The sequence below is a fragment of the Paenibacillus sp. JT22N7 genome (assembly GCF_059383875.1).
In genome coordinates, this window is the sequence record NZ_JBXENY010000005.1 from 112,673 (window position 1) to 170,343 (window position 57,671).

At 50.2% G+C, this 57,671-nt stretch carries 52 protein-coding genes, 2 tRNA genes and 1 riboswitch; of the genes, 10 read left to right on the top strand and 44 right to left on the bottom strand.

The window, feature by feature from the left end; translation table 11 throughout:
* Positions 1-22: 22 nt before the first annotated feature.
* The 18 genes from murA to AC50Y5_RS15155 all read right to left on the bottom strand — a co-directional run bounded on the left by murA (position 23) and on the right by AC50Y5_RS15155 (position 22,247).
* Complete coding sequence (gene murA / locus AC50Y5_RS15070; RefSeq protein WP_056041628.1) at positions 23-1,300, bottom strand: UDP-N-acetylglucosamine 1-carboxyvinyltransferase; 1,278 nt, start codon at positions 1,298-1,300, stop codon at positions 23-25.
* 15 nt (positions 1,301-1,315) lie between these two features.
* The gene (gene murB / locus AC50Y5_RS15075) at positions 1,316-2,221 is read right to left on the bottom strand and encodes a UDP-N-acetylmuramate dehydrogenase (protein ID WP_056041630.1); all 906 of its coding nucleotides are present in this window, start codon (positions 2,219-2,221) and stop codon (positions 1,316-1,318) included.
* A 170-nt stretch (positions 2,222-2,391) separates the two neighbouring features.
* Positions 2,392-3,489 carry a stage V sporulation protein E gene (spoVE, locus tag AC50Y5_RS15080; protein WP_056041632.1) on the bottom strand — a complete coding sequence of 366 codons (1,098 nt, stop codon included), beginning with the start codon at positions 3,487-3,489 and terminating at the stop codon, positions 2,392-2,394.
* A gap of 44 nt (positions 3,490-3,533) precedes the next feature.
* The gene (murD, locus tag AC50Y5_RS15085; protein ID WP_056041633.1) at positions 3,534-4,979 is read right to left on the bottom strand and encodes a UDP-N-acetylmuramoyl-L-alanine--D-glutamate ligase; all 1,446 of its coding nucleotides are present in this window, start codon (positions 4,977-4,979) and stop codon (positions 3,534-3,536) included.
* Positions 4,980-5,296: 317 nt separating this feature from the next.
* The gene (gene mraY, locus AC50Y5_RS15090; RefSeq protein WP_056041635.1) at positions 5,297-6,259 is read right to left on the bottom strand and encodes a phospho-N-acetylmuramoyl-pentapeptide-transferase; all 963 of its coding nucleotides are present in this window, start codon (positions 6,257-6,259) and stop codon (positions 5,297-5,299) included.
* 4 nt (positions 6,260-6,263) lie between these two features.
* On the bottom strand, positions 6,264-7,703 hold the full coding sequence (locus AC50Y5_RS15095; RefSeq protein WP_056041638.1) for a UDP-N-acetylmuramoyl-tripeptide--D-alanyl-D-alanine ligase: 1,440 nt from the start codon (positions 7,701-7,703) through the stop codon (positions 6,264-6,266).
* Complete coding sequence (locus AC50Y5_RS15100) at positions 7,700-9,190, bottom strand: UDP-N-acetylmuramoyl-L-alanyl-D-glutamate--2,6-diaminopimelate ligase (protein WP_494861769.1); 1,491 nt, start codon at positions 9,188-9,190, stop codon at positions 7,700-7,702. Before AC50Y5_RS15100 ends, AC50Y5_RS15095 begins: the two co-directional genes overlap by 4 nt.
* A gap of 99 nt (positions 9,191-9,289) precedes the next feature.
* Positions 9,290-11,233 (bottom strand): stage V sporulation protein D, encoded by a 1,944-nt coding sequence (locus tag AC50Y5_RS15105; RefSeq protein ID WP_056041642.1) that lies wholly within the window; start codon positions 11,231-11,233, stop codon positions 9,290-9,292.
* A gap of 158 nt (positions 11,234-11,391) precedes the next feature.
* Positions 11,392-13,563 (bottom strand): penicillin-binding transpeptidase domain-containing protein, encoded by a 2,172-nt coding sequence (locus AC50Y5_RS15110; protein ID WP_494861774.1) that lies wholly within the window; start codon positions 13,561-13,563, stop codon positions 11,392-11,394.
* Between the two features lie 129 nt (positions 13,564-13,692).
* On the bottom strand, positions 13,693-14,094 hold the full coding sequence (ftsL2, locus tag AC50Y5_RS15115) for a cell division protein FtsL (protein WP_056041647.1): 402 nt from the start codon (positions 14,092-14,094) through the stop codon (positions 13,693-13,695).
* A gap of 19 nt (positions 14,095-14,113) precedes the next feature.
* A complete protein-coding gene (rsmH, locus tag AC50Y5_RS15120) occupies positions 14,114-15,064 on the bottom strand; it encodes a 16S rRNA (cytosine(1402)-N(4))-methyltransferase RsmH (RefSeq protein WP_056041648.1) in 951 nt (316 codons plus the stop codon).
* A 76-nt stretch (positions 15,065-15,140) separates the two neighbouring features.
* Positions 15,141-15,578, bottom strand: coding sequence for a division/cell wall cluster transcriptional repressor MraZ (gene mraZ, locus AC50Y5_RS15125; RefSeq protein ID WP_046230405.1), 438 nt, complete (start codon positions 15,576-15,578; stop codon positions 15,141-15,143).
* Positions 15,579-15,767: 189 nt separating this feature from the next.
* Complete coding sequence (locus AC50Y5_RS15130; RefSeq protein WP_494861778.1) at positions 15,768-16,820, bottom strand: DUF4349 domain-containing protein; 1,053 nt, start codon at positions 16,818-16,820, stop codon at positions 15,768-15,770.
* 155 nt (positions 16,821-16,975) lie between these two features.
* On the bottom strand, positions 16,976-18,235 hold the full coding sequence (locus AC50Y5_RS15135) for an adenosylhomocysteinase (RefSeq protein WP_046230404.1): 1,260 nt from the start codon (positions 18,233-18,235) through the stop codon (positions 16,976-16,978).
* A gap of 27 nt (positions 18,236-18,262) precedes the next feature.
* Positions 18,263-19,903: a bacillithiol biosynthesis cysteine-adding enzyme BshC gene (gene bshC / locus AC50Y5_RS15140; RefSeq protein WP_494861781.1), complete on the bottom strand. Its 1,641-nt coding sequence runs from the start codon at positions 19,901-19,903 to the stop codon at positions 18,263-18,265.
* Positions 19,904-20,077: 174 nt separating this feature from the next.
* Positions 20,078-20,473, bottom strand: coding sequence for a DUF3397 domain-containing protein (locus AC50Y5_RS15145; protein ID WP_099520912.1), 396 nt, complete (start codon positions 20,471-20,473; stop codon positions 20,078-20,080).
* A 13-nt stretch (positions 20,474-20,486) separates the two neighbouring features.
* The gene (locus AC50Y5_RS15150; RefSeq protein WP_494861784.1) at positions 20,487-21,494 is read right to left on the bottom strand and encodes a ketopantoate reductase family protein; all 1,008 of its coding nucleotides are present in this window, start codon (positions 21,492-21,494) and stop codon (positions 20,487-20,489) included.
* A gap of 99 nt (positions 21,495-21,593) precedes the next feature.
* Positions 21,594-22,247, bottom strand: coding sequence for an RsfA family transcriptional regulator (locus AC50Y5_RS15155; RefSeq protein ID WP_056041660.1), 654 nt, complete (start codon positions 22,245-22,247; stop codon positions 21,594-21,596).
* A gap of 277 nt (positions 22,248-22,524) precedes the next feature.
* Between AC50Y5_RS15155 and AC50Y5_RS15160 the strand changes: the two genes are divergently transcribed.
* Entirely contained in the window at positions 22,525-22,761 is a 237-nt protein-coding gene (locus AC50Y5_RS15160) for a DUF2626 domain-containing protein (protein WP_056041661.1), read from the top strand.
* 288 nt (positions 22,762-23,049) lie between these two features.
* Positions 23,050-24,147, top strand: a complete 1,098-nt coding sequence (locus tag AC50Y5_RS15165; RefSeq protein WP_494861786.1) for a hypothetical protein — start codon at positions 23,050-23,052, stop codon at positions 24,145-24,147.
* On the opposite strand, the gene AC50Y5_RS15170 is transcribed toward AC50Y5_RS15165, so the two are convergent.
* Entirely contained in the window at positions 24,142-25,416 is a 1,275-nt protein-coding gene (locus tag AC50Y5_RS15170) for an extracellular solute-binding protein (RefSeq protein WP_494861788.1), read from the bottom strand. The two genes, AC50Y5_RS15165 and AC50Y5_RS15170, sit on opposite strands and share 6 nt — an antisense overlap.
* Between AC50Y5_RS15170 and AC50Y5_RS15175 the strand changes: the two genes are divergently transcribed.
* Positions 25,391-25,798 carry a hypothetical protein gene (locus AC50Y5_RS15175; RefSeq protein ID WP_494861790.1) on the top strand — a complete coding sequence of 136 codons (408 nt, stop codon included), beginning with the start codon at positions 25,391-25,393 and terminating at the stop codon, positions 25,796-25,798. The two genes, AC50Y5_RS15170 and AC50Y5_RS15175, sit on opposite strands and share 26 nt — an antisense overlap.
* A gap of 48 nt (positions 25,799-25,846) precedes the next feature.
* On the opposite strand, the gene AC50Y5_RS15180 is transcribed toward AC50Y5_RS15175, so the two are convergent.
* Entirely contained in the window at positions 25,847-27,178 is a 1,332-nt protein-coding gene (locus AC50Y5_RS15180; RefSeq protein ID WP_056041668.1) for a PhoH family protein, read from the bottom strand.
* A 115-nt stretch (positions 27,179-27,293) separates the two neighbouring features.
* Between AC50Y5_RS15180 and AC50Y5_RS15185 the strand changes: the two genes are divergently transcribed.
* On the top strand, positions 27,294-27,917 hold the full coding sequence (locus AC50Y5_RS15185) for a YhcN/YlaJ family sporulation lipoprotein (protein WP_081419092.1): 624 nt from the start codon (positions 27,294-27,296) through the stop codon (positions 27,915-27,917).
* A 3-nt stretch (positions 27,918-27,920) separates the two neighbouring features.
* Here AC50Y5_RS15185 and AC50Y5_RS15190 read toward each other — a convergent pair whose 3' ends face one another.
* The 13 genes from AC50Y5_RS15190 to AC50Y5_RS15250 all read right to left on the bottom strand — a co-directional run bounded on the left by AC50Y5_RS15190 (position 27,921) and on the right by AC50Y5_RS15250 (position 41,363).
* Entirely contained in the window at positions 27,921-28,130 is a 210-nt protein-coding gene (locus AC50Y5_RS15190; protein WP_056041670.1) for a hypothetical protein, read from the bottom strand.
* Positions 28,131-28,211: 81 nt separating this feature from the next.
* Positions 28,212-29,270, bottom strand: coding sequence for an LCP family protein (locus AC50Y5_RS15195; protein WP_056041672.1), 1,059 nt, complete (start codon positions 29,268-29,270; stop codon positions 28,212-28,214).
* A 130-nt stretch (positions 29,271-29,400) separates the two neighbouring features.
* Positions 29,401-29,724, bottom strand: a complete 324-nt coding sequence (locus AC50Y5_RS15200) for a YlaH-like family protein (protein ID WP_056041674.1) — start codon at positions 29,722-29,724, stop codon at positions 29,401-29,403.
* Between the two features lie 32 nt (positions 29,725-29,756).
* Positions 29,757-31,598, bottom strand: a complete 1,842-nt coding sequence (typA, locus tag AC50Y5_RS15205; RefSeq protein ID WP_056041676.1) for a translational GTPase TypA — start codon at positions 31,596-31,598, stop codon at positions 29,757-29,759.
* Between the two features lie 58 nt (positions 31,599-31,656).
* On the bottom strand, positions 31,657-32,139 hold the full coding sequence (locus AC50Y5_RS15210) for a hypothetical protein (protein WP_046230390.1): 483 nt from the start codon (positions 32,137-32,139) through the stop codon (positions 31,657-31,659).
* Positions 32,140-32,341: 202 nt separating this feature from the next.
* Complete coding sequence (locus tag AC50Y5_RS15215; protein WP_056041678.1) at positions 32,342-33,019, bottom strand: TerC family protein; 678 nt, start codon at positions 33,017-33,019, stop codon at positions 32,342-32,344.
* 178 nt (positions 33,020-33,197) lie between these two features.
* Positions 33,198-34,427 carry a tRNA uracil 4-sulfurtransferase ThiI gene (gene thiI, locus AC50Y5_RS15220; RefSeq protein WP_056041680.1) on the bottom strand — a complete coding sequence of 410 codons (1,230 nt, stop codon included), beginning with the start codon at positions 34,425-34,427 and terminating at the stop codon, positions 33,198-33,200.
* Position 34,428: 1 nt separating this feature from the next.
* Positions 34,429-35,583, bottom strand: coding sequence for a cysteine desulfurase family protein (locus AC50Y5_RS15225; protein WP_494861795.1), 1,155 nt, complete (start codon positions 35,581-35,583; stop codon positions 34,429-34,431).
* Positions 35,584-35,746: 163 nt separating this feature from the next.
* Positions 35,747-36,421 (bottom strand): lytic transglycosylase domain-containing protein, encoded by a 675-nt coding sequence (locus AC50Y5_RS15230; RefSeq protein ID WP_056041684.1) that lies wholly within the window; start codon positions 36,419-36,421, stop codon positions 35,747-35,749.
* Positions 36,422-36,656: 235 nt separating this feature from the next.
* A complete protein-coding gene (locus AC50Y5_RS15235) occupies positions 36,657-37,256 on the bottom strand; it encodes a nitroreductase family protein (protein ID WP_046230385.1) in 600 nt (199 codons plus the stop codon).
* 197 nt (positions 37,257-37,453) lie between these two features.
* Entirely contained in the window at positions 37,454-39,079 is a 1,626-nt protein-coding gene (locus tag AC50Y5_RS15240) for a DUF2339 domain-containing protein (protein ID WP_494861798.1), read from the bottom strand.
* 85 nt (positions 39,080-39,164) lie between these two features.
* A complete protein-coding gene (locus AC50Y5_RS15245) occupies positions 39,165-39,857 on the bottom strand; it encodes a response regulator transcription factor (protein WP_056041688.1) in 693 nt (230 codons plus the stop codon).
* Positions 39,858-39,953: 96 nt separating this feature from the next.
* Positions 39,954-41,363 carry a sensor histidine kinase gene (locus tag AC50Y5_RS15250; RefSeq protein WP_494861800.1) on the bottom strand — a complete coding sequence of 470 codons (1,410 nt, stop codon included), beginning with the start codon at positions 41,361-41,363 and terminating at the stop codon, positions 39,954-39,956.
* A 290-nt stretch (positions 41,364-41,653) separates the two neighbouring features.
* Here AC50Y5_RS15250 and AC50Y5_RS15255 point away from each other — a divergent pair, with 290 nt between their 5' ends.
* Positions 41,654-42,022: a DUF6713 family protein gene (locus AC50Y5_RS15255; protein WP_494861802.1), complete on the top strand. Its 369-nt coding sequence runs from the start codon at positions 41,654-41,656 to the stop codon at positions 42,020-42,022.
* A gap of 1,344 nt (positions 42,023-43,366) precedes the next feature.
* Here AC50Y5_RS15255 and AC50Y5_RS15260 read toward each other — a convergent pair.
* The 5 genes from AC50Y5_RS15260 to AC50Y5_RS15280 form a co-directional block, all read right to left on the bottom strand.
* Positions 43,367-44,536, bottom strand: coding sequence for a sn-glycerol-1-phosphate dehydrogenase (locus tag AC50Y5_RS15260; RefSeq protein WP_494861804.1), 1,170 nt, complete (start codon positions 44,534-44,536; stop codon positions 43,367-43,369).
* A 102-nt stretch (positions 44,537-44,638) separates the two neighbouring features.
* On the bottom strand, positions 44,639-45,382 hold the full coding sequence (locus AC50Y5_RS15265; RefSeq protein WP_494861806.1) for a hypothetical protein: 744 nt from the start codon (positions 45,380-45,382) through the stop codon (positions 44,639-44,641).
* Positions 45,379-46,077, bottom strand: coding sequence for an ABC transporter ATP-binding protein (locus AC50Y5_RS15270; RefSeq protein WP_494861808.1), 699 nt, complete (start codon positions 46,075-46,077; stop codon positions 45,379-45,381). The genes AC50Y5_RS15265 and AC50Y5_RS15270 overlap by 4 nt, the downstream gene beginning before the upstream one ends.
* A gap of 19 nt (positions 46,078-46,096) precedes the next feature.
* On the bottom strand, positions 46,097-46,471 hold the full coding sequence (locus AC50Y5_RS15275) for a GntR family transcriptional regulator (RefSeq protein WP_056041699.1): 375 nt from the start codon (positions 46,469-46,471) through the stop codon (positions 46,097-46,099).
* Positions 46,472-46,638: 167 nt separating this feature from the next.
* Positions 46,639-48,345: a methyl-accepting chemotaxis protein gene (locus AC50Y5_RS15280; RefSeq protein ID WP_494861810.1), complete on the bottom strand. Its 1,707-nt coding sequence runs from the start codon at positions 48,343-48,345 to the stop codon at positions 46,639-46,641.
* 152 nt (positions 48,346-48,497) lie between these two features.
* Positions 48,498-48,581, bottom strand: a riboswitch (cyclic di-GMP riboswitch).
* A 164-nt stretch (positions 48,582-48,745) separates the two neighbouring features.
* Here AC50Y5_RS15280 and AC50Y5_RS15285 point away from each other — a divergent pair.
* The 3 genes from AC50Y5_RS15285 (at position 48,746) to AC50Y5_RS15295 (ending at position 49,228) form a co-directional block, all read left to right on the top strand.
* Positions 48,746-48,955, top strand: a complete 210-nt coding sequence (locus tag AC50Y5_RS15285) for a YrzA family protein (protein WP_056041703.1) — start codon at positions 48,746-48,748, stop codon at positions 48,953-48,955.
* Positions 48,956-49,069: 114 nt separating this feature from the next.
* Positions 49,070-49,145 (top strand) — tRNA-Thr (locus AC50Y5_RS15290).
* Between the two features lie 9 nt (positions 49,146-49,154).
* A tRNA-Pro gene (locus AC50Y5_RS15295) sits at positions 49,155-49,228 on the top strand.
* 136 nt (positions 49,229-49,364) lie between these two features.
* On the opposite strand, the gene AC50Y5_RS15300 is transcribed toward AC50Y5_RS15295, so the two are convergent.
* From AC50Y5_RS15300 to AC50Y5_RS15320, 5 genes are read right to left on the bottom strand one after another with little or no spacing between them, the layout of a single operon-like run.
* The gene (locus tag AC50Y5_RS15300; protein ID WP_494861812.1) at positions 49,365-50,390 is read right to left on the bottom strand and encodes a phytoene desaturase family protein; all 1,026 of its coding nucleotides are present in this window, start codon (positions 50,388-50,390) and stop codon (positions 49,365-49,367) included.
* Between the two features lie 49 nt (positions 50,391-50,439).
* Positions 50,440-51,057 (bottom strand): glycosyl-4,4'-diaponeurosporenoate acyltransferase CrtO family protein, encoded by a 618-nt coding sequence (locus tag AC50Y5_RS15305; RefSeq protein ID WP_494861814.1) that lies wholly within the window; start codon positions 51,055-51,057, stop codon positions 50,440-50,442.
* Positions 51,006-52,175, bottom strand: a complete 1,170-nt coding sequence (locus AC50Y5_RS15310; protein ID WP_494861816.1) for a glycosyltransferase family 2 protein — start codon at positions 52,173-52,175, stop codon at positions 51,006-51,008. The genes AC50Y5_RS15305 and AC50Y5_RS15310 overlap by 52 nt, the downstream gene beginning before the upstream one ends.
* The gene (locus AC50Y5_RS15315; protein ID WP_494861818.1) at positions 52,172-52,510 is read right to left on the bottom strand and encodes an aldehyde dehydrogenase family protein; all 339 of its coding nucleotides are present in this window, start codon (positions 52,508-52,510) and stop codon (positions 52,172-52,174) included. The genes AC50Y5_RS15310 and AC50Y5_RS15315 overlap by 4 nt, the downstream gene beginning before the upstream one ends.
* Positions 52,410-53,588, bottom strand: a complete 1,179-nt coding sequence (locus AC50Y5_RS15320; RefSeq protein ID WP_494861820.1) for an aldehyde dehydrogenase family protein — start codon at positions 53,586-53,588, stop codon at positions 52,410-52,412. The genes AC50Y5_RS15315 and AC50Y5_RS15320 overlap by 101 nt, the downstream gene beginning before the upstream one ends.
* 240 nt (positions 53,589-53,828) lie before the next feature.
* Between AC50Y5_RS15320 and AC50Y5_RS15325 the strand changes: the two genes are divergently transcribed.
* Positions 53,829-54,722: a phytoene desaturase family protein gene (locus AC50Y5_RS15325; protein WP_494861822.1), complete on the top strand. Its 894-nt coding sequence runs from the start codon at positions 53,829-53,831 to the stop codon at positions 54,720-54,722.
* A complete protein-coding gene (locus tag AC50Y5_RS15330; protein ID WP_494861824.1) occupies positions 54,620-55,336 on the top strand; it encodes a phytoene desaturase family protein in 717 nt (238 codons plus the stop codon). Before AC50Y5_RS15325 ends, AC50Y5_RS15330 begins: the two co-directional genes overlap by 103 nt.
* Before the next feature lie 187 nt (positions 55,337-55,523).
* Here the strand turns inward: AC50Y5_RS15330 and AC50Y5_RS15335 are convergent, their stop codons facing one another.
* Complete coding sequence (locus AC50Y5_RS15335; protein WP_494861826.1) at positions 55,524-57,506, bottom strand: ABC transporter substrate-binding protein; 1,983 nt, start codon at positions 57,504-57,506, stop codon at positions 55,524-55,526.
* Positions 57,507-57,671 lie beyond the last annotated feature (165 nt).

Here is a 57,671-nt window from a genome sequence, read left to right on the forward strand (position 1 = left end):
TTCAGGCGCTTGTTCGCATACACTAGTTATTAGGAACATGAGGAACAGGAGAATTGCGAGAAATCCTTGCTCCCAGTTTGCTTAACATCGTTTCAATGCGATCATAGCCCCGATCAATATGATGAATTTGCTCCACTACCGTCTTTCCTTGCGCAGCGAGGCCAGCGATTACAAGCGCTGCTCCTGCCCGCAAATCCGTTGCTTCCACCGTCGCTCCATAAAGACGCGGAACGCCCCGGATAAAAGCCGCATTCATATCAACCCGTATATCCGCACCCATTCGCGATAGTTCGTCAACATGCCTCAGCCTGCCTTCGAAAATCGTCTCCTTCATAATGCTCGTTCCGTCTGCAAGCGCCAGCAGCACCATCACTTGAGATTGCAGGTCGGTTGGAAAAGCAGGGTATGGAGAAGTAACAATTCGTTCAATGGCTTTGGGGCGGGATGCACAGCTGACTTTTATTATATCATCGTGGATAGTGATTTGAATACCTGACCTGCGAAGCACGTGTATTAAGGAAGACAAGTGGGAGGGGCATGTATTCAGAAGAGTAATTTGACCGCGCGTCGCAGCCGCGGCAACCATTAAGGTGCCGGTTACAATTCGATCAGGAATGACCTTGTACGTACAAGGAGAAAGCGACTTCACGCCATTGATCGTAATCGTATCCGTACCCGCCCCGATCATCTCGGCGCCCATCGCATTGAGAAACCGCTGCAAATCTTGAATTTCCGGCTCGCGAGCAGCATTCGTAATCATCGTTCGCCCTTCAGCAAGCACAGCAGCCATCATAATATTTTCCGTCGCTCCGACACTAGGGAAGCTTAGATGGATATCTGCTCCTTTGAGACGGTCTGCCCGGCAAATAATGCGATTGCCCACTTCTTCAATTTCGGCCCCGAGCACCCGAAGTCCCTCCAGATGCAAATCAATTTTGCGCTGCCCAATAGCGCAGCCGCCAGGCTGATACACCTGCACTTCACCAAATCTCGCAAGAAGCGGCCCCATTAGAAAGATGGACGAGCGCATCTGCCCCATTAACTTTTCCGGCACATGGGCTAGGTGCATGCTTTCCGTATTCAGCTGTACCGTATCGCCCTCATGCTCCGCATGGCATCCGAGTTCCCGCAGTATGCTGAGCATGACGTCGATATCCAGCAGCTTCGGCACATGTTCCAGCGTCGTTTCGCCTTCGGTCAACAAGCTGGCTGCCAATATTGGCAAAGCGGCATTTTTCGCTCCTTGGATAACAATGGTTCCTGAGAGTGGTTTCCCGCCTTCAATCACCAATTTGTCCAATGTCTCACCTCCGAATTACCGCTCACCCACCACCAGCACTTCCGGCACCAAGCTGATCCCAAATCGATCTACAATGACGCCTTGAATATGAGCCATGAGGGTAAGCACATCTTCAGCTGTCGCTTGCCCGGTGTTGACGATAAAATTGGCATGCAGCACGGATACTTCAGCCGCACCTACACGGAAGCCTTTAAGCCCCGCCTCCTCGATCAATCTGGCAGCATAATCGCCTGGCGGATTGCGGAAGACGCTGCCCGCACATGCCAGCTGCAGCGGTTGCGTGCGCAGCCGCCTTTCCTTGTAAGAGGCCAGCGTTGCAGCAATTTCCTGACGATCTCCAGGCGTAAGCTCGAAGGTCGCTGAAAGCACGAGCCCTTTGCGCTCATGGAGCACGGAGTGTCGGTAAGAAAATTGCATATCCTCGGGTCCATAGGTTACCAATTCACCATTTTCCAGCACAATTTCAGCTGATTTGAAAATACGCGACACATCCGATCCATGCGCACCGGCATTCATATAGACGGCCCCGCCTACCGTTCCCGGAATGCCCCCGGCAAATTCCAAGCCCGTCAGTCCTTCCTTGCTGGACATCACAGACAGTTTAATGAAGGAATAAGCCGCTCCGGCATGAACGGTGTTCCCGTCGAAGCGCACATAATCCAGTCCACCTCGAGGCTTAATGACAACGCCGCGAATGCCTTTGTCGCTCACCAGCATATTGGAGCCGCGTCCCAAATGGGTCCAAGGTATGCCGTTTTCATGAAGCAGCCGGACAGCTGACATTATTTGCTCCTGTCCATCCGGTATAATAAGAATATCGGCAGGACCGCCTATTTTCCAAGTAGTATGATTTTCCAGCCGTTCATTAATGAATACTTTACCAATTTTTGCATTCTCCAACAGCTCAGCTACATGTTCCATGCTGTCTAACCTCCTTCTGCTTCAAGGTGAAGAACAGGCTCACTCGGCGATGGTCACGATTTATAAGAGTATCCTATGCCTCATGCCCGGGTAGTGTTACAAATGCCTATAGCGCCAACTGCAAAGCCCGCTTATTGTGCGAAGCAAGCTTCGCTAGCCTAGTTGTTCCTTCACCTTGAATAACGTGAAATATTAAGTAAAATGCCCAGCGATGTGAGCAGAAGCGTAAGCGATGAACCGCCATAGCTGACAAGCGGCAGCGTAATGCCCGTTACAGGCATCATGCCGATAACGACACCGATGTTGATAAGCACCTGAACGCCGATAATGCTCGTGATGCCAACTGCGAGCAAGCTGCCGAACGTATCAGGCGCGTAAATCGCCGTTCGAATGCCGCGCCAAACCACAATCATAAACAGCACAATAAGTGCCGACCCTCCGATGAAGCCAAGCTCCTCTGCAACGATGGAGAAAATAAAGTCCGTTTGCGGCTCCGGCAAATAGCTGAACTTCTGCCTGCTCATGCCTAGACCAAGCCCGACTAGCCCTCCTGGTCCAATCGCATATAGCGATTGAATAATTTGATAGCCTGAGCCAAGCGGATCAGCCCACGGATCAAGGAAGCCCGAGATGCGCTGCAGCCGGTAGGGAGCGGCCAGTATAAGGCCGACAAGCCCTGCCATGCCTGCTAGCGCGAGCAAGCTCAAATGCTTGAGCTGGGCGCCCGCGGTAAAGATCAACAGCAGCGATGCCGCGACCATGACCGCACCGGAGCCCAGATCAGGCTGCAGCATAATAAGGCCGAAGGCGAGCAGCGCCATCCCGAGCGGAGGCAGCAGCCCCTTGACGAACAGAGTAATCGTCTGCTGCTTCTCGGAAAGCCATTTTGCCAAAAATAAAATCATGGCCAGCTTCATGAATTCGGAAGGCTGAATGCCGAACGAGCTAATGCCGATCCAGCTTCGCGCACCGCCGCGCACGACGCCCACGCCTGGGATCAGTACGATGATAAGCAGAACAAAGCAGATGATCAAGGCGATTTTTGCCCATTTGCGCCATACGAGATAATTCATATTCATCGTGAAGATGAGCGCACAGACGCCGAGACCGGCAAACAGCAGCTGGCGCTTGACGTAATAATAGCGGTCTCCGAATTCATGAAAAGCGAGCACTGCGCTCGCGCTGTATACCATAATGATTCCGATAGCCAGAATGAGCGCAATAGAGACGATCATCCATACGTCCGGGGCAGACCTGGCTTTGGCCATAGCGTACACCTCTTTGCATGTAAAAGTAGGGACAAGCCCCCTACTTACAAGGTATGCGCCGAATCTTTAAAAATGCGCCCGCGCTGCTCATAGGATGTAAACATATCCCAGCTGGCGCAGGCAGGCGACAGCAATACGATGTCGCCCGGCGCTGCCAGCGCGGCTGCCTGCCGCACGGCTTCGCGCAAAGTCGCTTCGGCGCTGTCTTCAGGTTCGACCAAACGAACGCCTGCTAAACCTGCCAGCTCCGCAACATGCCCAAGCTTGCCGCGCGTCTCGCCTAGCGCCACAAGCCCTTTGAGCCGATCGCGGAACAGCGGCAGCAGCTCCATGTAATCCGAGCCGCGATCAAGGCCCCCTGCAATAAGTACGATTGGCGCAGTCAACGATCCCACGGACATCGTAGTCGCCGTCGGATTTGTTGCCTTGGAATCGTTGTAGTATTTGACCCCTTTCACTTCGCCTGCATACTCCAGCCTGTGCTCTACACCTTTAAAGCTCCGCAGCGTCTCGGTAAGCTGCTCCGGCAATGCTCCGGCCGCTAGGCATGCTGCAATGGCCGCAAGCGCGTTTGCCGCATTGTGGCGCCCTGGGAGGCCCAGCTCGCCCACTTCAAGCAGCTTCGTTTCCGTCCCATCCTGCGTGCGCCATACGATATGGCGTACGTCAGCAGCTTCATTTTTAGCGGGAGAAGCGTTTGCAGCGCTCTTAACATATGGAGGCTCAATCGCTATCCCATAGCTTAGCTTCTCATAAAGCGAGAAGGGCAAGATGGTCGCATTCACCTGATCAGCGAGCTGCCGGCAAACCGGATCATCCCAATTCAGCACAGCCGTATCGTCCGCCGTCTGATTGGCAAACAGCTTTGCCTTCGAAAGTATGTAATCTTCCATGCCGCCATGATAATCCAGATGCGTCTCTACTAGATTGAGCAGCAGGGCGACGCGGGGACGGAAACCGTTTGTCCCTTTAAGCTGAAAGCTGCTCAGCTCGGCAACAAGCCAGTTGTCTTCTGTCGCTTCTACCGCTGCTTCGCATAACGGGCGGCCAATATTGCCAGCCACGATGGGATTTTTACCTGCCGCCTCCAGCAGCTCGCCGATCCAGGTTGTCGTTGTCGTTTTGCCATTCGAGCCTGTAATGCCGATAATCGGTGCCGGCGAAAGCCAATAGGCCACTTCCACCTCGGTCACAATTTCAACGCCTGCTGCTTCGGCTTGCACAATGGGCGGAGTAGAATAAGGGATGCCCGGATTTTTCACGAGCAGCGCTGTATCAGCCGAAATGAGGTCGTCTGGATGTGAACCGCAAAGCACAGAAATGCCCAAAGCGATTAGCTCATCCGCTTCGGGACATTGGTCTTGCTCTTTTTTATCGTTTACTATTACCTCCGCCCCATAGGAATGAAACACCTTTGCGACGCTAACCCCGCTTCTTGCCAGGCCAAGCACCACAACGCGGCGGCCCCGGTATGATGCCGGATGATCCATAAATGACAGCTCCTTGTAAAGGCCAGCAGCATGAGCCTCGCAATGCCACGATCCGCATTGGATCGGGGCGTTGCTTGAAGCGCCAGCTGCTATCCTGATAATTTTGAAAAATATAGGAAAGGATATGATTTTTCCATCCTTTCTCTATATTTCTACGCGAAACGGTTGCTTTGCCGCCAAAGGACGGCGAAAGCCGTTTCACCTTGAATTCTAAGAATTTATAAGTTTCATCCTTATATCCGCTTAGAATTCTAAGGCAAAGCTCTTCGCTCGTCCTAGAAGGACGACGAAGTCGTTTTTGCTTGTGTGCAGCAATTTTAAAATACGCGTATCAGCAGCAGCGACAGCAGCGCAAACACGAGGCCAACCGCCCAAAACGTGGATACGACGCGCCACTCGGACCAGCCGGACAATTCAAAATGATGATGAATCGGACTCATTTTGAAAATCCGCTTGCCGCGCAGCTTGAAGGAACCGACCTGCAAAATGACCGACAGCATTTCGAGTACGAAAATACCGCCAATCAAAATGAGCAGCAGCTCCATTTTCGTCAAAATCGCTACGGCCGCAATACCCCCGCCGATGCCAAGCGAGCCGGTATCCCCCATAAATACTTTGGCTGGATAGGCGTTGTAGATCAGGAAGCCGAGTACGGCTCCAATCATCGCGGCCGAGAAAATAGCAGAGCCATAAGCCGATACTTGCAGCGCTACAATGGTAAAGGCGCCAAAGGCAATCGCGCTTGTACCAGCGAGCAGTCCGTCCAGCCCATCGGTGAAATTAACCGAATTGCTGGCAGCGAACAAAATAATGACGACAAAAGGGTAATAAAACCATCCCATATCGAAGCTCCAGGACGTGCCGGGAACGATGATTTCTGTGCTATGGTGCATCTGGTACAGCAAAGCGCAGACGATAACCGAGAACAGCAGCTGTCCGAACAGCTTCTGGCGCGCGGTCAGTCCGAGCGAGCGCTTGAAGACGATTTTGATGTAATCGTCGAGAAACCCTACGAGGCCGAAGCCTAGCGAGGCGGTAAGCAGCACCCAGAAATCCGCCGTCTTATCGGCAAAATTCAAAAAGGCTATGAGCAGCGCCAGCATAATAATGATGCCGCCCATCGTTGGCGTGCCGCTTTTTTTCAAATGGCTTTGCGGTCCGTCCGTCCGTATTTGCTGGCCAAACTTCATCCGTTTCAGCAAGGGAATACAAATCGGCCCAAGCAGAGCCGCGAGCAAAAAAGAAACGCCTAGTGTGAATAAAATAATCATCATGTCCATGCTCTCACCCCACCTCTAAAGCTTGGACAATCTGTTCCATACGCATACCGCGCGAGCCTTTGACCAGCACAATATCCGCAGGCTGCAGCTGCTGTTTGAGCCACTCCGCCAGCTTTTCCTTCTCTTCAAAATGAATAATGTCCGCAGCATCAGCCGCAGCGCCGAAGCTGCTCTTCACGCCAAGCGACGTGTGACGCGACAGCTGTCCGCAAGTTAGCACGGCACCCGCTTTCGCCGGCGTAATGAAAGCGCCTGTATCATAGTGAAGCTGCTCCTCATCGGGTCCTAGCTCAAGCATGTCGCCAAGCACGATCCATTTTTTGCGGAAGCCGCTTACGCTCTCCAGCAAATCGATGGCCGCCCTTACCGCAGTCGGATTCGCGTTGTACGCATCATTCAAAATCATGGCGCCATTAAAAGCTTTTACCGGCTGAATCCGCATGCCTGTCAGCTGCAGGCTGGACAATCCCTGGCGAATCCGCTCCCCAGTGATGCCAAAATGATAGCCAATTGCAATAGCTGCCAGCGAATTGCTGACATTATGCTTGCCCGGCACGGGAATGGAATAGATTTCCGCTTCGGGCACTGCTGCATTAGCTTGTGCGCCAGCGCTTCCGTCTTTCAGTTCGAAGGCTGCTGATACCGCGTCTATATCCATATTCGCAGCCGTCCACCGATTTCCGTCCATCAGGCCAAAAGCTTCCAATCTAGCACCAGCAGGAAGAGCCGTATGGCCAAGACCGGAGGCGAGCAGCGGCTCATCTCCGTTATACAGCAGCAGCCCGCCGGGCTGCAAGCCGGACACGATTTCCAGCTTTGCTTTCGCGATGCCTTCGCGCGAGCCTAATTGCAGCATATGCGCATCGCCAATATTCGTAATGATGGCAACATCCGGCTTAGCAATTTGCGTCAGCAGCTCAATTTCGCCAAAGCCGCTCATACCCATCTCCAGTACCGCTACCTCCGTCTGCTCATCCAGCTCCAGCACCATCAGCGGCAGCCCGATATGATTGTTCAGGTTGCCTGCCGTTTTGTGCACGCGAAGCGAGGTGCCGAGTACTGAGGCAACCATATCCTTCGTTGTCGTTTTACCGTTGCTGCCCGTAATGCCCACAACGCGCAGCCCTGAAAGCTCGGTGCGATAAGCACTCGCAAGCGCTTGAAGCGCTGCAAGCGTATCATCGACCTGAAGCAGAGGAGCGTCTGCAAGCTCCGGCGGAACAGCATGGCCGCGCTGCCACAATGCAGCCGCAGCTCCATCCTTAAGCGCTTGGGCCACGTAGTCATGCCCGTCGAATTTATCTCCCACCAGCGGCACGAACAGCTGCCCCGCTGTAATTTTACGAGAATCGGTTCCTGCACCAGTGATGGCAACAGCGGATGCAGCCGGATTCCACTCCGCCTTGCACATGCCGCCTATTTGTTCCAGCGTACGTCTAATCAATGTAATAATCCCCTTATCGCTTCTTTCGCAACTAGTCGGTCATCAAACGGATGCGTAACGCCTCCGATAATTTGATAGGTTTCATGACCTTTCCCCGCAATCAATACTACATCGCCAGGGCTTGCCATTTCAACCGCTTTTTCAATAGCGGCATGACGATCAACGAGCAGCTCATAGCGGCTCTTGTCCACACCATCCTTCAAAAGCCCCGCCTCTACATCCCGCAAAATGAGCTCAGGGTCCTCCGTACGAGGATTATCCGAGGTAATAATTGTATAATCGCTGTATTTGGCAGCAATGGCTCCCATAATCGGACGCTTCGTCCGGTCGCGGTCGCCGCCGCAGCCAAATACGCAAATGATGCGAGGCGGCGCAAGCTCCTTAACCGCGCTCAGCACGTTGTCAAGCCCATCCGGCGTATGGGCATAGTCAACGATAACGGCAAAGTTTTGCCCAACGCTAACCGATTCCACGCGCCCCGGCACACCGGCCATTTTTTCCAGGCTTGCCTTGATTTGCTCAAGCGCTATTCCTTCAATTAAAGCCGCACTCATGGCCGCAAGCGCATTATACACATTAAACTTGCCGACCATCTTGAGCGTAATATTTGCGCTGCCCGCGAAGGTGTCGACATGGAAAGACGTGCCTTGCGCCGTAATTTGAATATTAGAGGCGCGGACATCCGCGGCATGATCAATTCCATACAAAATCGTATCCGCAGCTGTCATTTTTGCAAACATCTCCGAAGCTGGATCATCCGCATTGAGCACCGCATAGGAGCGCTCCGCCTCATCACTTGCATATACATTGCCAAGCCGAGAGAAGAACAGCCCCTTCGCTTCAGCATAACGCTCCATCGTGCCATGATAATCCAGATGATCCTGCGTCAGGTTCGTGAAAATCGCCGTGCGGAAGCGGCAGCCCTTCACCCGGCCCTGCTCCAGCGCATGGGAGGAAACTTCCAGCGCGCAATATTGCGTGCCAGCATCACGCATTTCCGCCAAATAACGCTGAAGCTGCAGCGCTTCTGGCGTCGTGCCCGACATCGGCTCGGTTATTCCCGCATAACGCCGCTCCACTGTACCGATAACGCCTGCCGGCTTATGCTGATCATTCAAAATTTGCTCAATTAAATATGTCGTCGTCGTCTTTCCATTCGTGCCGGTAACCCCAATCAAATGCAAGGAGCTGCTCGGCTGCTTGTAAAAATAGTCCGCAAGCACCGCCATCGCATGGCGGCTGCTGCCTACTACGAGCTGCGGCGCCGCAATATGCGGCAGCTCGCGCTCGACTACAAAGGCAGACGCCCCGCGCTCCGCCGCTTGCGGAGCAAAATCATGCCCATCCACCGTATGGCCAGGCAAACAAATAAACAAGCTGCCCGCCTGTGCTGCGCGGGAATCCGTCTCAATAGCTGTAATCTCTATATCACCGCTGCCAATTAGCTTGGAAGTGATTAATCGGCTTGCCAATTCGCTTAATTTCATATGCTTATCTTCTCCTTCCATTACTCGGCAAACATGAAGCCTTGCTGCCAAACCGAGCATGATGTCCTTCATTATTATTTATTATGTCTACCAGTATAGTCAATGCGTATGAGATATATCATCCTCGTCGCCTAAATAGATACGTATCGTAGAACCGCGATCCACCCGCGTACCGGCAGCAGGCGCCTGGCGAATAACCGTCTGCCCCGTCCCTGCCGAGCTGAGGTTGAAGTTCATGTTCAAATCCTCATAAATATCGGACACCGACTTGCCGATCAGATTAGGGACAGCAACAATTGGCGTCTCGCCGTATTTATACACTTTGCCAATCTGCTTCTCCCTTTGCGGCACCTGCAGCACCGTCAAGGCGTCCTCCATCATATTGCGCACGATCGGCGCCGCAACGAGGCCCCCGAACTGTATCCCTTGCGGGTTGTCGACCGCTACGTAAATGACGATTTCCGGATCATCCGCTGGGGCAAAGCCGATAAAGGAAACGATATGCTCGTTTGGCGAATATTTGCCACCCACGACCTTTTGCGCCGTACCGGTCTTGCCGCCTACGCGGTAGCCATCAATAAACGCATTTCGCCCAGTTCCTTTCGCTACGACACTTTCCAGCGCCTCCCGGACCGCCTTCGACGTCTCCTCAGAAATAACCGTTCGCACCGCCTCCGGCTCTACGGTTTCCACCGTCTCCCCGGTGTCCGGATTTATCCAGCCCTTCACCACATGCGGCTTGTACAGCGTACCGCCATTAATAGCAGCTGAGACAGCGGTAATTTGCTGAATGGGCGTAACCGAAACCCCCTGGCCGAAAGCGGTCGTCGCCAGCTCCACCGGCCCGACACGGCTCAGCTTAAACATAATGCCGTTTTCCTCGCCGCCGATATCAATGCCTGTTTTTGTGCCAAAGCCAAAATTTTTAATATATTCGAAGAGCTTATCTTTGCCCAGCCGCTGCCCAAGCGTCACAAAACCCGGGTTGCAGGAGTTCTCAACAACTTCCAGAAAAGTTTGGCTGCCATGGCCGCCCTTCTTCCAGCAGCGAAGCCTTGCGCCTCCAACTTCAATTGCACCCGGATCATAGAAACGCTCATTGTTCAGGTTGACCTTCTTTTCTTCAATAGCTGCGGCGAGCGTAATAATTTTAAACGTCGAACCCGGCTCATAGGTCATCCAAATCGGCAAATTCCGATTATACACCTCGGACGCGACTTCCTTGTACTTATCCGGCTCATAGGTCGGGCGGCTCGCCATCCCTAATATTTCACCATTTTTTGGATTCATCGCAATCGCCATAATCTGGTCGGGCTGGTGCTGCGCCATCGCTTGGTCCAGCTCTCGCTCCATGATGGCTTGAATCTGCTTGTCGATCGTCAGCTGCATCGTCAGCCCTTCCTTCGGCTCCACATACGTATCCGAGGAATTCGGCATCTGCCTGCCGCGCGCATCCGACAGAAAAGAGACATTCCCTTGAATGCCGCTAAGCTCGTCATTATACCTCGCTTCCACACCCGTAAGCCCTTGGTTGTCTATGCCTGTAAAGCCTAGCACATGCGCCGCCAAGCTGCCAAAGGGATAAAAGCGTTTATTGTCTTCGGCAGCTACAATGCCAGCAAGCGAGAGCTCCCGCACCTGCTGCGCCTTCTCCGGCGTCATTTTGCGGCCGCCGGGACGAAGCTGGACGAGCATTGATTTTTTCGTATTGATTTTGCCATACAGCTCATCTGCCGTCATATCCAGCAGCGGCGCGAGCGCATCAGCCGTCGCCCGCTTGTCTTTAATTTGCGCAGGAATCGCCCAAATGGTAGGCGAGGTTACGTTGTAAGCCAGCTTGACGCCATTGCGGTCCCAAATTTCTCCCCGCTTCGCCATATAGGGAATATCCCTGCGCCATGAATTTTCCGCCTTGGCCGCCAGCTCGCTGCCCTTCCAAAGCTGAACATACCCTAGGCGCGCACCTAAAGCGGCAAATGCAATTACCCCAAAAATAAGCACCATAAACAATCGACGGCGCACCGTCACATTTGATACTTTCATCGCTTGCTCCTCCTCCGCCCTTTGCTTAAGGCAGAGCGTACACTGACGCTCATTCCCAGCCTATTCATGGGGCGGAGGAGATAGAACAAGCCTCTGGCGTGTCCTTTATACTACCCTTGCTAGTCCGTGCCAGTCCATACAAAACCTTGCTAGTCATGCTATTGCTCCTGAATTTCTCCTGTATCCTCTACATCATCCTGCATAGAGCTGCCTGAGGCGGCCTCTTCTTCCGTGCCAGCCTCTGCTTCCGCTCCAGCCTCGTTCTGTGCATTTGCCAATGCTTCCTCTGCCGTGACAGCACCCTCTGCGCCAGTTGGCGGCGAAAGCTGTACGCGCAAAATCCGCTTGTCCCCCTGCTTCTCTTCCTTCTGGGAAATGATAAAGCCTTCCCCTTCTGCCAGCAGCTGCACATTCATCAGTGAAGCAACCTCCAGCGCATCACGCAGCGACAATCCTGTCATGTCGGGAATCGTCAGCTTGTCCTGCTGTTCGGTAACGAGATAAACACGCTGGGTTTGAGCGATATTTTCCCCTGCTGCCGGAACCTGCTTGACTACTGTCGTCCCGGTGCCCACGACCTCAAACATCACATTGCGCGCTTTAAGCTCCTCTTGCGCTTGAGACAAGTTCATTTCGGTGACATCCGGCAGTTGAACGGTTGGCGTCTTTTTATCGGTCGTCGATTCTACTGTCGCGTTATCGGGCATGACCCCCATATGGCGCAATGTTTTGTAGACGATTTCCTTGAAGGCTGGTGCTGCAACCTTGCCCCCGCCCGCGAGCGGATCATTAGGTTCATCGACGACAATATAGACGACGACCTTCGGATTTTCAACTGGCGCGTAGCCGATAAACGAAACGACATATTTATTTTTGGAATATTTCCCATTAATAATTTTTTGTGCCGTACCGGTCTTGCCTGCTACACGGTACCCCTCAATGTAGGCGTTTTTCCCAGTTCCGTTTACTTGGTCGGATACAACCTGCTCCAAATATTCGCCGACCTTTTTCGACGTATCCTCGGAAATTACCTTGCGCACAACCTTCGGCTCAAACTTCTCGGTCGTATTCGTGTTCGGATTGTAAATTTGCTTAATAATTTGCGGCTGCATCAAATTGCCGCCGTTTGCTACTGCAGCGACTGCAGCGATTTGTTGAATCGGCGTTACGGATACGGGACCTTGTCCAAACGATGCCCGCGCAATATCACTGGGAATGCTCAAATTAATATTGATAACACCCTTTGATTCATTGCCCAACTGAATGCCTGTCGGCTGCCCAAAGCCAAAGCGATTAATGTAATCTACCAGCTTCTCGCCGCCGAGCATTTGCCAGCCTAATTTAACGAAAGCGACGTTACTGGAATGCTTCAAGCCTTCCAAATAAGAGATTTTCCCCCAGCCTATCCGGTTGGAATCCCGCACGGGACTACCTGGCACATTAATGCTGCCGGATTGGAAGGTCGCATTCGGTTCGAAAAGCCCTTCTTCAACCGCAGCCGCCAGCGTTACAATTTTGAACGTTGAGCCCGGCTCGTACAAGGACTTGATGGCGTGGTTGTATGCATTTTCAAAATTCGTATCCCAATACGTATTCGGATTAAAGGTCGGATAATTCGCCATGGCGAGAATTTCCATCGTATTGGGGTCAGCCGCAATGGCCGTTATGCTTTTGGGCTGATATTTATTCGCCACTTCCTTGATAGCTTCCTCTACATAATGCTGAATCTCGTTATCGAGAGTCAGCGTAATATCCTGCCCATCAACGACTGGCTCGTAGACAACGTCGCCTTCCGCGAGTTGAACACGCTTGCCATCCTTCTCATACTTGATTTCACCATTCGTGCCCTCGAGTTTATCATTGAAAAAGGATTCAATGCCTGCGAGCGCCTTACCATCCTTGTCCACGTAGCCTATCAGTTGGGATGCCATAGTATTGCGAGGATAATAGCGTTTTTGATCATCATATAAATAAATGCCAACGTCATTTACTTTGTTTTCTTTCTTTAGCTCATCCCGCAGCTCCTTGATTTTATCAGCCACCGATTTGTCGATATTCCAGCCGCCGTCGCGAATTTCGCGCTGCCCGTAATATTCGCCTTTATCGTTCTGTGCGGTAACAATTTTGCGCAGCTCATCCTGCGGCTTGTTCAAAATCGCATTCAGCCCTTCTACGACCTCATCTGCAATGCCCAAACTATCAATCTGCTTCGGACTGACTGCCACATTATAAGCAAGTGCATCCATCGCCAGCACATTGCCATTGCGATCCGTAATGGTCCCCCTGTTCGCGACTAAAGTTTCGGTATCCGCCCAACGTTGTTTTGCCATGTTATACCAAGTGTCTCTATCAACTACCTGCACCCAGAAAATTCTACCAATTAGAATAAGAAAAAGGAGGGTAATTACCCCTCCAAAAAACAATGTGCGCATCCTGATTCGTTTTACCATATGTCCTCCCTACTCACCCATTGCAGTAGCCGATTCCTCTTTACCTGTATTTACGGTTATGCCTGGCTGATAATTGTTGACCATCCCCTGGCTTTCCGCCATTTTCCGAATAAACTCCGGGTCGCTCAGCATTTCAACCTGCTTCTTCAGCTCTTTCAGCTCCACGTTCACCGCTTCATATTCACTAGTGACGTGTTTTATTTCTACGCTCATTTTATAAATTTCGGCATACCTGAAAATAATAACGCCTGCAACAAGCACGCATGCGATTACTGTAAACAAATACAATAGCTTTTCCTGCATCGTTATCGTTTTTCTTTTTACGACCACCCGTTTGTTTTGCTTAATTGCTGGCTTCTGCTCCGGTTTTTTCTTAGGCTGCAGAGCCAAATTTCCATTCGTATAGGCCACTCCAGAACCTCCTCAGGTCTCACAATTTTTCTGCGATTCGCAGCTTGGCCGAACGAGCGCGTGGATTAGTCTCCAGCTCCTGCTCACTCGGAACAATGGGCTTGCGGTTCACTAACCGAAGCTTTCCTGTACCGCCGCACACACATTTAGGGAAATCCGGCGGACAAGTGCACTTTTCTAAAAGGCTCGCAAATAGTTGCTTGCAGATTCGATCCTCCAGGGAATGAAACGTAATGACGGCCGCCCGGCCGCCCGGATTCAGGCAGCGAATTGCCTGCTCCAAAGCTTCTTCCTCCGCGCGCAGCTCATCATTAACGGCAATCCGCAGCGCCTGGAACGTACGCTTTGCAGGATGTCCGCCTGTGCGCCTTGCCGCTGCAGGAATGGACAGCTTAATTAGCTCGACAAGCTCTCCCGTCGTTTCAATCGTCTTGCTTTCCCTTGTCTTGATAATCGTCCTGGCGATGGATCTGGCAAACTTCTCCTCGCCATAATGGGACAGAATGCGCGAAATTTCACGTTCATCCCATGTGTTGACAATTTCATGAGCGGTCATTGCCCCGCCTTGATCCATCCGCATATCAAGCGGCGCGTCATGATTATAGCTAAAGCCACGCTCTGCCTCATCAAGCTGAGGGCTCGATACACCAAGGTCAAACAGGATGCCATCTACCTGAGGTACGCCGTCCACAACTGGCACATCGCAAGTGAGCAGCATTTGTTCCAAATAACGGAAATTGCTTTTTACAAGTGTTACTTTATCCAAATACGGTGCAAGCCTGATCTTTGCGTGGTTCAGCGCAATATCATCCTGATCAAAAGCGATTAACCGTCCTCCCTCGCCCAAACTCGACGCAATGCGTTCACTGTGTCCCGCCCCGCCGAGCGTGCAATCGACGTAAATGCCGTCCGGCTTAATGGCTAGGCCGTCAACCGCTTCCTCCATAAGTACTGTTACATGCTGAAACACGCAATTGCCCTCCCGTTCTTGTTGTCTAGTCTTGGTCGATTTGTTCCATTATCAGCAAGTTTTCAAAATCGCCCATTTAAAAGTTGAAGTCAAAATCGACCAGCTTCTCGGCAATTTCATTAAAGGTTTGCTCGGACTCTGCATAGTAGCCGTCCCAAACTGCCTTGCTCCATATTTCTACCCTGCTTGAAACCCCCAGAACCATACAATCCTTGTCAATTTTCGCATATTCTCTAAGATGTCCCGGCAAGTTTACCCTTCCCTGTTTATCCAGCTCGCATTCGGTTGCCCCGGAGAAAAAGAACCGGGTGAACGCCCTTGCATCCGCCTTCATAAGCGGAAGCGATTTGAGCTTCTGTTCAAGCACTGTCCATTCGCTCATTGGATAAACAAACAAGCAGTTGTCGAGACCGCGGGTGGCAATAAAGGAAGCGCCTAGTGAATCACGGAATTTGGCTGGTACGATAAGCCGACCTTTGTCATCAACGCTGTGTTGATATTCGCCCATGAACATAAGATCGCCTCCACCCTCTCTCCCTTATTCCCCACTTTGCTCCACTTTCCCCCACATAACATAGTGTAATTCGCCATACAATAATAAAATCCTGCTCATAGGAGCAGGATTTTGTTAAAATGTTTGGCCTTATGAATAAATTTTCATCTTACCTTTCGCTTCTAGCACGGAAAGCGAGCTAAATGTGCGCTATTGCTGCTCAGGCTCTGGCTTTGCAGGCGGTGTTTTGGCGCGGGAGCGACGTCCAAACCACCATATGATAAGCCCGATGATTACAGGAATAACGAGTGCGGGAAGCGCTCCTGCGAGGAAGACGAGCAGCCCTTGAAGAACGTTCCATGTTCCTTCGTAGCTTGCTTTGAAGGACGACAGCATTTTGCCGCCTAGCGATTTCTCTTCCTTGTCCGTCTTCACTGACACATCAATCGGCTGATACAGCCTCAGCTCAATCGTTGAGAAAGCTACATTTTTGTCCAAATAGCGCGTGCGTCCTTTGATCTGTTCAATTTCCTCCTGAACCTTTGCAAGCTGCTGCGAAAATTTGACCAAATCATCCGCTTTTTCCGCCTTATCCATGAAAGCAAGCAGCCTTTGCTCCACCACCTGCTTCGCCTTCAGCCTCGCTTCCAGATCAACGTATTCCTCCGTCACATCGGTTCCTTTCAGCTCGCGCTCCAGATGCTTGTTCTCGATCCCCTCCAGCCGCTCCACAAATGGCATAAATCCTTGAGCCGGCACCTTGATCGTATAGCTCGCACCCTTCTCATTGCCATACTGCCCATCCTGAAAAGCAAGGATGTACCCGCCCGCTTGATGGAGGACATTACGCAGCTGCTGGGCCGCCGCCTCATAGTCGGCAACCTTCATCGTCATTGTCGCCGTATAGATCAGCTTTTGGTTAAACGCTTCTCCTCCTATCGCCATGCTGTCGATGGGGCTGTCTGCGGGTGCGCTCGTCAACGCTTTATTGTCTAAAGCACCGCTCTCTTCTTTAGAACCAGCTGCACCATCACTCTTGCTTGAACTGCTGCTCTGCTCCTCAAGCTTATCGCTAGAAGTCTGTGCTGCACTCATATCCCCCTCGGATGCATAATCGCTGTTTGCAGACGAGCAGGCCGAAAGCAGCAGCATAATAGCCAACAAGAATGATGTCGGCAGCAAAATGAGCTTTTTATTTAAGCTTCTTTCTTTGGCTATTTCTTTGGCTGTTTCTTTAATTTTTGTTTTCTCTATTTTTGTCATAAAAATGGCCCCCTTTGCCCTAGTTACCGTCCTAGACGTAAATTTTGACAAAAGGTTGCTCTTTTTGGAAACAAAAACAGCCGCTTCCACCGCATTTAAGCGGTAGAAGCGGCTGTTCCTCTATTTCTCTGTTGCTATGCAACAAGGGGCTGGGACTAGACGTTCCAGCTATCCTGATAAGCAATTTGCTCTGCTGTAAGCGTATCGATGCTGATGCCCAGCGATTCCAGCTTGATGCGCGCTACGCTTTCGTCCAGCTCATACGGCAAATTAACCACTTTTTTGCCCAATGCTTTATACTGCTCATTTACATAGCGGAGCGACAGTGCTTGAAGCGCAAACGTCGTATCCATAATTTCTGCCGGGTGGCCATCGCCTGCTGCCAAGTTGACAAGGCGTCCTTTGGCAATGACATAGATGCTTCTGCCATCTTCCAACTGGTATTCCTCAATATTGTTGCGAACGGTGCGCACATTGGTAGAAAGCGCCTTAAGCTCAGGAATGTTGAACTCCACATCGAAGTGTCCAGCGTTCGCCAAAATCGCGCCGCCTTTCATCACCTTGTAATGCTCGCCGCGAATGTTGTCGCGGTTGCCTGTTACCGTAATGAATACATCGCCCAGCTTGACCGCTTCCATCATCGGCAGCACGGTGAAGCCGTCCATATGCGCTTCCACGGCACGAATCGCGTCCACTTCAGTGACGACTACTTTGGCGCCAAGGCCTTTGGCGCGCATCGCTACGCCTTTGCCGCACCAGCCGTAGCCTACGACTACGACGGTTTTGCCGGCAATAACGAGGTTCGTCGTTTTGTTCAGCGAATCAAATACCGATTGGCCTGTACCATAACGGTTGTCGAACAAATATTTGCAGTAGGCATCATTAACCGCAACCATCGGAAGCTGCAGCGTGCCATCCTTCTCCATCGCTTTCAGACGAATGATGCCCGTCGTCGTTTCTTCCGCGCCGCCACGAAGATTTTCACGCAAATCCGGGCGGTCTTTATGCAGCAGCGTAATCAGCTCGCCGCCGTCGTCAATAATAAGGTCCGGCTTCGATTCGATCGCTTTAATAATGAGCTCATTGTACTCTTCAGGGCTAGGATTATGCTTTGCAAACACGGTAATGCCGTCTTCTACGAGCGCCGCACAAATGTCATCCTGCGTGGACAGCGGGTTGCTGCCCGCAATTGTAACTTCCGCTCCGCCAGCCTTTACCACTTTAGCCAAATAAGCCGTTTTCGCTTCCAAATGCAGCGCAATCGATACTTTCAAGCCTTTAAAAGGCTGTTCCTTCTCAAATTGCTCGCGAATGCTGGAAAGCACAGGCATATGGGCGCTAACCCAATCAATTTTCAAATGTCCTTCCGGAGCAAGCTTAATGTCGCGAATAATGCTTTTGTCAATTGTGCTCATAGGTATATTCATCCTCCAAATTTAAGTTTATAAATAAATGATTTGATGACCGCCCAGCGGGGAAAAAGGAGCTTCCAGCAGCTTGTCGAGCCACGAGGTTCCATAACGGTTCCAATAAGCGATCATATTCAGCACCCGCTCCTGCGGTTTGCCGCTTGGCCACAAGGAGAGCGCAATGCGGTCCAGTTGGCGAATAGCCGCTTCGTATTGCTTCTCATGGGCATCCTTTGTGCGCGTCTCAAGAAACGTAATTTGCTCGATAATTTTCTGACGATTCGTATCGCCAAGCTTGGCAAGGCCCGGTTGTACCGAAGCAGCCAGGTCAAGCAGCGGCGCATACAAATCCTCAAACGCCTGCTTCGCTGCGGCAAACTTCTCGTCAATGGACAGCTGGTCCTGCTCCGCCAGCCACTGCTGCTTGCGCTCCTCGAAGCGCACCGCCACATCCTCCAGCGTCAGTTCATATTTGCTCATATGCTTGGCCACTGTACCTTCAACAAGCGTATAGGATATACGCGGCAATACAAGTGGCATTTCCATATCCAGCTTGCGGAAAGCTTCTCCAGTAATCGCCCAATAAGCAATTTCCGCACCGCCCAGCACCGTTCCAAGCACCGGGAACAAATAATCCTGCATCAGCGGGCGTGTTAGCACATTGTTGCTGAGCTGCTCCGGCTGCTGCCGCGCCATGTCCAGCAATTGTTCCTTCGTTAGCGAATAATCGCCCTTGCGGCTTTGGAAGCTTCCTGCCTGCTTATAAAGCAGCGTCCGCTCCTGCCCTTTATCTGTTTGGAAAACAAACAGATTGGCACTGCCAGGTGTTACATCAACCTGCAGCGGATAGCCAAGCTCCTTCACCTGGTTGGCCACAGCTGTATACGCCTGCTCCAGCTCATCGTTGTGCGTAATCAGCTTCTCGAACATCGGCGCCTCTAGCTTGCGCAGCTGCGGATCATCGGCGTCCATAATAACTAGGCCTTGCTTGCTCAGCAAGCAGCTGATTACACCGGCAAACATTTCCGATAACGATTGCGCCTGCTCCGTAATTTGCCCCAGCTGCTGAAGAATTTCCGGCTTAAAATCAGAATGAGGCAGCGCCTGTTCTAGCTCAGCCAGCAGCTCAGCCCACGTATTAGCATCAATAGCCGTCCGGCTAACTGATGTTCTTGCCCCTTCCGGACGGGCAGCCGCCAGCTTGCGCAGCCCTTGGTCAGCGGTCAGCACATAGGCATGGTTCGCTTCGTCCCAGTCATGATCCTCTCCAGCAATCCAAAATACGGCAGCGACCTTTCTCCCAAGCAGCTGCTCGGCATGGCGGGCTGCGCCGATAATCGATACGGCTTTATGTATAACGAGAAGAGGTCCAGACCATAGTCCAGCCTGCTGGCCGCCAACGATAACCGGCGCACCTTCCGCAATCGCATCAATGGCAGCTAGCGCCTCGGGCGCAGCGTTCCATTTGCTATTGTAATCACGCAGCACAGCAGCGACTGACGCCGCTTCCGCCCTTGCGCCCGCCGATTCTGCAAGCCGCTTGGCACGCAGCTCCCAATCGCCCTTGCGACCCGGATGATAGCCAAACAAGGACTCAACCCTTGAGTCCGTCAGGTTCACATAGGCATCCGTGAGCGGCTGGGTGCTTGGTAATGAATAAGTTTCGGTAGACATAAGCCACCCCTACCTCCTAATTGAAACCATATATTTAAGCTTAAATGCTTATGATTCTGCCTGTAACAGACAAATTGATTGTACACAAGATGTAGGGCGCGCGTCAAAAAGAAAAACAGACCCTTTGCAAAAAGGCCTGCTTTGCAGCAGTTTGCAGTCTGTTACAATCCGCCATTATATCGAAAATATAGATTGCCCGATGGCAATAAACATAAGCAGCAGATAAAGCATGCTCATCGTGAAAAATCCAAGCCGCCATACGGCGCGGAATATTCTTTTCACATTGACGCTGCCGCGTTTGCGGAACTGGGCGTTGCCCAGCAAGCCGCCGCCAATCAGCATAAACAATAAAATGCCATATAAACCAAAAGAATTATTAAACAAGGAATCAAGCAGTACAGCCACGCATCCGATCAGCAGCGCAGTCGTCACATCCATTGCCAGACGAAAAGCTTTTTTGCGGTCTTGTATAATTGCGCCGTAGCCAAAATAAATCAGGAGAAAAGGTATTACCGGAATAACCGCCATATAGGCATAAAAATGCTTGATGCTCTCCCATATTATTCCCATCTGTATCGCCTCCCTATCGCCGATCATCCTGCAAATGCCGTACCATTTCGCTCATGGCATCGTTCAGCGGCGATTCCATGCCAACACGTCTCGCAAGGCTGGAAACGCCGCCATTAATCCATTGCACTTCAGTTGGACGGCCCGCCCGTACATCGCTAAGCATCGATGAAACATTGGCTGAAGTAGCCGCGCAGACAGCAAGCACTCTCTCCCAAGCGCCCTCTTCAAGCTCCGCACCGCCTGCCACTCGTAATATCTTATTTGTTTCCTCATATAAAGCGCGCATGAGCCGCAGCCTTGCCGAATGCTGTGGCAGCTCGCCGTTCGTCACATCAAATATAGCTGTAAGCGGATTAATGATTGCATTAATGAGGAGCTTCTCATAAACTCGATTGTTCATTGTCTTCGACAGCAACACCGTAAATCCTGCCAATTGCAAGGTATTTTGCAACATTAATTGTTGATTTTCATCCTTTTTGCCCGCTGCTTGTCTATTTAATGGCGCTGGGCCAAGCGATAGCTGCCCCCTGCCGGTATGCCGGACCGTTCGTTCATCTTGGCGCAGAGCCCCTTCGGTCGTAACTCCAATAAATAAAGGAAGCTCCGGAAGCTCCTCCGCTGCCAGCTCCAGATGTCCGACGCCATTTTGTAAAAAAAGAATAGCAGTAGCTGGGGCCGCGAGCTTCCTTATGGCGCGAAGCAGCTCCCTCGTCAAATCCGCCTGCTTGACGGTGACGAGAATCCAATCTGGCGCTTGCTGCTGCCCCGCGCAGCCAGTCTCTGCTTCTTTTGCTGCCAAACTTAAGCTTCTGCTATGCACCCTTGCTATCTTTGCAGGCTGCCGTGATGCTTCCCCAGCTGCGCCCGCTGCGTCAAGCTCCAGCAAGCGAATGCCTTCTTCCGCCAGTAGAACGGACTGCTGCTCTGTGCGCGTCCATACGGTAACCTTGGCTTGCGTAGAGGCCAGCTTCGCTGCATGAAGCAGTCCCAGCGCTCCTCCGCCTACTATGGCGATATGCATTCCCTCTACCTCCTGCTTTCATACGCTTTCTTCCATTATACGCCTATCCTATAAAGACGCCAACAGCCCGCCGAATCATCCGGCGGGCTGTTATCGATTCTATTCAATTCGTTCCAGGTTGCCATTGGCATCCATCTTGAAGCGCGGCTTCGCTTCCTCATCATTCGTCAGCACGGCAAGCCGTCTGGCGCGGTCCATAATTTGAATCAACGTTTTGTAATCATCATTAACGGTGTGGTAATCGCTTTGAGCGTTGTTCACCTCACGAGACAATCTTTCATTTTCGCTACGCAAACGGCCAAGCTCCTCTTCCTTCTCTCTCAGCTCTTTCTCGAACGACTTGAGCTGACGTCCTACATCGTGGTACGTTGTCTTGATTTGACGCAGGAAACGAATGACCGAATCAATGGAAAGCAATTCCTCCGTTGATTGCGCTTCCGCCTTGAAACCTCTCTCGTCTGTCGCCTCATAAGCAGACAGCGAAGATACTTGCGGGGTTGCCGCTATCGCTTGTTTTTTCAAATAATTGCGTTTCTGCCGCTGTTGCTTGGCAATTTGGATTGCCTCTTCATAACGCTTGCGGACGCAGCTGTTCCAGCGGAATCCACATGCTGCGGACGTGCGGCCAATCCGCTCCCCCACCTCTTCGAAAGCTCCAAGCTGGGTACTGCCTTCTCTAATATGGCGCAGGGTCACTTCGGCGAGAATTAAATCATCGTCTGGACTCCACGCATCTTGTCTGACTGCTGTCATGCAACCAAAACCTCCTAACGTAAAGACGCTTACCTTATATCTATGCCCTTGGTAGAGTTCATAGAATCTATTGGATACTAAATTGTATAACCATTTTTTCAAGCGCTCATACATATTCGGCCTGTTTCTGGTGCAAACTTATGCAGAAAGCAGGCTTTCTTCGCAAAAAATGTTGTCCTTAGCTTATATTTTGAAATAGCAGGTTTACACCTATTTGTACAAACGTTATAATAATCTGTAGAAAATCGTGTCTAAAGCGAAAGGGGGATATACAGATATGGCACGTATGTATCGGGTTTTGGGTTTCTGGACCCTTGTCATTGGCCTTATGGCGTTTGCTGGACATATGACAGAATTTGCATTATTGTTTTTCGCCCAAGCAGTAGCTTTCGTATTTTTAGGCTATTTGAACTTTACAGAAAAAACGTACATCGTTATGTTCTGGGGCTACATGATTATCGCATTTGGAGGCTTTACATATTGGACCGTGTTCCAAATGGGCAATCCTTTTTAAAAATATAAGCATTATAAGTTTCATACTTATTATTAGGCTTATATTTCTCGGAATGAAACGCGCCGCGCTGTCAAAGGACAGCGACAGCCGTTTCACCTTGTGTCCGCTTGAATATCGGAAAAAACGGCGTGATCCTCATGGGTCCGCCGTTTTTTAATGTGCAAAATGGCCCGCATACGCGTAAAATGCCGCGATAATTGCCCTATAGTCCTGTTCATGCTTTTCCAAATGTAAGATATAATAGAATAATTCGCCGCATATAATGACCAAGAAGAGAGGAGGCCGAGAGTGGCATTTCAAAGCTTTCCTACACGGTTCGCGCTGCTTGCGCTGATGGCCAGCATGCTGTCCCTGTGGTGCGTAATGCCTGCATTTGCCGAGCCCGCGACCTCTAATAGCGAGGAAACTCGGCTGCTGCTGGAAAAAAGCCTGTCCGTCGTCGAAATTGATAATGAAATCAAGCGCGTTCAAGTGCAGCAGGTCGACTTGACCAAAGAGACAGCAAGCGCCAAGCAAGCGCTGGAAGAACAGGAGCAACAAATCGCTCACAAGCGCGAGCAAGCCGGTAAAGTACTGCGTGCTTATTATATGGGGGATCGGGATATATGGCTGACTGCGCTGTTATCGTCACGATCATTGTCGGATTTTTTGATGGTTATGGAATATGCCGATTTGATTTTCGCACATGACCGCGATGTGATGAAGCTGTACAAGGAGGAATATGCCCAGCTCGCGAAAGGAATCGAGCAGCTTGGCAAGAAGCAGCAAGAGCTCGCCTCAATCGAGCAGCGGCTGAAAGAACAGCGTGCCCGAGTGCTAACGCTGCAGGAGCAAATAGAAGACGGACTTGCCGGGCGTTCGGATGCCGACAAGCTGCGGCTTATGATGGAGGAATTGACCAAGTACTGGGAGTCGGTTGGCCTTTATGAAGTCAAGCAGCACTTTAGCGCCTTAGCGAAAGCGATGCAGAAGCTGCCGGAGTGGCTGCAAAACAATAAGCAATATTTGGAAACGAGTGGCCTAACGTATACGATTCGCATTCCCGAGGATGCCCTGAATGCCTTTCTGCGGGAACAAGATGAGCGCTTTAAGCAATTTTCCTTCTCCTTTGAAGATGGGTCCTTGACCGCCTATGGCAAGCGGGATGCGCTGGAGTTAAGCGTGATCGGCCATTATACGGTTGAACAAGAGCCGCGCAATGGCATTATTTTTCATGTAGACGAGCTTCTATTCAATGGTCTATCGTTGCCTGACACGACTAAGCAGGAGATGGAGAAGCAGTTTGACCTTGGCTTCTATCCCTCCTTGATTATTTCCTTCCTGCAAGCAACTGAAGTGGAAATTAAAGACGGTGAGCTTATCGTCACCTTACAAGTCAAGCTATAGGGATGTCCCTATAGCTTGTACGAATGCTTTCATTGTGATTTCGCCTTCTGCATATTGCCGCCATAGCTGCTGCGCATGCATCCAGCGCTCGTGCCAATCGGGATCAGTCGGCTGAGCGGAAGGCTCGCCGTTCAGCACCTTAAGCCACCACTGCGGCGGACTGCCGGCCCCCGCTGTACCGCTCTCCTGAATATTATCGGACCCTGTATACAAGGAATTTTTGGCTGGCAGCTTCCCCGTTGTCGCATAGCTTTGCTGCTGCCCGGCAATTTCCACCATTTCTTTAATCCACGTAAAAGCTTCTTCCTTCACTTTACTCGTTCCGGCCACGACATAGCTCCTGCTTCCAAGCCATACGTCATGAATCGCGCCTTTATCCAGCAGCAGCTTGCTTTGCTCCTTCGCAGATAGCTTGCTGTAAACGGACCATGGAATGCTGGCAGCGGCAATATGCTGCTCCACCATTTGTGTGCCTGTAGACAAGCTATAGTCTGCCAGAGCTGTTGCTGTAATTCGCCCCGATATCGACTCCAGACGTTTTAGCTGTTCCTGCACAGCCTTGCTGTCAAAATGCAAATATGCCGCTCCAGCTTCTTCTCCCTCTGCTGTCCATTCATCCATCCACACAAGCAAGGATGCGACATTATGAGGCTCTACATAAAGCGCCTGCCACTCTTGGCCGCCACTTTCCAGCTTATGAAGCAGATTGCCAAAAGCATCCCAATCCGCTGGTGGCTTCGACAAGCCCGCTTCAGCGAGCAAAGCCTTGTTCCATACCGTCACGTAAGGGTCTGCATCAACAGGGATGCCCCACAAATAGCTGTTCCACTTCAGCGGGTCAAGCAGCCTTGCAGGACGCTCAGCCATTGTATCAGAGGTGCTGGGCACATCGACGGGATTGAGCAAGCCGCGCACCGCAAACTCGCGCACCCATTCACTGTCCATGAGCATAACATCCGGTGCTGCTCCAAGCTCCAGCGCTTTTTTCCACTGGGCATAGCCGTCGCCTTCATCCACTATATTCGTCAGCTTGACCATTGTATTCGCATGCTTCATTTGATAGCTATTTGTCGCTTCCTTAAGCTTAGAAAATTCATTCTCATCCATGGAAACGGTTACATTTAGTATCTGCGATTGATCTGCCTGCTCTTCTCCGCCCGCTGGCTCGGCATTCGTATCTCTATTTAAATTTTCAGCCCGGTTAAGGGTCCTGTCGCTAAAGTTTAATAGAAGAAAAATAATAATGAATAAAGCCAAAACCGCTGTCATTGTAGCATATTTCCTGATCGACACAGCAACCCTTCCCCTCTACTTTCATCTGGGCACATTTTATATCATAGCAATTAATGCAAGTATTGTCCAAATTAGTAGAGAGCGGAGTATTGGTGAAAAAGGAGCTGCGCTGCATGAAAGGTTTGGCTTTCGATCGCTATTGCCGATGGATTCTATGGAATTTACGCTAAAGCGTAGAAATCCATCGGCAAATGCGAACGCTCCGCTTCTACAGCTCAAACCTTTCATTCCGCTTTGCCATTTTCACCAAATGGGAAAGCGCAGAGAAAAGGACTGCGCTCATTTCGTCGCAGTCCACTTATATAAACCAATGATTTCATTTTCGCCTTATTTGCAGCGGCTCAATGAAAGAAATTAGAGCATACCTCAGCTTAGAAAGCTGATAGCTAAGAACAAGAGCCAGCGCTTAAAGCAAATCCGCTGCCAGCTGAGCCAGCTTGGAGCGTTCGCCCTTCTCCAGCGTCATATGGCCGCTAATGCCTTCGTTTTTGAAATGCTCTACAATATGCGTTAAGCCATTGCTGGTCGCATCCAAATACGGATGGTCAATTTGCTCTGGGTCGCCCATAAGGACGATTTTGCTGCCTTCGCCTACACGCGATACAATTGTCTTCACCTCATGCTTGGTCAAGTTCTGAGCCTCATCAATGATAATGAATTGGCCCGGAATGGAGCGCCCACGAATGTAGGTCAGCGCTTCTACTTGAATGCTGCCAAGACCCATCAATATTTTCTCAATATCCCCGGATTTTTTCGTATCGAATAAATATTCCAGATTGTCGTAGATCGGCTGCATCCAAGGCCGCAGCTTCTCCTCCTTCTCCCCTGGCAAATACCCGATATCTTTGCCCATTGGAACGACCGGACGGGCAATTAACAGTTTTTTGTATTTATGCTCATCTTCTACCTTGAGCAGGCCCGAAGCCAGAGCAAGCAGTGTTTTGCCTGTGCCAGCTTTACCCGTTAAGGTGACAAGCGGAATTTCATCGTTAAGCAGCAACTCCAGCGCCATGCGCTGCTGCGCGTTGCGGGCCGTAATGCCCCACACCGGATCATTGCTGAGGAACAGCGGCTCCAGCTTAATCCCATCCTGCGACACTTTGAGCAGCGCGGACTTGGAGGTGCCCATTTCATCTCGCAAAATGACAAATTCATTCGGATTCAGCCTGCTGCCAAGCTGCAAATTTTTCACCGTCAAAAACCGGTACGAATAAAACTCGTCGATAATCGAAGGATGAACGAACAACGTCACATATCCGGCGTATACGTCAGAAGGGGCTACAATGCGGTCAGACATGTAATCTTCTGCCATCAGGCCGAGCACATCCGCTTTAATGCGGACAAGCACGTCCTTGCTCACCAGCACGACAGAGCTTATTTCCTGACGATCCAATTGCTCTAAGTGATAGTTCAGAGCAACCGCCAATATTCGGTTGTCATTAGACATCTCGCCAAACATTTCCTGAACCCGCACGAAGCTGCGGTGATTTAATTCTACCTTGAGAACGCCGCCGCCAGGCAGCGGAATACCTTCGTGAAGCCGTCCTTGCTCACGCATTTTATCGAGCGTACGTGAGATAGAGCGGGCGTTGCGGCCAAGCTCGTCTGCCAATCTTTTCTTGGAGTCAATCTCTTCCAATACCACCGCGGGAATGATTACTTCATTATCGCCAAAGGCGAAGATCGCTTGCGGATCATGAAGCAGCACATTTGTATCGAGCACGAATATTTTTTTCATGAAAAACCCTCCCGGCGTGGACATTCAATTGAAAGGCCTATACATAGCCATACTATACTGCGGGTACACTAGGTTCTGAATAACGATCTGCAACAAGAAAGACGAGGTGGCTCACGTGTATAAACGGTTATTGGTTTTGATCGCAATCGCTGTTATTGCGGCTGGTTGCAGCACCGTCAAGCGAAACGAAATGGCATCACCCTCTCCACAGGAAAATCATGCGAATGGCGCTGTAAGGGCGCAGCAGCTTGCGGAAGATTCCGTTAAACCATTGAAAACGAATAAGGAAGTCGCTGATCATCTTGAAAAGCTTGCAAAAGGCGTTCGCGGCGTAAGCAACGCGCATTGCGTCGTGCTTGGTAAAACAGCCGTTGTCGGCATCGATGTCGACAGTAAGCTGGATCGTGCTCGAATTGGTACGATTAAATATTCCGTTGCCGAAGCTTTCCATAAAGATCCTTATGGTATGGATGCTGTCGTAACAGCCGATATGGACGTCTCACAGCGGCTGAAGGAAATGGGAGCCGATATTCGGCGCGGAAAGCCGATTAAGGGCTTCGCTGAAGAAATGGCCGATATTATCAGCCGCATCGTGCCGCAAATCCCACGCAATGTGACGCCTCATCAGCCGGAGCAGCCACAGACGCAATCGCACACCCAGTCTCGCATGCAGGAGCAGGAGCATCAGCTCCATGAGAAGCAAATCCAAAAGCACGCAACGCATGTGGACAAGCATTAACCGCTAGCGCAAACGCACAGAAAGCCTGACGACCCTATGATCGTCAGGCTTTCTTATAGGCGTACATACTTGTTCACGAGAAGTACAGATAACCGAAATGACGATTGGACAAGCTTCTGCCGTCATAGCCACACCAGCAAAACCACGTTCAAAACGAGGCATGCAATCAGCTTCGATGAGTTGCTCGAAATTGGCGGCTAAGAATACGGTCATCAGCATGACCTCCTTCTAACAGGAATAGCATTCGGTATCCTTAGCTTCTATTATAGCCATTATTGAATCCAGCGTCTATGGTTATTCAGCCATTTTTGCCTGAAGTACCGCGCGCGCCTCCTCAAGCGATGTGGAATCGACATATACATATGGGCTCTTCCACGTTCCGTTTAACGCTTGGAACGTAATATCGGAGCTGCCCATACCCAAATATGTACTGAGCATATTTTTAATTTCAGACGGAGGCATATCGAGCGTCAAATTACTGCCGACTGCGCCGATGACCTTATCGTATTTCGTAACGCCCTCAAACGATTTCATTTTATCAAAAATCGCTCCAATGACTTCCATTTCCCGACGATTGCGGTCGAAGTCGCTCGATTCGGCTGTTCCCTGATTCGATTTGCGATAGCGCACATAATCGAGGGCATTTTTCCCATCAAGCACCTGCTGGCCCTTGCTTAAATTAATGTTAGTGCCATCGGCTGTATCCCGGTAACGCATGTCCATCTCCACATTCACCTCAACGCCATCAAGCGCATCAACAACATCGGTGAAGCCTTTAAAGTTAATAATACCGGTATACTTCAAATCAACGCCAAAATATTTGGACAGCATTTCGCGAATTTCCTTTTTTGCTTCCTTCTCTGCCGCTTCTTTGTCCATATTTTTCTCAGAACGGGCATTGTTGAAAAAAGTGCTGTAATTCGCATTCGCCTTCCGCTCGCGATAACCATCTACTTGCAGCACTGAATCCCGTGGAATCGAGATGACGGACGCTGATTTTGAATTTGGATTAAAAATAGCGACCAGCATCACGTCGGTATTTAAACCGCCGCCTTTTTCACGTGAGTCAATACCGAGCAGCACCATGCCTGTAGGCTTTTTCTTAACAGACTCTTCTTCCGGCACGACAATATTGTTCGCCGTTCCAATCGTATCAACCGCATTGGTAGCCACGTAAGCAAGATAACCGACATATAACATAATTAAAATAAGAACGGAAAGCACAGCAAACATAATTTTAATCCAAACGCTGCCTTTTTTCTTTTTCTTCTTTGGCTTCGGAGCTGTTTTCTTGGCCCCGCCCGGCCTGCTTGCAGCCGTTCTAGGGGGTAATCCTTTAGAGCCTTCGCTCATAGCAACCACCTTCAAATCCTTTGGATTTCGTTTCTGTCCTCATTTACGCAAAGAAGCAGCGATACCCACGAATTCTCGCGGATATCGCTGCTGCAGAAGGCAGATCCGATCTTAAGAACACGCTAACGTCTCATATGCCGTTACTTCCGGAGTCTGATTCCTTTACAGCGTGCTTGCCTGCCCGTTTACTTTGCAGCTTGTCATACAGCTGGCGACCGCGAAGCATAAGCATCATTAATACAGCAATTCCCATACATTGAATAATCGGCAGCGAATCCACCTGTAAAATCCAAAGTACGAAAGAACCGAATACGATCAAAATGTAAACCAGTACTTCCTTTAGAATTGGCAGCTTCGCATTATTCGCCCGAAACACGGTATTGAAAATATAGATCGTGAATCCTAATATAAGCAAATAAGAAACGACCCAATGATCACTAAACCATTGCTGCATGCCGTTAAACCTCCAATCAGGCGGCTAGCGCCTTAAACGCCAGCTTGTGATGTTTTGCGTTGTTTTTCTGCACGCTCGCGCTCGCTTTTGTTCAAGATTTTTTTGCGAAGACGAATCGACTTCGGCGTAATTTCGCAATATTCGTCATCGTTCAAATACTCAAGCGCGCTCTCCAGGGAGAACAGACGAGGCGTTTTGAGTTTAACGGTATCGTCTTTACCAGCGGAACGAATATTCGTCAATTGCTTTTCTTTACAAATGTTAACGACGATATCATTGTCACGCGTGTGCTCGCCAACGATCATGCCTTCGTAAATTTCTGTACCTGGCTCCAGGAACTGAATACCACGATCCTCTACGCCCATCATGCCGTAGAAAGTCGTTACGCCGTTCTCAGTAGCGACAAGAACGCCTTGGTGACGTCCACCAACGCCAGAACCAGCAAGCGGACCGTAGCTGTCAAATGCATGGTTCATAATGCCGTAGCCGCGTGTAAGCGTAAGGAAAGAGGTACGGTAGCCGATCAAGCCGCGAGCTGGGATAATGAACTCCAAGCGAACTTGGCCTGTGCCGTTGTTCACCATGTTGACCATTTCAGCTTTACGGGAGCCAAGGCTCTCCATAACAGCGCCCATGCTTTCTTCCGGCACGTCAATGATCAGACCCTCGTAAGGCTCTTGCTTCACGCCGTCAATTTCCTTAACGATTACTTCCGGTTTCGATACTTGCAGCTCAAAGCCTTCACGACGCATGTTCTCAATCAGAATCGTCAAGTGAAGCTCGCCGCGTCCCGATACGATAAAAGCATCCGGGCTATCTGTTTCATCTACGCGCAAAGCAACATCCGTCTCAAGCTCTTTGAACAGACGCTCACGCAGTTTACGGGAAGTAACCCATTTGCCTTCGCGACCAGCAAAAGGACTGTTGTTGACAAGAAACGTCATTTGCAGCGTCGGCTCGTCAATTTTCAGAACCGGCAAAGCTTCCGGATTCGCTGGATCAGCAATCGTTTCACCGATGTTAATATCTTTAATACCTGCAATGGCTACGATATCACCAGCGCCTGCTTCTTCGATTTCAATCCGTTTCAGACCTTGGAAGCCGAACAGCTTCTCGATTCTAGCCTGCTTCTTGCCGCCATCACGCGTCATAACGGCAACGGTCTGACCTTGACGAACGATACCACGGTTTACACGGCCAACCGCAATACGACCCAAGTATTCATTATAGTCAAGCAGCGTCACCAAATATTGCAGCGGCTCCTCTACATTCTCTGTTGGCGAAGGAATATGGTTGATGATCGTTTCATACATCGCTTCCATGTTCTCATCTTGTTTGTCAGGGTCAAGACTCGAAGTGCCCATCAATGCGGAAGCATAAACGACATTAAACTCCAGTTGCTCATCACTTGCACCTAGCTCGATGAACAGGTCAAGCACCTCATCCACAACTTCTGATGGACGAGCATTAGGACGGTCAATTTTGTTCAATACTACGATAGGCTTCAGGTTCGATTCCAATGCTTTGCGCAATACGAATTTCGTTTGCGGCATGCACCCTTCGAAAGCATCAACGACGAGCAATACGCCGTCAACCATTTTCATAATACGTTCAACTTCGCCGCCAAAGTCAGCATGTCCTGGTGTATCAACGATGTTGATCAAATAATCTTTGTACGTAATCGCAGTATTTTTCGCCAAAATGGTAATGCCGCGCTCACGCTCTAGATCGTTGGAATCCATCGCACGCTCCTGAACCGCTTCGTTCTCACGGAAAGTTCCTGATTGCTGAAGCAGTTTGTCAACCAACGTTGTTTTGCCGTGGTCAACGTGCGCGATAATCGCGATGTTCCGAATGTTCTCTCTTGCTTGCATAACTAATAATCCACTCCATTTGTCTAATTTTGTATAATCCTAACCGATTGCTTGCCGTCTACCAGCGGGATCGTTTCCCCATCATCATCCATGCTCCGGCCGCAATCAGGATAATAGCAATCGCATATATCCCCCAGCTCCAAACGAGCGCCAAAATCAGCAGTACAGCCGATGTAACAGCGAGAATGGCGGAGGCGTTAAAAAAAACGCGTTCGCGGGATGCGCCGAACAAGTGGTACTCGTACAGCCCAACCGCTACACCCGTTATAAACAGCGGCCAAACATATTTGAGCGTATCCCATCCGAACATGATACAAAGCATGAACAAAATCGAATAAACGATCAGCATGCCTCCTGGAATAAGCACAACTGCCGGAAACAACCTGCCGAAATACAGCACATGCAGCAGAATTCCCGGAATAAGAACGAGAAGCGGCCAAAAATTGGATCCCAAAAAGCTGAACACACCCAGTTTGCCAAGCAATATTACGATACCAGCCAGCAGCACAATAATTCCAGCGGAATATTTGTTGTTAGGCATCCGCGCTTCCGCTCCTTACAACGCCTTACGCATATCCTGACGAAAGACGACAGTTTTTATCTTTACTAGTTTAAAGGAAGTGAAGTAAAAATACCAGTGCAACAAGGGCAACATGAAAAAAAAATTAGCAAACCGCTTCTTATAGCCGCACGATGCCTGATTCTAGCACGCTTCCTTGCTGCATATCGACAGGGATGAAAGCTTAGGCCAGCGCCGATCGGCGCATCAGGATGCCGATAATAATGACGAACGGGATGCTGAGCAGCGGAATCGCTTCAATTGCCGTTGCTGAACTGCTGAACAGCAGGCGATGCATGCCCGGGTCATGGACAAGCATGCCGCCCGCCGCAAAGCCGAGCAAGCCCGCTCCAATATATATAAGTGAAGGAAATTTCTGCAGCAGCTTCGTCAGCAATTGGCTGCCCCAAATAATCATTGGAATGCTCAGTGCAATGCCGAGCAGCAGCAGCAGCGTCTGCCCTTTCGCCACAGCCGCGATCGCCAGCACATTATCCAGGCTCATTACAAAATCAGCCGTCACAATCGTCCATATCGCAGCAGGCAGCGATGTTGCCCGCTTCACCTTATGAGAGGCCACGCCTCCTCCGCCGGACTCCCCCGCATCGGCCAGCAATTTGACTGCAATATAAAACAGCAGCACGGCGCCAATGGCCTGCAAGAACGGCGTCTGAAGCAAGGAAATCGCCGCCAGCGTCAGCACGCAGCGCAGGACAACAGCAGCCGTTGTCCCCCACCAGATCGCCCGCTTGCGCTGATGCTCCGGCAGATGCTTGCTCGCCATTGCGATTACAATAGCATTATCGCCGCTTAGCAGAAGATTAATCAGAATGATTTGTATAAATATGAAAAAGCTGTCCATAGTACTCGCCCCCTATACTACCACCTGTATGTCCAAGCTGGAGCGAATATGCCGGAAAGCCTAATGCGGGGTACTGCCCTTTCTTCTCTCTTACGAAAAAAAAGGCCGCCCACCATTTCACATGGCAAGTCGGCCTATGTCTTAAAGCGGCTTACAGCAAGCCGTTAATCGTTGATTTTTAGAACCAGCGGTCTTCACCGGCACTTGCTTCCGGCTCAGGATCTTCCGGCGTCAGCAGCAGCACTTCTGTTTGCTGCACAGCCTCATCCAGCAGCTGCTCCAGATTTTTTTGCTGATTCAGGTAGCCTTCCACCTTTTCTACAAACCGCAAATTCGGCTTAATGCTTGGGGATTTCGGCAAAAATAGCGTACAGCAATCCTCATATGGCAAAATCGACGTCGCAAACGTGCCCAAACGCTCCGCCTCATTAATAATTTCCTGTTTATCCATCATAACAAGCGGCTTCAGCAGCGGCAGCACAGTCGCACGCCCAATGACATCCATGCTGACGAGCGTTTGGCTCGCTACCTGGCCCAAGCTTTCGCCCGTCACGATTCCATGAGCTCCGTTCTTCTCGGCAAGGCTCTCCGTAATGCGAAGCATCGCCCGGCGCATTAGCGTAATAATAAGCGGGTCCTGTCCCGACTGGGCAAGCGTCGTCTGAACTTCCGTAAAAGGCACCAGATGCAGCCTCAGCGGAGCGCCGCTGTAATAGGATAACCTTCTCGCAAGCTCGATCACTTTCTCCTTCGCCTTCTCGCTCGTAAACGGGTAGCTGTGGAAATGGACCGCTTCCAGCTCCAGCCCTTTGCGCATCGCCATCCATCCCGCTACTGGACTGTCAATGCCGCCAGATAATAGCAGCATCGCCTTGCCGTTCGTACCGAACGGGAAGCCGCCTGGGCCATCAACGACCTCGTTGAAAATATAAGCCGCTTCCTCCTGAATATCGACCTTCAGCTCCACCTCGGGCCTCCGCACATCAACCTTTAAGTTGTCCATCGCACGCAGTACGTGGGCCCCAACCAAATGATTCATCTCCTGCGACGTATGCGGGAACTTCTTCCATGCGCGCTTTGCACTCACTTTAAAGGTAGCGGGCTCCTGTGGGATAGCCTTCATCAGCGCAAGCGCTGCTGCCCGAATTTCCTCCAGCTCCGGTTGAACGCTTACGACTGGACTAAAGGTCGAAATACCGAAAACGTCCTTGACCTTCTCAGCGATAAGCGAGTAATTTTCCCCGTTTAAATTAATATAAAGCCGCCCGAACATTTTTGAATACGTCAGCGCGGCAAAATCCTTCAATCGCAACTGAAGCTGCTGGAGCATCCGCTTCTCAAACATTCCGCGGTTGCGTCCCTTCATTGCCAGATCGCCGTAGCGAATGATTATTTTATCATACATCACTTTACCTTGCGCTCCTTTCAAGCGGCTTAAGCTTGCTTATTGTAAGGCGCAGCATTTCGCACAGCTGCAAAATATGCTGCTCTGTATGCTCGTCGCCCAGACTAATTCTCACGCCGCTGGCTGCCCGTTCCTGCCCCAGTCCCATTGCAAGCAGCACCCGGCTCGGCTTATTGTCGCGCGAGGAGCAAGCCGACTTCGTAGAAGCGATAATGCCATGCTGCTCCAGCATATGAACGACAACCTCCGGCTTCATGCCCGGATAGGAAAAATGGACAATATGCGGCGCCATGCTCTCCGGCGCCCCGCCATTCAATACCAGCTCCGGCGCAGCCTCAACGAAATCCGTCAATTGCTGGCGCAGACGATACATCCGCTCGCGCCGCTCCGTTGCCGACTGCATCGCCATGCGCAGCGCCTTGGCCGATGCCACGATGCCGGGCACATTTTGCGTCCCTGCCCGCATGCCATGCTCCTGCGAGCCGCCGGTAAGCAGCGGCGTCAAGGTTACACCCTCGCGGACGTACAAATATCCGATCCCTTTAGGCCCGCGCAGCTTATGCGCAGAGCCGCTAAGCAGATCAATGCCCCAGCCTTGCACATCAATCGGCAGCTTGCCGATGCTTTGTACGGCGTCCACATGCAGCAGCGTGCGCGGGTACCCTTGCAGCAGCTTGCCAATATCTGCGAGTGGCTGCACGCTGCCAACTTCATTATTCACATGCATAATGCTGACGAGAATGGTGTCGTCCCGCAAAGCCAATCGCAGCGCTTCCAGCACTACCTGCCCCTTCTCGTCAACGGGCAAATAAGTAACCTCGTAGCCTTCCTGCTCGAGCTGCTTAAATGTATCGTAGACGGAGGCATGCTCCATTTGGGTCGTAATTAGATGCTTTCCCCGGCTCTGGTACTGCTTTGCCGCTCCTTTAATCGCGAGATTGTTGCTCTCCGTGCCGCCAGAAGTGAACAGCCATTCCTCAGCCTTCACGGCGAACAGCTCGCCAAGCAGCGAACGCGAGCGGGAAATGAGCTTATCTGCATCTGCACCGGCATGGTGAATCGATGATGGATTCGCATAATGCGCCTTCATCACCTCAGCCAGCGTATCAATAACCTCCTCGTAAGGCGGCGAAGATGCGCAATGATCGAAATATAACATGAGCCAAACGTTCCTTTCCTACTAGAAAAAATAAAAAGATCAGCGACGGCAAGCTAGCTGCCATTCGTGATCTAAAAGAAGTGCTTTTACAGCCTAGAGACTGCGACGAAATAAAGTACCGCTAATTTATTGACAAAAGCGGTTCTTATTTCCTCGCAGCTCCTTAATAACGCGCTGCCTGTACTTTCACAATATAGCGCTGCGTTTCCTCAGGAAGCTTGTCCAAATTCGCCATCAGCTCGCTGTCTGTCGTAATACCGAGGCGGTCGATACGGCCCGGACCGGCATTGTACGCGGCTAGAGCTACTTGCTCATTGCCATTGTACTTGCGAAGCAGAAAGGATAAATAACGGGTGCCGCCATCGATATTTTGCTGCGGATTTAACGAATCTGTCACGCCAAGGCCGCGTGCCGTGCCGTCCATCAGCTGCATGAGCCCTTTGGCTCCTGCGCCGGATACGACATCTGGCTGGAAACCGGACTCTGTGCGAATGACGCCGCGAATCAAGGCGGGATCTACGCCATATTGGGCTGCAGCCTGGGCAATCATCGCATCATAGTCGGTGGAGCCAGCTGCAAACGTCTCGCCCTCAGCCTGATAAGCGTTATTCAAGCTGGCAAGCTGCGCCAGCGCTTCGGACGCTTGAGCAGATACATCCGTGCCTTCACTTGAGCCGTTCGAAGCTTCATGCATATATTGGGACAGCAGCATGTCGAACAACGAAGTCACACTTTTGTCCTTATTCGTGCCTAGCGGGTTCGCTACTGTCTTAAAGTCAAGATTAGGAGCAAGCTGCGTCTTGATCATTTGCTTCATAATGCGCGGATCGATACTCATAATTTCCTCCTTGAACCAAATCGCTTGGCTCTGCTGGTCTAAAAAAGCTCTATAATGATGTATCGGTTTTTATTGTACATGTTTTTACCCCTATTCGCCAGCAAATCGTAAAATACACAAGTTTATTCGGTTCGAGGAGTAAAAAGCAACATGCAAAAACAACCTCCGAAGCAAGCTTCGGAGGTTGTTCGGTTCTATTTAAACGATTTAAAGCTTATCCGTACTATATTAAAGCTTATTTGAATACTTTAACGCGATCTTCAAGCGGCTGGAATGTTTTTTCGCCTGGCTCTGCTGTCGGCTTGCCGAAAGGCATTTGCGCAATCAGGCCCCATGATTCTGGCAGGCCAAATGTCGCTTTTACTTTTTCGTCGATAAGCGGGTTGTAATGCTGCAGGGAAGCGCCGAAGCCTACCTCTTCCAGCAGATTCCATACTACAAATTGCAGCATGCCCGAGGATTGGTGCGACCAAAGCGGGAAGTTGTCGGCATACGAAGGGAATTGCTGCTGCAAGCCTGCAACCACATTGTGATCCTCGAAGAACAAAATCGTGCCGTAGCCATTATTAAAAGAAGCAATTCTGCCTTCTGTCGAAGCGAATTGATCAGCAGGAACGATTGCGCGAAGTGCTTCCAGCACAATGCTCCACAATTTATCATGATTTTCGCCAAGCAGGACAACTGCTCTAGCACTTTGAGAGTTAAAGGATGAAGGTGAATGCTTAACGGCTTCGTTAACCAATTCTACGATTTTCTCATCAGAAACAACGGATTCTTTGCTAATTCCGTAGTAAGTACGTCTGGCTTGCACAGATTCCAAAAAGCTTTGTGACATAATCAAATACCTCCAGTTAAATGGTTTAGTTCAATGCTTGATTAGATGCACACCAAAGTAATATTAATTACTTTACGTAAGTAACAATAATATATTACCCCTCATTTTGTCAAGCTTTTCCGCTGGCTTTTTATCAAAATATGCCTTTCGCACCGCTTTATTCATTCCCCAATTGTTCCTCTTTCATTAGCCGAAATTTACACCTTATCTTTCTTCATATCCGTTTCTGCACCATGCTGCTCCCAAGACTGCTCGCCAAGCTCTCTCACTTTATTCCATTTGCCATTGATCCAAGCGATGAGGAAGGAGATTCCTCCGAGCAATAGCAGCACTAGCACCTTGTACAAGCTTTCCTGGCCGTTCAGGTCGAAGAAAATTGCTTTAATCGCCGTCAGTCCTAGAACCGAAAATCCGAACCAGCGGAACACCGATTGCCCGCGATTAACGCCCCACAATACGAGCAGCAGCGCATATACGCCCCATGAAGCCGACAGACTGAGCTGCACATAGAAGCTTGGAAGATCGTAAAGATGCTCCTGAAACAACCGAATCATTTGGACGGTCAACAATCCGCCGATGATTAGATGCGAGCACAACGCATACATATTCCCCATCACGCGATTGCCCGAATCGCCAAGTGACGCAAATTTCTGCCTCGTCGAATAATAGAAGCCCAATGCCGCAAGCGCAAGCCATGCCATCGCGCCAGAGTTCAGAAACGGAATGAAGACGCCGAACCATTCGCCGCGCGGTGTAAACCATGTGATGACGTACCAATAGCATACCGTTGTAAACCATATAATGAGCGATGCCAGATTCAAAGCTTGCCAGCGGAACCTTTTGCCCACCCAGACAAGCAGCGCGGCCACCGCCGACCATAGAAATACATTGAAGATCGGTTTGACCGCTAGACCGCTGCCGACCTGATTAAGCGCAAGCAGCATCAGCAGCACACCAGCAGAACCATACGTAGCCGAAGCCGGCTCCATGCGCTTCACATGATAGTGGATAAACCAGCTGGCAAGCAGCAGCACAAAGCCGATAAACGCCAGCGGATAAGCATAATGCACTTCACCATGAATGAGCAGCAGCGACCAGAAGCCAAAAATAACGCCATTGGACAGCCCCGCATACATGTTCATCCCGTCAAAGCTTTGTTTATTGGTCCGCGAAGCAAGCAGAAAGCCGATCTGATAAAACAGGAATGCAGCAAGCGCGTAGCGCAGCGGCAAATTCCATACCCCTTCCACCACGGGATCGAAGGTAAAAAAGTAGACGATATACATGATCCAGCTTCCGATAAACGATGTCAGTCTGAGCTCATTCCAGCTCTTCACCGTGCTGAGCCAGAAAAAAGCGGAATTGAGCACGAGCATATACAAAAATAAAGTAAATACTTGATCCGTTTCCGGACGCATCAGCAGCGGCGACAGCAGGCCGCCCGTCAGAGCAATGTTTATGAGCAGACGCGATTCAAAGCGGTAAGCATAAACCGTAAGCGCCGCAGTAACAGCCGTCATGCCCAGCAGCACCGTCATGGAGTCCCACATTTCATAATAGACACCGGCAAAAGCGGCCGTCGTATACAGCAGGCAGGCGCCTAATCCGATTAACAGCTCGCCGACGAGCGGCCATTTTTCCCGCTTAATCAGCGAAAACCCTGCTGCGGCAAAACCTGCACCGCTCAGCAGTCCCAGCCCGATTTTCATCGCATTCGTTACCCAGCCCTGCTCCACCGTATATTTGAACAAAGTGATGAACGCTGATAGGACGAATAACACGCCGAGCAGCAAAGTCCATTGTTTGCGAATCCATACATTCATTGGTTGTACCTCCGTTTAGCTGCATTTTTATGACTTGGTCTTAGTTCTATTTTAGAAAAATAGGGCAAAAAAAATAGTACCAACTTTACGTGGTACCATTTCCATCCTTATTTTCTTTTTCTAATAGACCAAGTGCTTTCACCTGCTGCGCAGCCTCTTTCGAGCCGCCCAGCTGCAGCTTCTTGAGTATATGGTTAATATGGTTTTTAACCGTTCGAATGGAGACGAACAGCTTATCCGCCATCTGCGACTGCGAATAGCCCTGATCGACCAGCTCCAGCAATTGCAGCTCCGCAGGCGTAATCAGATCGCGCACCTTCTTCACTTCAAAATCCCGCTCCAGCTGCTTCAGCCTGCGGAATTCCTCGCGCATCTGCTCCGCCGCCGCCGCGCTGATCGGGGACTGGCGCTTCGCCGCCGCCGCAATCGCCGCAGGCAGCGCTTCAAAGTCGGATTTGATCTGGTAATCGATCGCTCCCACCTGAAAAGCTTGCAAAATCAGCTCTTTCTCCTCCATCGACGTCAGCATAATGACCCTCGCTCCCGTCGACATCGCCGTTGCCTCCGCCAGCTCAATGCCCGCCGGCTCGTCACCGAGCATAATATCCATGAGTACGACATCTGGCGCCTGGCGCCCTCCAGCAAGCGCTTCCCGCACTTCCTGCGGATTATCCGAGGTGAATACGACTTCAATGTTCGGCTGGGCTGCCAAAAAAGCCTTCAGCCCGCGCAGCCAATCCTTGTCGTCCTCCACGATCCACACTTGTATGTTATCCATCGGCATGTTCCCCTTCTCTCAGCCTTATCTCTATTTATATCTCTGTCTATTTCTCTGTCTCTTTCTATTTCTGTATCTATTTCTTTTTATTTCTCTTTATCTCTCTGCCGCTTTGTGCTCGTAATTCGGGCTTGCTCCCGCAGTATACTGCGCCTGAATCGCCTTTTTCTTGAATATCATCGATACGAGCGTGCCTGCTCCCAGCTTGCTCTGAATATGCAAAGAGCCGCCATGCTTGCGCATCACATGATACGCATACGGCAGGCCAAGCCCGAAGTTTGTACTGCCCCCGCGTTTGGTCGTATAAAAGGGCTCGAACGCTTTGGCTGTCTGCGTACGATCCATACCCGGCCCCGTATCGCGCACCTCGATCATTATATCCCGTTTCGTCTCTTTCATTATAAAGCTCAGCGTGCCTTTGCCGTCCATTGCTTCAATGGCGTTCGAGATCAAGTTGCCAAGTGCCTCGGTAACTTGCGCACGGTCAATCATACAGCTCCAGCCCTCCGGCAGGCTGCTTGAGAAACGAACGCCTTCAGCGATCAGCTTATACGGCTCAAGCGTCATGAGCAGCAGCTCGCCAAGGTCTTCCCGCGTAGGCTTTAGCGCCAAATCCTCGGTGCCGTGATGGACACGGCCAATCATTTCCTGGATGTGCCGCGTCGTCCGCAGCACGGTCTCTGCATCGGCAAGCAGCTCCTCCTGGTTCGTGGATGCCGCGTATGCGCGCATCTTCTCGCCGAAGAGCCGCATTTTGCCGACGTCATTTTTGATCGCATGATTGAGTATAGCCGTACCTGATGTAACTGCTCGCAGCGTCGAATCCAGACGGCGACGGTCGATAAAAACACGTACCCCCAGAAATCCGTAGGTAAACAGACCTATAACAAATACCAGCGCCCCAATGCCCACAAACCAGGTATTGTACACCCACATCCGCAGGAAACCAAGGCTTGGCAGCACATAATTCATCGTTGCGCTAAACAGTACCGGAGTCAGCACCGACGTGCATACGATCCAGTGGCGTCTCGCTTGAGCCAAATAACCCGGATTTTTCAGTAATACATTCACCGCTCCGACGGCTATATAAGGCACAGCCCACCAGACAACAACTGTAAATGTAATCGGATACGTTTCCGTGTAGCCCGGTGTAAACAGCAGGCAGGCCGCAATCGGAATAAACAGCAGCAGCGGCAACACTCGCTCATAAGGCTGCAATCGGTCGATAGGGCGATAAGCCAGCGCAAACAATAGGAAGGTGTATGGCAAACCGTAGTAGGACAGCAGCGAGCAAAATGCTTGCAGCATATACAGCAGCTGATCTGCCGTTTCGTTCATATAATGTTGGCTCACATAAGGAATAATCCGCTCATCCAGCACGACCGACATCGCCCCGGCTCCGCCCGTAAAAGGTACCCCGCTGAGCCGCCTGCTCACAACCGAGCGTGGGTCGGACAGCATCAAAATAGAAGCAATTCCCCATAAGGCAATTAGGACAAATAGCACGCCGCAGCCCTCTTCTCTCTATATACTCTCTTTTATGCTCTGCTCTAACCATATAGCGGAGCGCGGAAAGCGTCAACCCTCTGAGAGAATATGTGCGGCGAATGGCATAGGACTGCCCGCCTATTCATGAGATTAGGAGTTCAGCTAATGATTGTACATACCTCAAAATGGTTATTTTGCAACGTTGTCCTCATTTATACGTATATGGAAGGCGGCTTATTTATTTTTTTCTAATATAAAGCTGTAATACATAAAGTACCTTGCTGTTATAAAAAGATAGGGAGCTGCCTATGCCGGATTTTTTGCTTGTGCTATTTTTGTTCAATTTATCTTTATTTCTGTTGCACGAAATGGATGCGATACGCCATTCTGAATGGAGATTGTTTATCTTTCTTAAGGATATGGAGGATTCGAAAGCCTATAAGGTGTTCACCTTTATTCATCTTCCGATATACACGATTATACTCGCTCTGCTTTTCAGCGATTATCAGACGGTTACGTTTTGGGTGCTGGATATATTTTTTATCATCCATGCCATTCTACATCTCTTTTTTGAAAAGCATCCCCGCAATGGCTTCAAAAATACGTTCTCGCGAGCCTTTATTTATCCAATGGGGATGATCGCGGCGATTCATTTGTTGTTGATGGTTATGAAGTGAGTGTCGAATACGTCCGGCTATGTCCGGATCCGGAAATCTTGGATATGTACGATATGCAGAATATGCAAGATATGAAGGTGTTCAGCGAGGGTTGAAGTTATTATATTCCGCTTAGGGGAGACCCTGCGAATCGTTTAAGAAAGACCTGACCCCCTATTACTTTTGGCGGTCCATTTTTTTGTTCAATTGATGTTCGTTAATCACTACTATAACAGGAATATGGACTAAGTATTTGTGATCAGGCCCCAATCGCTCTGTTCCTCATGGCATTAAGCTGTTAATCAAGGCATACCTATTCTAATTTTGTTAGGCTGGGACAGAAGGAGACGATTATGTCTCAGACGGCGAAAATGGTAACTGTTTCCATTTCCTAAGGACTGAGGTTCCGCTATTGTAGCCTTTTATACGATTTCAGCCCGTAAGCGGACAGGAGATCCGCTATTGCCCTCATAATCGCGTCAAAATGGCAATTGGCAAAGCATTAGCGGCTCCTGTGTCCGCCTAATTCTCGATTGACCGTCATCCGGTTAAATAGCTGATTCTGTGTCCGCCAAGTTTCTGACACTCCATTATCGTTTGCATACTCTCCCTAGTATAACAAACCGTGTATTAGCTCCACCGACCCAACAAAGTGCCATCATTCAAAACCAGTGTGGCTTATCGCCCGAAAGTAAACCCTCCAGCTAGCTTCTATTTTAAAAAGAAAGTGTCACCTATTTGAGAAGTAAAATATGTTATCTAGTCGTGTTATAAAAACAGAAAAAAGCCTTATATTCCAAGGCTTCTTGCGTTCTTAAATATAGAACTGTAATTAGTTCGTAGATGCCCTACTCTTCAAGATAGTGCTCTTTTAAAATGCGATCTCGGTCTGCTGCATCAACTTCTGCCTTCCCCTTGTTTCAGTCCACACACACTCATACAGAGTACGACTATATGTACAGTTAGCGGAGGATACATGATGACGTTTCAATCTACACACTCACATAGAGTTCGACAGCAATATCAAATGAAGGACTTTATCAAAGATTGGTTTCAATCCACGCACTCATATAGAGTGCGACGCCTCTGCATTGGGATACCCTTGCTCCATACAACTGTTTCAATCCACGCACTCACACAGAGTGCGACAGCGAAAAATAGATAAATGGGTGCCACAATGGCATTCATTTATCTAAATCAAACGAAAATAATACTATAACGTTCGCAGACAATTCTTGATTTTTAAAGAATTTACTCATTTTATGTATGATTCAACAAATTTCGAGGTGCGAATCTCCCCTAGGCTTCTTATGGGAGCTTCACATTCGCACCACGACCCAACTCTATTCTCTATCTACAAGAATATTACTTCCCCGCCCCTTCGTTATACGCTCTCAGCAGCGTATAACGATTAGGCCGCACCAAATGCGCCTCACTCAAGCTGCGGGCAAGCAGTTCGTCGCTCACACCTAGCTCAGCCGTTGTGGATGGCCCACCCACTTGCTTCAGCCAGCCGCGAATGGTCTCCTCATTCGGAATTTCCGCGATCAGCTGGCTGATGCGTTCCGCATGCTCTGCCCCGCTAATCGCTGGCGCCTGCTCAGCAGCCAAGCGATGATACAGCCCCGAAATTTCCGCACATGCGACGCCAACCTTCGCTCCATGCAGCAGCTGGCGGTTGCCAAGGTGAATATATTCCATTTCCCAGTAGTGGGACAAATGATGCTCTGCGCCCGAGGCCGAATGGGATTGCCCGAACAGCAGCATCGCAAGGCCCGATTCGATCAAAGCGCTGATCAGCGCGCGAATGCCCTCTTCGCTGCGTGAGGCAATCAGCTCTACATTTTCCACACACTGCATTAAAGCATCACGCGTAATCGTCGCTACGATATCCGAATAAGCTTCCTCGCCCGCAAGCGAGCCGTAGGACCAATCGAACAGGGACGTATATTTGCCAAGCATATCGCCAAAGCCAGCGGCTACCATAGCGACAGGAGCCTGTGTCAGCACATCGAGATCGGCAAAAATCGCGTCCGGGCCAATCGCGGCGATCGTAATCTTTTCACCCCGAATAATAATCGGTGCTCCCTTGGAATTGAAGCCGTCTACGGACGGAGCGGTCGGCACGGATACAAACGGTATGCCCGCCGTAAAAGCAGCATAACGCGTAATATCATGAAGCGTGCCGGAACCAGCCGCAATGACCACTTCCGCAGCGTAATGCTGAATATCAAGCAGCAGCTGCACAATGGATACTTCGTCCGCAATGACATCTCCCTGTTGGTTAGGCTTAATCAGCGTTGCCTTAACCGCAATATCTTTCGCAGCAATTGCCACTTCCAATTGTTTTCCAGCTATTTCATATGTGATGTTGTCGGACACGATTAAAACTTTGCGATAGCCCTTCTTTACCAAATAAGGTGCGACCTGCTGAGTGGCTCCACGTTCAATAAGCAGCGGTTCAATTACGATGGACTGGACGGAGGAGGCGTCATAGCCTGCGGCAGCCAGCTTGAATTTTTCCATTAGCGTCATGAGTTCGTTGTCCCTTCTATCTTCAAAGTTGTATACGAACATTGTCACGCGCTAATGGCAGGTTTGTCAACCTTTGGCTTGCAGGCTTCGCCGCGCCTTCCTCTAAGCATCCAGCTTTTTGTTCAGCAAGTACAGCATGATGCTCACAAGGATAGCACCGATCACGATTTCAAGCGACATAACGCCCCAGTTTCCAATCGAAATATCGCCTGTTGGAGACACTAAGATAGACAAGCCTTCAGCGGTAGGCTCTGAGACCATCGTGCCGAATAAATTATCGTTAAACAACAATTCCTCCACATAGCTAATGACAAATTGCAGCAGGACGAAGACTGCTATTGCTACCCATGGAAAAAGCTTTTTATTAAAGAGATGCCCTACTGTAATCGAAAAATAGACTGTCAGCATCAAAAATAGGAGCGTCCAAAATATTAAAATAAAAAACAGGACTCCCGTCTCTAAATTAGGTAGACCCAATACATCCAGCAAGGCGCTTGGGGACAGCCATTTAAACAGCCAGACATGAAGCAGCACGATCCCACTCAGCGCAGCCGATAATACGAATTGCAGCAGAAGCGGCGAAGCGATTGTTTTCCACGTGGCCAGCGGCAATAAGCGGCGACCGTACGATTTAAGGTTATGGGAGTACGTCTTTGAGGAAAATATGATCAACATGAAGGCAACGAATAAATAGCCCATGAACATTAATGTAAGCGACAATGCAGGCTGCCAATTACGAGTTGCACTAAAAAAGGAAAGTGCTCCCTGCAAAATAATAAGCGCAGCAGCCGAGCCCATAATTAAATTCGCATTGCGTTTCCAGTCATATTTCAATAAGTTTATCATTCTGAAAATACCTCCCTGAATAGTTCATCTACACTTTTACCATGCTTGGAGCGTATGCTCTCCACATCCTGACGCAGTGAAACTTCACCGTTTTGAATAAAAATGACTTCATCGAAAACCCGTTCAATGTCGGTAATTAAATGCGTCGAGATAAGCACACAGCTGTCTTCATTATAAAATTTAACGATGGCGTCCAAAATTTTGCCCCGCGCGACGGGATCAACACCGCCTATCGGCTCATCGAGCAAATAAAGCTTAGCCTGACGCGACATCGCCAGCGTGAGCTGCAGCCGCTCATTCATCCCTTTGGATAAGGAGCTAATGCGATCATTGCGATCCAGCTTCAAAAAATCGAGCATGCTTCCCGCTTTCTCCTGATCGAAGTCCTTATAAAAGTCACTGAAAAAACGAAGGGCATCCTTCACCCGCATCCACGACTCGGTTACCGGCTGATCCGGCATAAAGGACGTAACCGCCTTCGTCCCGATGCCAATCGGCTCCCCGCAAATTCGAACGCTTCCTGAGGTTGGCTGAATGAGTCCTGACGCCAGCTTCATGAGTGTACTCTTGCCGCTGCCATTGCTGCCAAGCAGACCAATAATTTTGCCAGCTTCCAGGTTTAAATTAATATTATGCAGCGCTTTTCTCGATCCGTAAGTTTTCGTTACGGCTTGCAGTTCAACTATCTTCTTCATTCGTTTATTCTCCCCCCGCCTATTTCTGATCTTCCTTGCTAACCGCTTCCGTAACAATCGCTACAATGTCATCCTTCTTAAAGCCCAAATCGCGCATCCCCTGAATGAAACGTCCGAGCAAATCAGCCGCCATTTCTTTCTTAATGCTCACAATCGCCGCCTCCTCGCTCGTTACATATCTTCCAAGTCCCCGTCTTGTTTCGACGATGCCTTCACGCTCCAGCTCCTGAAAAGTACGCTGGATCGTATTCGGATTGATTTGCAGCTCCACTGCAAGCTCGCGCACCGAATCGATTTTATCGCCGGGATTAAGCTTCCCGCTAATAATTTGCTGTTTAATGTAGTTCATGATCTGGATGTAGATCGGCTGGTTGTTGTCAAATTCAATCGGCATAAGTCACCTCCGTGTTAATGTATTAGTGTTATATCTAAATAGTACACTAATATTCTGTTGTTGTAAAGAGTTGGATAAAAAAAAGGCTGCCTCCAATCGCCCACGGGCGCTGAAAGCAGCTATTTCATTGATGCTATTCCATTTTCCAATCCGCTCTAAAGGCTAGCTTACACCTTGAATACAGCCGCTTTTTCGCGCAAATTAGTGGAAGAGCCCTGCAGTTTCTCAGCCAGCTCTTGAAGCTGAATCGATACCTCGAATTGATCTTCGGACATACCGCTCATCTGCTCCATTTTGCCATTTACCTCGGAGGAGGTTTGCAGCAGCTTGTCTACTGAGCCAACAATATCGGTAATGCCTTTTGTAATTTCATCAATGCCGACAGAAATTTCGCCCATTTGCTCGGACAATACGCTGCTTTGATTTTCCAGACCATTAAACATTTCGCTAGCCGTCACCGATGCCTGCTTCGTCGTTTCTATCACTTCCGAGAAGCTGCTCAAGCTTTGGCTGCTGTCGGCAAAATCGTTCTGAATAAGCTTAAGCTCCTTCGTAATATCTTTGGAAATGATATCGGTCTGGCTCGACAGCTTGCGAATTTCCTCCGCTACTACAGCAAAGCCTCTGCCATGCTCGCCTGCACGCGCCGATTCAATCGAAGCATTCAGCGACAATAAATTCGTCTGTGTGTTCAAATCCTGAATGCCGCCCAAAAACTTCGTTACATTATTGTAGCGCTCATTGATTCGGTCGAAGGACTCGGTAACTCGGGCAAATTGCTGCACCGTCTGATTCACCATCTGCACAACGCCCTTCATATCGGTGGAACCTATACGCGATGACTCTCTCATTTCTTTCATGTCGCGATTAATATATTCGGTTGAAGCCGCAATTTGCTGCGAGCTTGCCGATATTTGCTCCGTTACGGCCGAGATCGAAGTTGCATCATCATACTGGGTCATCAAAATCGTTTTGCCGTTGCCAATCTCTTCCTTCACCTGCTCGGAAGCGTTCTGATTGCGAACAATCATATCGCCCATATTGCGCGAGGCTTGCAGAACAACCGTGCTTACATCCATAGTCGAACGAAGGGTGTCACGAAGCTCACTTCCCATTTGCGCCAGCGAGCGGTCAATTTGACCAAATTCATCTTGGCGATCCAGCTTCTCATCATAGGTGAAATCGTTATTTTGATAAGCGGTAATACGCTTCATTAAACCAACGATGCCTTTTTTTACATTCCGGCTTAACGAATACGACATGAGGAACGGCAGTACTGCCAGCAAAACAATATTGATGATAATAATCGTATTGGCAGCTGCAATACTTTTATTTAATGTCTCCTGTGTAGCGACCGTATCCACTTCGAGCCAATTTTCTACCGTTTCATTCGCAAAGCTGAGAACAATCGTATATGTACTGACAAGCTGTTTGACCTTGGCGGAGCGGTCTTCAATGGTTAGCAGGCTGTGATTGCCGTTTTCTTTATTAAGCTGCTCCAGTGCAAGGCCAAACACATTGCCTTGGTTCGAATAGGCGGTGCCGTTATCCCCGTGAGGATATTTTTCATCCAGGTACGCTAGTGTAACCTTCAATTTTTCTACCCGCTCGGGCATCGACTTAAGTGCCAAGTTGATTCCATCGTCGCCGGTGCTGCCGTTTTCTACGGCATCAATCATCGAAAGCAGCGTGCGCAGCATCGAATCCGATATCCCTTGATATTCTTTTTTGGCCTCCTGAAGCTCATTTGAAGCTTTCACTGCACTTCTAACCGAAGCATTTTGCATAAAAATCCACCCGCCAGCGACGACGTTGAACAAGGTGATTAATGAAGTGATAAACAACAGCTTCGTTGTAACCTTTTGTTTCTTCAAGAAATCAGAAATCCTTGATGTCCATTTTAACCATTTTGCCTCTCTCAATCGGTTAATCATCATTTTCTCTCCATCTCTCCTATTACACTGAAAAACAAAAGCTATCCAATCACCGCGACGAATTGAACAGCTGAATCAGCCTATAGTCCTGTACCGGTGGTTTGGCTGCCATAGTTCAATACCTTAGGCCCATAACTTTGCGCCCCTATCTTTCAATAAGTTTGCCTTTTTCAGTATGTAATTTTCTATTTATTTCGACACTTTTAAAGTATAATTTAGGAAAACCTTTTTGTAAATTATAAAAAGCGAGATTATCTGACATGATACTTTGAAACTAGTGCCTAACAACGTTATAATATTAGCGAATGCTAGCTATTAAAGTGATTTTAGGGGGGACAAGATGGATTTTCGACTAGATTTAATTGAGGATAAAATCGAATTTTTTGAGGCTTTTGACTTACGTACGCTCGAAAAGCACATTGACCAGCAAATTGAAGCGAATAAAGCACTGCTATTACAAGTTCATGCGATTAGTCATCATGCTGTGTTTCATCCCGATCGCGGGAAAATGCTGTACAGCGCAGTCGTTCATTTTAAAGTTAAAAAATAGGCCAATTCGGGCATTTGAACGCTGCCCGAATTTTTTTCAAAAAAATTTAAAAAAGGTATTGCATCCTCCTAAAGTTCTGTGGCATAATACATCTTGTGTCCAATACATAACCGCGCCGTTGTAGCTCAATTGGTAGAGCAACTGACTTGTAATCAGTAGGTTGGGGGTTCAAGTCCTCTCGACGGCACCATTTTTTTCCCGGGACGTAGCTCAGCTTGGTAGAGCACCTGGTTTGGGACCAGGGGGTCGCATGTTCAAATCGTGTCGTCCCGATATTTTATAAGTTGTTTCAAGCAGGCCCTCTAACTTAGAAGGGTTTTTTATTTTTTTCATTAAAAATAAGCCGCACTTAGCTGGAAGTTTTGCTGCCCCCGCTAAGCGCGGCTTTTCTTTTGCCCCAATAGATTCATTAATGATGCTGCCGAATCATCGCCTCTGCGGTGAGCAGCCCTGACATGGCAACCATCGGCGTTCCCCCGCCGGGATGGGTCGTTCCGCCCGCAAACCATAGTCCGCGCAAATCCGCACGATTGGACGGCCGCAAAAACGTCTGCTTTGCTGAATTCGAGGAAATGCCATAGATGGCGCCGCGAAATGCCGACGTATCCCGCTCCAAATCCTCCGGTGTATACAAAGCAAGCTGCTCTGCTTCCCGATCCAGTCCCTCCAAGCCATAGGCAGCCAGCTGCTTCAACAGACGGCCCTGATAGCGCTCCGCCTCCCGCTCCCAGCTCCAAGCGTCCGACGTATACGGGGCATTCGCCAAAATAAACAGGTTGCTGCCTCCTTCCGGCGCCAGTTCCTGTTCCAAATAGGCGGAACAGCATACATAAATCGCAGGATCGGCAGGAGCCTCGCGGCGCGCGAAAATCGCCGAAAATTCCTCCCCATACCTTTCCGGATAAAATACAGTATGATGCAGCAGCTTATCGTAACGTCTGCGTATGCCTGCAAGAGTGACAAAGCCGGACAGAGAAGGCTCGTAAGTTGAAATATGGCGATTCGTCATGGCAGGCCGCAGCTGCTCGCCGAGCAAATCGCGGCATACGGACAGCACATCTCCGTTCGCGAGCACCAGATCGGCTGGCACAAAACCGCATTCCGTCTCTACTCCGCTTACGCCGCCGCCTTTTGCAGCAATGCGCTGCACACGCACCGAGGTGCGTATTTCCGCCCCCATTTCCTCCGCAAGCTGGCGCAGACCTTCAACGATGCTGTAGGTGCCGCCTCGAACACCAAAAACGCCAAGCTCTGTCTCGACATGCGGCAGCATCGCGAAGATTGCTGGCGCCCGATCAGGAGCTAATCCGACATAGGTCGCATAACGTCCAAACAAGGCCAGTGTGTTGGGATGGCGAAAATAGCGGCGCAGCAGCATAGCGGCAGCAAGTCCTCCCGGTCCGGCGCCTACAACAGCAACATGCCTGGTCTTCATTTATAGTCTCTTCCTTCCCATGCTAGAATCAGCTTTCTATAAATGCCCGTCATAGACGGCTCGATCCGCAAATTCGCCTGAGCCGCAGCCGGTTATATCGCAAAATCGCTATAAACGGCAAATTGGCCGCCAGCGCGTAGCCTACCATTAAATAGCCATACAAAGGCTCGTTCCAGATGAAAAATAACGGCGCGGGCACGATGGACAGCCAGTGCGTCCATTCGCCTCTGAGCGTTTCCCCCATGTACTCCTGGTAATAGGCTTGGCCGCGCTTAGCAAGCCTTTTCTTCTGGAATCCCCTGCGGAACAAAAAGCTGCCATCCGGCACGCTGTCCTTCCAGGAGCGGATGAACAGCACCTGCTCGTAGAAACGCTCCTCGCCGCTTTTATCAGGCTGCTTCGGCTCTGCTCCTCTGCCGAAGTGCCGCTTCTCCTTGCTGCGCTCCGCTTTGCGCACTGTCCCGCCTGCTCCTGCTCCTGCTCCTGCTCCTGCTTCTGGTCTTGCAAACCAGCGCTGTGGCAAGCTCGTATGAAAATAGGAGACGCCGAGATGGACGAGCAGCCATCCGCCAATATTCAGAGCGAGCACAGCCAGCGACGGCAATGCCTGCGCGCTCATAGCTTGCCTCGTTCCCGGCTGCCCATTGAAACGACTCGCCCTTTCCAAGAAACCTTCCTCCTAATGAAGGTCGAGAACAGCGAATAAGCGAAAAATAACAGAAACAAACTGAGCGGCAATGGGTACAGCAGTGCTGTCCAGCCCTTAAAACTCCCGGTTTTGCGCAGCCATAGCCCGAGCTGCAAGCTGTATGCCGCATAGCAGGCGACGCCTGTTCCCAGCAGCCAATAATCCGCCTCGACCTGCCCCCCAATTGAAGCAAGCATAAGGGTCACAGCCGATACGGCTCCGGCCAGCCACAGCGATACAGCGCAGGCTACGAAGGGCGCGTTCGATGCAGCGCCTGCTGCGAAGCTTTTGCTCCAGCCGCGGAACATGCTGTTCAGGCCGTCCGGGTACATTCTAAAGGAAATTTTTTCGCAGCCCATAAAATTGGACACCGGCATTTGATCAGAGCTAAAGGCTCGCCCCAGCTCGAAATGCTCCAATACTTTGCCCCGTACTGCCTCATGCCCGCCGATGCGGAAATAGTCATCCCGGCGGCATATGAGGCAAGGCCCAAACGCTCCCGCCCGGCTGTCGCCGTCGCCAACCGAAGCGATGACAATCAGATTGAAGAAAGCAGACAGCTGCTCATAAGCACGCTCCATTCGGTGGTAAGGCTGCACCGATACGAGTCCGCCAGCCTCCTTCTGGCTGGCGGCCAGCAGTTGTAAAGCATCCTTTTCCAGTTCCACATCCGCATCCAGAAAAACAAGCAGCTCGCCTTGCGCTGTTTTGGCTCCCGTCCAGCAAGCCCAGCTTTTGCCGATCCAGCCGTCTGGCATCTCCTCCGCCCGAATGACAAGGGCGCCATTCGCGGCAGCAAGGCTTGCCGTTGCATCCTCCGAGCCGTCATCGACAACGATTACTTCTACATGACTTAGCTTCTGCCGCTGCAAGGCGTGCAGCAGCTTGCCGATATTAGCCGCTTCATTGCGTGCCGGAATGATGACAGAAATGGAGATCGGAACAGCGCTATTTTTCATGCCTGCTCCGTTCGCATCATCTGCCCCATTCCATTCATCTCCCTCATGAATGTCCCAATCCGGCAGCCGGCTTACCCGATTTTGCAGCAGCAGGCCGCACAGCCAGCCGAAAACAGCCCAAATGATCGAGAAACTCATCGCTTCCCCCTCCTTCTCCCGTACATATAGCCAATTGCCTGCTTTAGGCCGCTAAATGCCTGCTCCCGGTAAGGAAACCAATTGATTTGCGAGCTTCTGCGCCCAGCATTGACCATGACCGACTTTGAGCGGCAAAAGGCAAGCAGCCCTTCTTCGCCATGCGTACGGCCGAAGCCGCTCGCCTTCACCCCGCCAAAGGGCAAATGCATGTTGCCAATATGCCTTACAACGTCATTAATCGAGCAGCTTCCCGTCTCCAGCCGGGCTGCGAACGCTAGCCCTTTTTTTTCGATTAGCCGTAAAAATGCTTGCGCTAAGCCCATAAGGCGAAGCATTTGCCAGCCGGATTACTTCCTCCTCTGACTGAAAGGCCATAATCGGCAGCAGCGGGCCGAAAATTTCCTCCTGCATAAGCTGCATCTCCTCCGTCACTCCGGTGAGTACGGTCGGCGGAAACAGCGGCGGCTCCGCTCCGGGCGGCAGCCCTCCTGCCGCAATGCTGGCGCCTTTGGCTACAGCATCGTCCAGCAGCCGTTTCACTTTATGCCAGCCTTCTTCCGTGGCTAATGCTCCAATCTTGGACCAAGAACCGCCTTCGGCTTGCCTTAGCTCCCGCGTATAAGCGACGACCGCGGCCAGAAAGGCTGCATAAATGCTTTCATGAACGTAAACCCGTTCCACGCTAATACATACCTGCCCGCTGTGCAAAAAAGCACCCCATACCGCTGCGCGAGCGGCTCTCTCTATGTGGGCATCGGCACATACGATCATCGGGTCCTTGCCACCAAGCTCCAGCACGCAAGGAATGAGCTGCGCCCCTGCTCGCGCCAGCACACTGCGCCCAGCCGCTTCGTTTCCGGTAAACCATAGCTTGTCAGGCCGTGCATCAATTAAGCGCTCCGCTTCCGCCTTCCCGCCTTCAACCAATTGAAGGACACCTGGCGGAAATGCAGCTTCCTCGATTAGCGCAGCAATGCGCTTGCTTAGCAGCGGCAGCTTCTCCGATGGCTTGAGCAGCACCGTATTCCCTACAGCAGCTGCCGCGAGTGCCGGAATGAGCGTCAATTGAAGCGGGAAATTCCACGGGGCAATGATAGCCGCCACGCCGCAAGGCTCATATGTAATGTGCGAGGAGGAGCCTGCGAGCCACAGCGGGGTGCGAACGCGGCGGGAACGCAGCAGCTTGGTCGTATTTTTTTCATAATAAGAAATAGCTTGAATGACCGTCAGCAAATCCGTCGTCAGCGCATCCATCGGGGTCTTGCCTGCCTCTTGGCCAAGCAGCGCAATCCACTCGTCCAAATCGCGAACGAGCAGCTGCCGCACCGAGCGGATATGCTGAATTCTATCCCGCACAGGAAGCGCCCTCCAGCTCGGAGCTGCTGCGCGGGCAGCAAACATTTCTTGCATCATTTAATCCCCCCAGCAAGGGCCGCCTTTATACGATTGGCAAAATGATCCTAGCAGGTTTTAATTCGCCAATAATGGGCAACACCTTAAATACAGGACCTACAGGAATGTAACTGCTAGATTTGAAGCTAGCTAACTATTAATTAACCCTAAGGTATATTATAAAACATCTTTTTCGTTTATATAACCAAGTTTTTAAAAATATCCATTTGGCTTTAGTAAACAGGGAGGCGGAAACGAGCGATGAGTAAAAAAATCGTAGTAATTGGCGGAGGCTTGGGCGGCCTATCCGCTGCCATCAGGCTAACGGTTGACGGCAATCATGTCACCGTCCTGGAACAGCAGGAACGTGCAGGCGGCAAGCTGAATATCCGCTCGGGCAAAGGTTTTTCCTTTGATACGGACCCGTCGATTTTGACGATGCCCTGGGTGCTGGAGCAGCTGTTTGCTAGTGCGGGCAGACGTCTGGAGGACTATATGACGCTGGAACGGGTGGAGCCGCAGTGGCGGACTTTTTTCGAGGATGGATCGCAGCTTGACGTGACTGGCGATCTGCCAATGATGCTGGAGCAGCTTAGCAGCGTAGCGCGAGAGGATGCCAAGGGCTTTCTGGCCTATTTGCAATACTGCCAGCAAATGTATGAGCTCAGCATGAAGAGCGTCTATGGAAAAAGCCTCAGCGGCCTGCAGGACTTGCGGGGGCAGCATAGCATGAAGGAACTGCTGGCGATGGACCCGCTTCGCACGATGCATCAGAGCACGAGCCGCTTTTTCAAAGACAAGCGCTTGCGCCAGCTGTTTGATTTTTTCATTATGTATATTGGTTCATCGCCTTATGCAGCCCCAGCCGTGCTTTCTCAGCTCATCCATGTGCAGCTTGGACTCGGCATTTATTACGTCAAGGGCGGCATGTATAATATTGCGCTGGGCATGCTGAAGCTGCTGGGCGAGCTTAGCGTGGAGGTGCGGACGAATGCGCCTGTCGCAGTACGCTGGGCAAGGCAGCAACGGGCGTTACACTTGCAGATGGCACGGTGCTTGCCGCCGATCTCGTCGTCTCCAATTTGGAGGCGATTCCGACCCATCGCAAGCTGCTCGGCCACCATCCGGGAGCTGCCGCAGCGACAGGCGGCATGAGAAAATATGCTCCAACCGTATCCGGCCTCGTGCTGCTGCTTGGCATCGATAAAACCTATGACCAGCTGCGCCATCACAACTTCCTGTTCTCGCGCAATCCAGAGCGGGAGTTCCAGGATGTGTTCGTCTCCGGCATCCCTTCGCCTGATCCGACCGTCTATATTGGGGTGTCCAGCATTTCCGACTCGACACAGGCGCCTGAGGGACAGCAAAATTTATTCGTGCTCACCCATGTTCCCCCGCTTAAGCCAGGCGAGGATTGGGAGATTTACAAAGAGACGTACCGCGAGCTTGTGCTGGATAAGCTGGAGCGAATGGGACTGGATGACCTGCGCTCGCACATTACGTTCGAATACAACTTTACGCCTAATGATTTGGAGCAGCTTTATGGCGCCAACGGTGGTTCAATCTACGGCGTTGTCACCGACCGTAAGCTGAACGGCGGCTTCAAAATTCCGAGCAAAAGCGAGCTGCTGGACAATTTGTATTTCGTCGGCGGCTCCACTCATCCCGGCGGCGGTGTGCCGATGGTTACGTTGTCGGGCCAGCTTACAGCTGACCTTATTAAAGAGCGGGCGGATAGCCGCTCTGGGGGCAGGACAACAGCTGGGTAGCCATTTTAAAATGACCGCTGTAAAATGGGAAAGAAGGTATCTCCCCCTAGCGCAAGCTTTGGGGAAGATACCTTCTTTTTTTCGAAATGAAAGGGTCATCATCTGTTAATTATTTTTACCGCCATCCATTGGCAATAGAATAAGCTGAAACGCTTAATTACTTTTGAGCTGCTCCGTTCACTTGTGTTCAGTTGTTTTCCCCAGCAGCAGCAGAAGTCAGGCTATCGACAATAATCGGCAGCATGGCTTCCAGTGTGATAGGATCGTTAAAGGCTGCAGAATCTTTGTCGAGATAAAACACCCGATTATTTTTAATTGCAGGAAGCCCCTTCCACAAATCACTATCATACATAGGGCTTGTATCAGCGGTTCCGGTCGCATCCGGTGATGTAAAGATATAGTCGCCAGCAAACTCAGACAGCTTCTCAAGCGATATTTCCGCCCAACCAAGCTTTAGATCGAATGCTGGAGGGGCCTGCAGCCCGAATTCATCATATAAAATTTCTGTTCCCCTGCCATAGCCTTCACCATAGACATACACACTTTTATCATACTGGCTGAGGACAGATACGGTTTGGTCACCGACTGCCTTTATAACCTGTGGTTTATATTCGGCAATTTTTTGTTCCCAAGCATCGACCCATTGTTGGGCTTTATCGATACGATTCGTTAATTTACCGAATTCAAGCAATTGCTCTTTATAGTTTTTCTTACCGTATTCTATCGTTACGACTGGCGCGATTTTACTCATGTCTTCCAGTTTATCTGTACCTTTAATGGCAATGATAAGATCTGGATTTAAGGTGATAATCTTCTCAACATCAAAAGCAGCCGGAGATCCAATATCCTCTACATCGTCGATCTGTCCTTTATAATAAGGATTTCCCATCGTCATTGTTGGTGCTCCAACCGGATTAATGCCAAGCGCCATGAAATATCCCACGTAGGCATGGGTCAAAACAACTATTCTTTGCGGGTTTCGGGGGATCTCGACCTCGCCATCTGCACCTGTGTACGTTACCGTTGCTGAAGCTGTCGAGTTCTGATTTGTGTCCACCTGTCCATTGTTACCACTAACTGCTGCGCTCGAGGCTGAACCAGAATTTGCAACAGAGTTGGTACTGTTCACTGACCCTGAGCATGCGCTTAGAAGTAGAGTAAAACTAAGCAGCAAAGTTAAGGCGGTTGATTGTTTTCTGTTTCTGATCAATTCAAAAGCTCCCTTGTTTGTATATTGATAATGGTTATCACTGCGCTTATTAATATACCGTTTAAGCTTATGAGGAACAATGGATGATTTAAGCATGAGGGATGGATTATGCTGCTTAGTATTCAAATCAAGATAGGTTTGACGATAGTGAACAGGAGATTGTCCGGTTTGTTTTTTGAAGATGCGGCTAAAATAATACACATCCGTATAGCCGATGTTTAAGGCTATTTCTTGCAGCGTTGCTTCTGTACTTTCAAGCAGGCTTTTGGCTCTGGTAATCCGCAAGCGAATCATATATTCAATGGGGCTGCATGCCGTGCGCTGCTTGAACATTCGCGATAAATGGCTGGGACTGCAATCCAGCATCGATGCCAGCAATTCCATCGTCAACGGCTCAGTATAATGGTCATGCAAATATTTTAGCAATTGCTCAGCCGGGTCTGCCCGAATGATTCGAACATCCTGTTCGCGCAGTTGGCTTACAAGCTCATATACGAATTGATAAAACAATGTCCTTGCATGCAGCAGCTCAAGATCACCGGGCGTCAGCCACTCTTGGGCCGTTCGCTCCAGCTTCTCATACAACGACAATGGATACAAAGGAGCATAACCATATTGAATCTGCAAAGGATTTCCTGCGGTCATGATACTGCGAATTTCAGGGTTTGCCTGTGGCGGAAACCAGGCTTTGTACAATATAAGATAATATTCGAACCGCCCTTCCTTTGGCTGTATGTTCAGGCACATTCCTTTGCCGCCATGCAGCACAAACATGCCGCTCACGGCATAATCCACATCATCAAGCGTAATTTGTGCTGAACCGCGAATAGCAAAAAGAAACCCGTTGGCAGGCAGCAGATATGACCTAAGCTCACCGTCACTGGTTATATTTATATGTCTGACATCCATCAGCTTAACTGAAGCAGACGTCCAAATTAACATATGTTCGTTTAATTTCACTCCGTCACCACCCGTTGCTGTTACGTCGATGATTTTTCGACTTCTCCCTATATACTACTGATAACGATTCTTATGTGCAATGATATTAATGAGATACCACTAGCGTCCGCCAAAAACGATAGCACCTCCTACCCATGCTGCCCTCTAGCCAGAGATATTCTCTTT

Bases quoted from the DNA above. Each gene is read 5' to 3' on its own strand.
- AC50Y5_RS15170 (WP_494861788.1), bottom strand. From the start codon at position 25,416: ATGACAGCGGTTTTGGCTTTATTCATTATTATTTTTCTTCTATTAAAC.
- AC50Y5_RS15265 (WP_494861806.1), bottom strand. From the start codon at position 45,382: ATGATAAACTTATTGAAATATGACTGGAAACGCAATGCGAATTTAATT.
- AC50Y5_RS15155 (WP_056041660.1), bottom strand. From the start codon at position 22,247: ATGACAGCAGTCAGACAAGATGCGTGGAGTCCAGACGATGATTTAATT.
- murB (WP_056041630.1), bottom strand. From the start codon at position 2,221: ATGGAACATGTAGCTGAGCTGTTGGAGAATGCAAAAATTGGTAAAGTA.
- murD (WP_056041633.1), bottom strand. From the start codon at position 4,979: ATGGATCATCCGGCATCATACCGGGGCCGCCGCGTTGTGGTGCTTGGC.
- spoVE (WP_056041632.1), bottom strand. From the start codon at position 3,489: ATGGCCAAAGCCAGGTCTGCCCCGGACGTATGGATGATCGTCTCTATT.
- AC50Y5_RS15100 (WP_494861769.1), bottom strand. From the start codon at position 9,190: ATGAAATTAAGCGAATTGGCAAGCCGATTAATCACTTCCAAGCTAATT.
- AC50Y5_RS15200 (WP_056041674.1), bottom strand. From the start codon at position 29,724: ATGCAGCAATGGTTTAGTGATCATTGGGTCGTTTCTTATTTGCTTATA.
- AC50Y5_RS15180 (WP_056041668.1), bottom strand. From the start codon at position 27,178: ATGAAAAAAATATTCGTGCTCGATACAAATGTGCTGCTTCATGATCCG.
- AC50Y5_RS15110 (WP_494861774.1), bottom strand. From the start codon at position 13,563: ATGGCAAAACAACGTTGGGCGGATACCGAAACTTTAGTCGCGAACAGG.
- AC50Y5_RS15315 (WP_494861818.1), bottom strand. From the start codon at position 52,510: ATGCTTCGCCTTATGGGCTTAGCGCAAGCATTTTTACGGCTAATCGAA.
- AC50Y5_RS15300 (WP_494861812.1), bottom strand. From the start codon at position 50,390: ATGAAGACCAGGCATGTTGCTGTTGTAGGCGCCGGACCGGGAGGACTT.
- bshC (WP_494861781.1), bottom strand. From the start codon at position 19,903: ATGTCTACCGAAACTTATTCATTACCAAGCACCCAGCCGCTCACGGAT.
- AC50Y5_RS15160 (WP_056041661.1), top strand. From the start codon at position 22,525: ATGGCACGTATGTATCGGGTTTTGGGTTTCTGGACCCTTGTCATTGGC.
- AC50Y5_RS15195 (WP_056041672.1), bottom strand. From the start codon at position 29,270: ATGAGCGAAGGCTCTAAAGGATTACCCCCTAGAACGGCTGCAAGCAGG.
- AC50Y5_RS15325 (WP_494861822.1), top strand. From the start codon at position 53,829: ATGAGTAAAAAAATCGTAGTAATTGGCGGAGGCTTGGGCGGCCTATCC.
- AC50Y5_RS15130 (WP_494861778.1), bottom strand. From the start codon at position 16,820: ATGACAAAAATAGAGAAAACAAAAATTAAAGAAACAGCCAAAGAAATA.
- AC50Y5_RS15190 (WP_056041670.1), bottom strand. From the start codon at position 28,130: ATGACCGTATTCTTAGCCGCCAATTTCGAGCAACTCATCGAAGCTGAT.
- AC50Y5_RS15260 (WP_494861804.1), bottom strand. From the start codon at position 44,536: ATGACGCTAATGGAAAAATTCAAGCTGGCTGCCGCAGGCTATGACGCC.
- AC50Y5_RS15275 (WP_056041699.1), bottom strand. From the start codon at position 46,471: ATGCCGATTGAATTTGACAACAACCAGCCGATCTACATCCAGATCATG.
- AC50Y5_RS15270 (WP_494861808.1), bottom strand. From the start codon at position 46,077: ATGAAGAAGATAGTTGAACTGCAAGCCGTAACGAAAACTTACGGATCG.
- mraZ (WP_046230405.1), bottom strand. From the start codon at position 15,578: ATGTTCATGGGCGAATATCAACACAGCGTTGATGACAAAGGTCGGCTT.
- AC50Y5_RS15145 (WP_099520912.1), bottom strand. From the start codon at position 20,473: ATGGGAATAATATGGGAGAGCATCAAGCATTTTTATGCCTATATGGCG.
- AC50Y5_RS15230 (WP_056041684.1), bottom strand. From the start codon at position 36,421: ATGAGTATCGATCCGCGCATTATGAAGCAAATGATCAAGACGCAGCTT.
- AC50Y5_RS15320 (WP_494861820.1), bottom strand. From the start codon at position 53,588: ATGATGCAAGAAATGTTTGCTGCCCGCGCAGCAGCTCCGAGCTGGAGG.
- typA (WP_056041676.1), bottom strand. From the start codon at position 31,598: ATGCAAGCAAGAGAGAACATTCGGAACATCGCGATTATCGCGCACGTT.
- AC50Y5_RS15150 (WP_494861784.1), bottom strand. From the start codon at position 21,494: ATGCATATCGCCATAGTAGGCGGAGGAGCGCTGGGACTGCTTCATGCA.
- AC50Y5_RS15285 (WP_056041703.1), top strand. From the start codon at position 48,746: ATGGATTTTCGACTAGATTTAATTGAGGATAAAATCGAATTTTTTGAG.
- AC50Y5_RS15210 (WP_046230390.1), bottom strand. From the start codon at position 32,139: ATGCCTAACAACAAATATTCCGCTGGAATTATTGTGCTGCTGGCTGGT.
- AC50Y5_RS15225 (WP_494861795.1), bottom strand. From the start codon at position 35,583: ATGTTATATTTCGATCATTGCGCATCTTCGCCGCCTTACGAGGAGGTT.
- AC50Y5_RS15245 (WP_056041688.1), bottom strand. From the start codon at position 39,857: ATGGATAACATACAAGTGTGGATCGTGGAGGACGACAAGGATTGGCTG.
- AC50Y5_RS15240 (WP_494861798.1), bottom strand. From the start codon at position 39,079: ATGAATGTATGGATTCGCAAACAATGGACTTTGCTGCTCGGCGTGTTA.
- AC50Y5_RS15310 (WP_494861816.1), bottom strand. From the start codon at position 52,175: ATGAGTTTCTCGATCATTTGGGCTGTTTTCGGCTGGCTGTGCGGCCTG.
- AC50Y5_RS15135 (WP_046230404.1), bottom strand. From the start codon at position 18,235: ATGAGCACAATTGACAAAAGCATTATTCGCGACATTAAGCTTGCTCCG.
- AC50Y5_RS15175 (WP_494861790.1), top strand. From the start codon at position 25,391: ATGAATAAAGCCAAAACCGCTGTCATTGTAGCATATTTCCTGATCGAC.
- AC50Y5_RS15235 (WP_046230385.1), bottom strand. From the start codon at position 37,256: ATGTCACAAAGCTTTTTGGAATCTGTGCAAGCCAGACGTACTTACTAC.
- mraY (WP_056041635.1), bottom strand. From the start codon at position 6,259: ATGGACATGATGATTATTTTATTCACACTAGGCGTTTCTTTTTTGCTC.
- AC50Y5_RS15255 (WP_494861802.1), top strand. From the start codon at position 41,654: ATGCCGGATTTTTTGCTTGTGCTATTTTTGTTCAATTTATCTTTATTT.
- AC50Y5_RS15215 (WP_056041678.1), bottom strand. From the start codon at position 33,019: ATGGACAGCTTTTTCATATTTATACAAATCATTCTGATTAATCTTCTG.
- AC50Y5_RS15105 (WP_056041642.1), bottom strand. From the start codon at position 11,233: ATGAAAGTATCAAATGTGACGGTGCGCCGTCGATTGTTTATGGTGCTT.